Below are 57,671 nucleotides of genomic sequence, written 5' to 3'. Positions count from 1 at the left end.
GGATGGTGACGGTATTCTGGAATTTGGTAATTTGGAGAAGCCTAAAGGTTGGAGTAACAAGCCGCTGGATGAGGTTCCATATTTTGTGTCGTTCTATCAGTGGGACGGGGCGAAAGGAACGATTTTTAAGCAGCAGCAGTATCGTGATTCTAATGAACAGGTCTACTTCAGATTACCGAAAGAGCTGCATGGCAAGGTGACGATTGATCCGAAAGTTTCGAAGAAGGACAGCTATTTGCGCTTTATTTTGGATGATACAGACAAAACGATAGCGGAAATTAAATTTTTCTCGTTGTCACAATGGGAGCGAAACAACGAAGGGTATAGCCAACTGTGGCGAACGAATGCGCAGGTCATTGGCATTAAGCGATCCAGTGAGCTGGAACCGCGTAAAACCATTAAAAACAAGCTGGGGGAAAGGCAGGTAGAGTAGAGTGAGTAAAGTTTTAATCATGGAAGACGAGGAATCCATTCGCAGCTTTATCGTCATTAATTTGAAACGTAACGGTTTTGAGGTGCTGGAGGCGTCGGAAGGGCATGAGGCTCTGAATATTTTGAACACGGTGCGGGATATTGATATTGCACTGCTTGACGTAATGGTACCCGGTATGGATGGTTTTGAAGTCTGTCGGAGAATCCGGGAGACGAATGAGCGCATCGGCATTATCTTTCTCACAGCGAAGGTACAGGAGCAGGATAAGGTATATGCCTTGTCTGTAGGGGCCGATGATCATGTGAGCAAGCCTTTTAGCCCGACGGAGCTGATTGCACGTATTCAATCGTTATTGCGTCGGGTGAATGTTCATCGTGAAACAGCAGCCAAAGTGTCCTTCCAGTCTGGACCGTTCACCCTGGATTTGATTGCTAAGCAATTTAAGAAGAACGGGCAGCTGATTGAGCTGACACCGACTGAGTTTTCTCTGATTCAATTTTTTCTGGAAAAAGAGAACACGCCGCTCAGCCGAGATGTTCTACTTGATCACGTATGGGGCAAAGAGTATATGGGCGATCCGAAAATTGTAGATGTGAATATCCGACGTCTTCGGCAGAAAATTGAAAACAATCCATCCGAGCCGGCTTTTTTACAAACAGTTTGGGGACATGGATATAAATGGAAAGGTCAGTCTCAATGATCAAAAAGGGAATTCGCCGACAGATTGTGCTTCACTATTTTTTCGTAGTGTTCTTAGCGCTTCTGTTAGTAGAAGTCATTTTTATGTTTGCACTCCGGTCGTACTATTACGATTCCATTTACAAACATATCGAAAGCCGTATCGAATCGGTAAGTGAATTTGCACCCAAATTTAAAGAGCCGGAACAGTCTTTGCAATCGTATTTGTTAAATACATTTTCTCTGCCCTTTACTGAACTGCAGTTGCTCGATGAACAGGGAAATGTAATTGATAACTCAACGAATTTTGCAGCAGATCTAAGTGTGCAAACAAGTGATGTGACACAAGCATTAGCTGGGGATACGGGCAAATGGATCGGAAAGCAACCGAGCACGGGGCAGCAGGTGATGGCGGTATCTCAAAAACTGGACAATATCGTCGGAGACCAGGTGTACGTTATTCGGTATACAACCTCGCTGGAATTGGTAAATGATAAGCTGTTTACGATTACGCTGTTTTCTCTTGGCATCATGGCAGCTGTACTGGTTATTGTATTTGTGGTCAGTACAGGGCTCGCGAATTCCATTGTTAGACCGATTAATAATATCCGCGATGTATCTGCTCAGATGGCTCAGGGGAGGTTTGATACACGCATTGAAGGCGATTATCGGTATGAGTTGGGTGAACTGGCTTCGACTCTGAACTATATGGCACAGGAAATTGTCAGAACAAATCAAATCAAGGATGATTTTATTTCATCTATATCTCATGAATTGCGTACTCCGCTTACATCTATTAAGGGTTGGAGTGAAACGTTAAATTCTGGCGGCTATGACCCCGAAGAGACGAAAATCGGGATGAAGATTATCTCTAAAGAGACGGATCGGCTGATTGGCTTGGTGGAGGAAATTCTCGATTTTTCCAAGCTGGAGCAAAATGCCATGAAGCTTGTAATGGGAACGGTAGATCTTCGGGAGCTTTTGCAGGAAATTATGCTGAACGTATGGGCCAAAGCAGAAATGAAGCAAATAAAACTTCAGCTTGATTCGGAAGAAGCGGCATATTTCGTCCATGGAGACGGTAACCGTCTAAAACAGGTATTTTTGAACATTGTGGATAATGCTATCAAGTTTTCGCATGAAAGCTCAATTATTTTTCTGTCGCTTCAACGGGTTGATGGCAATATCGAGATATCCGTACAAGATACAGGAATTGGAATTAGTGCTGAAAATCTTGCCAGAGTAAGAGACCGCTTTTTCCAGGTAGACCACCAAAACGGTGGTACTGGACTGGGATTGGCAATCTCACAACAGTTTGTCGAGCGCCATCATGGTCAGATGCTCATCAGAAGTGAACTGGGGGCTGGCACCACTATTACGGTTTCATTACCTGCTCTGCAAGCAGAGCAATCCGTGGAACCACCACAACTCACTGAAGAATAGATTTAAAGCCTACTTATAGGTGCAATTAGAAAAACAGCCAGTCCTCTTAAATCGGGAGGGCTGGCTGTTTTTGATTTGGGGTAACGTTATGAAGTAAAACCTTCGGCACGCAAGCGTGTATTGCGCTCGTAAGCTTCTTTCAGCATACGTGTAGTTTGCGGCCGTACCGCCATTTTACCAAATACCACTTCATTGGGTCCGATGACCATAATTTCGCCCGGACTGCCTTTAATGACAGCACCATCGCGAATCACAGCACCTTCACCGATAATCGCATGTTCAATATGGACGTTACGTCCAATGCGTGTGTCCGGCATAACGATACTTTCTTTGATGGCTGATCCTTTACCTACCTCGACACCACTAAATACAACGGAGCGTTCAATTCGGCCCTCTACTTGACAGGAATCATGCAACAAGCTGCCCAATGGCTGCGTTTGACGGTTAGGTACCTTTTGTGCGCTCAACCTTGTGCGGCGTTCACGTGTATACATCGGCCAATCCTTACGTTGAAGGTCGATCGCACAATTCTCGTGTAACAAATCCATGTGTGAATCCCACAGGCTTTTAACGGTACCTACGTCCTTCCAATAGCCCTGGAATTCATAAACGTACAAGGATTCTTGATCCGCTAACATTTTAGGTATGATATCTTTACCAAAATCATGACTGGATTGAGCATCCTGTGCGTCTTCTAACAGGTAGTTTCTCAAGTAATCCCATTTGAAAAGATAAATACCCATAGAGGCCAAATTACTTTCCGGTTTCTCAGGTTTCTCTGCAAATTCTGTGACACGTAGATCTTCATCCGCACTCATAACACCAAAACGGTGTGCTTCATCCCAAGGTACCTCCATGACAGAAATGGTAGCCGCAGCTCCTTTTTCCTTATGGTGGTTCAGCATTTCGCGATAATTCATATAGTAGATATGATCACCGGATAAAATAAGCACATGCTCCGGATTTTGGCTGTCAATATATTCAATATTCTTATGAATAGCATCTGCCGTTCCTAAGTATTCAGCGTTACCTGTGTTGTAAGATGGAAGCAGGGTAATTCCTTTGTCATCTGTTTTTGTAAGACCCCATGGTGTTCCATCCCCGATATGTTCGTGCAAGGATTCTGCCTCATATTGCGTCAGTACACCTACAGTATCAATGTCTGAATTTACGCAGTTACTGAGAGGAAAATCGATGATTCGGTAATGACCGCCAAAAGGTACGGCGGGTTTTGCAATCGTTGAAGTAAGGGGAGCAAGACGGCGTCCCTCTCCGCCTGCCAGCAGCATGGCAATGCATTCTTTATTAAACATTTCGTTTCCCTCCCGGTTTAGTTGTCAGTGTAGTACATACATAAACGGTATGGGGTACTCTTGAAACCATTAGGTATATAAGATTCCCCAAAAACTAAGGTTTATTTTTTTCCTAGTCATTTTTCTGTTCATTGTGGCTAGAATGGGGTAATAACTCAAGTCAGCTTTGAGCCAAAAGCGAATGCATTACCGATTCATACATTTTTACTTACAAACATATAAGGGTGGTGACGTGATGACAGACCAAACTCTTCCGCAACAGGCTATTTCATCGGAAGATATTTATTTGTTTCATGAAGGAACGCTTTATCACAGCTACCGATCTTTGGGTTCCCACCTTACTGTGGAGAACGGAGAACAGGGCGTCCGTTTTACGGTCTGGGCTCCTCATGCTCTCCATGTCGGGCTTGCTACAGATCGCAACAACTGGAATGGGGAACAGGATTCCTTATATAGGGTTCCCAAATCCGGTTTTTGGAGTCGTTTTTTTCCGGGGATATCCCAAGGAACTTTTTACAAATACGACATTACGGGTGCAAACGGTGAACGATTTCTGAAAGCAGACCCTTACGCGGTACGTGCTGAAGTGAGACCGGCAACGGCTTCTGTGGTAGCTTCTATAGATGGTTATACTTGGAACGATGCGATTTGGCGCCGAAAACGTAGAGCACCGTATGGAAAGCCTCTACACATATATGAGCTTCATCTGGGCACTTGGAAGCAAAAAGAAGATGGTACGTTTTATACATACAGGGAAATAGCTGAGCTTCTTGTGCCTTATGTGACTGATATGGGGTATACACATATTGAACTGATGCCGCTGAGTGAACATCCGTATGATCTTTCCTGGGGCTACCAACTTACTGGATATTTTGCACTCACAAGCCGTTATGGAGAACCGCATGATTTTATGTATTTGGTGGATCGTTGCCATCAGGCGGGAATTGGAGTGCTGATGGATTGGGTCCCAGCCCATTTTGCAAAAGATGCTCATGGATTAAGGCTGTTTGACGGATCGCCCCTGTTCGAATATGCGGATCCGCTGATTGCGGAAAAGCCCGGCTGGGGAACGCTGACGTTTGATTACAGCAAACCGGAGGTGCGTTCTTTCCTGATATCTAATGCGTTATTTTGGATGGATATGTACCATATTGACGGCCTGCGCGTAGATGCTGTGACGAGTATGCTACGGCTGGATTTTGAAAAGCAGGACGGTCAATATCGTTTTAACTCTAAGGGAGGTATTGAAAATGAGGAGGCTATTGCCTTCCTTCAACAACTGAATGAAACAGTATTCCGCTATTATCCGTATGCTCTGATGATGGCAGAGGAGTCCAGTGCCTGGCCTATGGTAACTTCCCCGGTAAGCGATGGAGGACTCGGTTTTAATTACAAATGGAATATGGGCTGGATGAACGATACGCTTGATTATATCGAAACGAATTTCGATCAGAGACCGGAGCGCCATAATTTGCTGACATTCCCCATAGCTTATGCGTACAGCGAAAATTTTACACTGCCATTGTCGCACGATGAGGTTGTTCATGGTAAGAAGTCGCTGCTTGATAAAATGCCAGGTAACTATGAGCAAAAATTTGCCGGGCTTCGAGCGCTTCTCGGTTACCAACTCACCTCGCCGGGCAAAAAGCTATTATTTATGGGAGGGGAATTCGGCCAATTCATCGAATGGAAGGATGAGGAGCAGCTTGACTGGTTTCTGCTGGATTATGACAGTCACCGTTCGCTGCACGCTTTTACGAAAGCGCTGAATCATTTGTATATTCAGGAAAAGGCACTATGGGAACTGGATCATTCGTGGGATGGATATCAGTGGATTGAGGCGGAGGACCGTGGGCAGAGCGTAATTACGTATTTACGTAAAAGTAAAAAGCCAGGAGATACATTGGTCGTGCTTATTAACTTTCAGCCCGTACCGAGAGAGAACTACCGAATTGGGCTGGAAAAGGCCGGGAGTTATATCGAACTGCTGAACAGTGATCATAAGGACTTTGGGGGAAGTGGCCAGCTAAATACCGGAATGATACGGACCGCCCGTATTCCTTGCCACGGTCAGCTTCACAGCTTGGAGGTGACTATACCACCCCTGAGCATCGTTATACTCAAGAAAGCGCCTCGGAGGCCTAAAAAAGCAGATTAACCACATAAGGAGGAAGCATATATGAACATTTTGTTTGCGGCAGCAGAAGCACATCCATTTATTAAAACAGGCGGGTTGGCTGATGTCATTGGCGCACTGCCGAAGGCACTTCGTCAGGCGGGGTGCGACGTCCGAATCATTTTGCCTAAATATGCGGGGATTCCCGATACTTATAAAAAGTCTCTACGTCCGGTAGCGGTAAAGCAAGTAGCCGTAGGCTGGCGTAATCAATATTGTGGAATAGAGGAACTGACATTAGACGGAATCAAAGTTTATTTTATAGACAATGAGTATTACTTCGGTCGTGACGGTATTTACGGTTATATGGATGATGGCGAACGCTTTTCCTTTTTTAACCGAGCGATTTTAGAAATGCTGCCTGAACTGAACTTTCGGCCGGATATTTTGCATTGTCATGATTGGCATACAGCAATGGTTCCGCTGCTTCTGAATGCCGATTATCGACATTTGCCCTTCTACAGCGATATTCGCACGGTGTTTACCATACATAATCTGCTGTATCAGGGGGATTTTCCGTATGAGGTCTTAACTGAGCTGCTCAACCTGGATGGGAGCTATTTCACCTCCGAGGGTGTGGAGTATCATGGCAGACTGAATTTTATGAAAGGTGGGCTTACGTACTCGGATCATGTCACGACCGTGAGTCCGACCTATGCAGAGGAGATTCAAACGGAATTTTACGGATATGGGCTTGAGGGTCTGCTTCGTAAATTGGGAGATCAGGGTCGCTTAACAGGGATTGTGAACGGAATTGACACCAAAAGCTACAATCCTGCTACGGACAATCGTATTTATACGAAGTATCGAACGAGCCTGGCAAAGAAAAAGGAAAACAAAATTGGTCTGCAAAAGGAGCTGGGTCTGCCGGTACGGCCGGACGTACCTATGATTGCCATGGTAACCCGACTTGTAGATATGAAGGGGCTAGATCTGGTAACGAGAGTGCTTGATGAAATCTTGTATTATGATGATATCCAGTTTGTCGTTTTGGGAACAGGGGATCCGGCTTTTGAGCATTGGTTCCGTGAGGCAGCGGGACGCTATCCACTGAAAATGTCGGCGCAGCTTGCTTTTAGCGAACCTCTGTCACGAAAAATATATGCGGCAAGCGATATGTATCTTATGCCATCAAGGTTTGAGCCTTGCGGGATCAGCCAACTGCTAGCGCTTCGTTATGGAAGTATCCCTATTGTGCGAGAAACTGGGGGCCTTAACGATACCGTGCAGGCTTACAATGAGTCTACAGGGGAAGGAAATGGATTTAGCTTCACGAACTACAATGCACATGATATGCTGAACACCATTCGTCGTGCTGTTCATTTTTATCGCCAATCTGAGCATTGGTCGAAGCTTACACAGACGGCTTTCGCAGGAGAATATAGTTGGGATGTTTCAGCCGAAGCGTATATGGATATTTACCATTTGCTCACAAAGACGGACTGAACGGAGTAGGAACACCATATTCATATTAATGAAAAAGGGAATCCCTTTAGCCAGTGTTTGGCTGAGGAATTCCCTTTTTTGCTATGATCAGTCGCCCCCGCCACCACAGCTGCTTCCACATGAAGAGCCGCTGCTACACGAAGAATGGCTACCAGAATCGCCTGAATCATGGTGAGAAGAGCCTCCATGATGAGAACTGTCATGGGAGGAATGATGATGCGAGTGATGCGTATCCCAGTTCGAGCAGCCGCTTGCCGAGCTACAACCAGATGAGCTAGCTAACCCGGCATTGCCTGTAGCATCCGGGTGCATGTGTATGGCAAATTGTTCAGGTTGATACCATGAATACCATACAACAGCTAATAACAGATAGTCGACCTGTAAATAGTTGACCTTAGGCAATTGCTTACCCTCAGGATCATCCACCGCTTTATTCACCCGCTCGCGCAGATGTTGTACAATCTTATGAACCGTTTGTTGGGCTTGCTGTGAAATGGCTATATTCTCCTGAGTATTCCAACGGTTACCTGCTGGCTGCGCCGAAGTTGTGAGTTTGTAATAGTGTGAAAGCTCGTCGTTCGGTAATGGATGATTAAAAAAAGTCCCCCACAAACTGGCGCTATAGCGGTTCCAGCCAAAGCATTCCACATACAACCAATCAAACCACGCACGCTCCTCCGGCATCGGCTGAGAGCCGCCAGAATGGGGCGCATGGTGAAGCATACGACCAAAAAAAGCTTCCGAGAATTGCTGATATTCGCGGGTAAACATCAACATTTCGTGCCATAATTCATCCACATCACTACTGAACATAGGCACACGATTCATAATCGCGCATAGCATAAAATATCGTTTTAGCTCATGCCAACGCCAATCATATTCTTGCTCCGTAATCTCTGGGTGGGCTTCCATTACACGATTCCTTACGCTATGAGCATAGGAGACGGGAATGGATTGCTCCAATAGCTGCATCAGCTCCGTAATCTCTGGATGACGCTCCTGCGAAAGGGAAGAAGGAGAAGGGGAGCTGAGGAAAAAAGCATTCCGGCGCCGTGTTTTTCTGTTTCCCCGGTTCCTGCGTATTGCACGGAATATAAACCAAAAAATGATGAGGTCTATCACAATAAACAACGTCCAAAAGCTACTCATACTATCCATGATGGCTGGCTACTCCTTTCTGAAATAACACGGAATTAAGATTTAGCGTTCGTTATTCAGCAGAGCGAATTCTTTTTTTATCTGGGCTAGCAGTTCAGGATTCGTGATTACATCGCAAGCAGTCCATGCCAAAGTTCTCGCAGCCAGCAGCATTCCTTCCATGGCTCGGTCCTGCATCGCCAAATCGCGGAATTCTGGTGTATGCAAGGCATGCTTCTCGTCAATAACTTGAATGTAAGGATGGATAGCAGGGCAATGAAGCGATACATTTCCGATATCCATAGAGCCATGATCTTCGCCTTCCGTTATATCTTCTTGCGAAATGCCAGCCTGTACCAAATTTGCGGTAAACGCATCGGAAAGTACACGGTTCGTGACCATTTCATCATAAGAAGTCTCATAATTGGAGGTCTCCAAACGACACCCGGCCTGTAAAGCAGCTCCTTCAGCAATTTGAATAACACGGCGAGTCAGCGGGTTCAGTTCTTGACGTGTAGCGGCCCTTACATAAAATTGCGCTGAGGCGTAATCAGGAATAATATTGGCTGCTTGGCCACCCTGATTAATGATCCCATGGATACGCACTGTGCTTTTTACTTGTTGACGGAACGCATTGATGCCATTGAACGTTTGAATCACAGCGTCCAGCGCGTTAATGCCTTCGTGCGGGCTGGCAGCCGCGTGAGCGGATTGACCAAAAAATTCGAATTGTACAGCATCAATCGCCAGCGATTTGCCTGATTTTTCGTAACGATCATAAGGATGCGTCATAAGTGCTATGTCGCAATCATCAAACAAACCGGCAGCGGCCATAGGGACCTTAGCACCACGAGTTTCTTCGGCAGGTGTGCCGTATACCCGTACTTCTCCACCAGTTTCGTTGATGATCGACTTGAGGCCAACGGCAGCACCGGTACTCATCATGCATATCAGATGGTGCCCACAGGCGTGTCCTAAACCTTTCAGAGCGTCATATTCTGCCAGAAAAGCGACAACCGGCCCGGATTTTTCAGCTTTGTAAGTTGCAATAAAGGCTGTTTCTATGCCCAATACGGGTGCCTGGACCTCAAAACCGTGAAAAATGAGTTCTTCTTTTAAACGGGCAGCGGCCAGAAATTCCTCGTTTCCAAGTTCAGGATTTGCCCCAATATATAACGAAATGTCCTTAAAGCGTGGGGCATGCTGCTCAATTGTCTTTTGAATGGTCTGTTTAAAATTCATGCTGAAAACTCCTTTATATAAGCTGTAATGTAGGTACTGCGCTAGGTATGCTGAAATTGTACTATAACATTCATTGCATAATCATGCATATTCATTTATAATGACACAATCTTATTTATTATAAAGAATTTAAGGAGAGAAAAAAAGATTGAAAAAGGCATATCGTTTTACCGCCCTGGTTTTGACGGCGGTTATCTTGCTGTTGACGGGTCTTCCCATGCTCAATGCATACGGAACGGAAGCAAAGCCACAGAAAAAACTTGTAGTGGGCATGAGTGCCGACTTTCCGCCGTATGAGTTTCATAAAGTTATTAACGGTAAGGATACTATTGTTGGCTTCGATGTGGAAATCGCGAAGGAAATCGCCAAAGATTTGGGTGCGGAGATGGTCCCTGAGGACATGAGTTTTGACTCTTTGCTACCTGCTCTGCAAAGTGGTCGCGTAGACTTGGTACTGTCCGGTATGACACCGACGGATGAGCGTAGAAAAAGCATTGATTTTTCAGATGTATATTATCGCTCCAAGCAAGTCATTATGGTACGCCCAGAGGATAAAGACAAATATCCTACGATGGCTGCTTTGAAAGGCGAGAAGATTGGCGCGCAAAAGGGGAGTATTCAGGAAGAAATTGCTCAAAAAGTACCCAATGCCTCTGTAACCTCACTGGACAAAATATCCGATCTGGTACTCCAGCTGCGGACCCAGCGTATCAACGCTGTTGTGATCGAAGATACGGTTGCTAAAGGGTACACGTTAGATGGGACCGTAACACTTGCCAAAGCGATACCTGAGGATGCCGGAGCAGAAACTGCTGTAGGTATACGCAAGGGGAACGCAGAATTGCTTGCCTCTGTAAATAAAACGTTGGCTCGCCTGAAAGCGGACGGGTCGATTGAAAAGTTTTCTACAGAAGCGAGTGCACTCTCGGCAGATCGACAGGTTTCTTCTAATAACATCGTAGATATTTTTTGGAAATACCGCAGTCTTTACGCTACGGGTATTGGTTACACTCTGTTGCTGTCTGCACTCGGAGTACTGTTTGGATTTATCATTGGTCTGATCGTATCCTTGTTGCGGATGAGTGGTATACGCATCATTGAGTGGTTAGGTACCACATATGTGGAGATCCTGCGTGGCACACCTATGCTGGTGCAGCTCATGATCATTCACTACGGGATTGCTTTGACGCTGGGTGTCAATTTTACTCCACTCCAGTCCGGTATAATCACATTGTCTCTGAATAGCTCGGCATATCTGGCTGAAATTTTCCGTGCAGGTATCCAGGCAGTAGACCGTGGACAGATGGAGGCCGCACGCTCATTGGGTATGGGACGAGGCAAAGCTATGCGTCACGTCATTTTGCCACAAGCGTTTAAATCTATTTTGCCTGCTATAGGTAATGAGTTTATTACAATTATTAAAGAATCCTCCATTATTTCGACTATTGGTATGGTGGATATTATGTATCAAGCCCAGGTCATTAAGAATATTACCTACGAAGGATTAAGTCCGTTCATAATCACAGCCGCTATTTATTTTGTAATGACATTCAGCTTGTCTAAGCTGCTTGGTTTATGGGAAAGGAAGTTGAGAGCCAGTGATCACCGTTAAACAATTGCGTAAATCGTTCGGCAAGAATGAGATTTTAAAAGGCATTGATATAGATATCGCCAAAGGAGAAGTTGTCGTTATCATCGGTCCCAGCGGTTCGGGGAAGAGTACGTTTTTGCGTTGTATGAATCTGTTAGAACAGCCGACGGATGGGGAGATTTTATTTGAGGGCGAGCCGATTACAGCTCGTGGTCATAATATTAATGTAACCCGGGAAAAAATGGGGATGGTGTTCCAGCATTTTAATCTGTTCCCACACAAAACAGTGTTGCAGAACCTGACGCTTGCACCGACGCAGGTTAGAAAACAGTCAGGTAAGGAAGCGGAAAAAATTGCATTAGAACTCCTGCGTACCGTGGGGCTCGAGGATAAGAAGAATACCTATCCGAACCAGCTATCCGGTGGTCAGAAGCAACGTATTGCGATTGCGCGTGCTTTGGCCATGCAGCCGCACGTAATGCTGTTCGATGAGCCGACTTCTGCATTGGACCCTGAAATGGTTGGAGAGGTTCTGGATGTAATGAAGAAGCTCGCCGAAGGCGGTATGACAATGGTAATTGTAACGCATGAAATGGGCTTTGCCCGCGAGGTAGGCGATCGAATTATCTTTATGGATAACGGTCAAATTGTGGAGCAGGGTGCACCAGACCAGGTATTTGGCACTCCAAGCCATGATCGCACTCGTGATTTTCTTGCCAAAGTATTGTAAGAAAGTGCTGGTCTAATCATAAAAAAGCTCTCCGTTGACGGAGGGCTTTTCTTATTTTGTCACCATTTCCCCATACTTTCGTAACAAATATCGATTTCTTAATGACAAAATTGTAACGAGTGTAGTATGATGTTCAGGGTTCCCAACATTTTCATGCGGATAAGGTTACAAAATTGTGATATTATGCAGTAAGCCAAAACTTACCGGGACAGCATGCGGTTAGACAAGCGCTGAAATGCTGGCCCAAACTATGGGAAGTGCGGGGGACGTAACAACGGCAGCCATTCCGATACGTCATAAGACGATGAGGAATATGCCTAGGGGTGAATTGCACAAGCATAGGGCTTCTCCTGAGTCCGAATCCGACAGCTAACTTCGCAGGCATAAAAGAGGAGGTACATATCTTTGAAACATTTAAAACATATTGGTAAAACGATGAAAATTGCGGTGCTTGCCGCAGCTATTGCAGGGTTGGCACAGACAGCTGGAATAGCGGATGCTGCCTCGCTTCACACTGCCAAAGAGGGCGATACCTTCTTTTTGCTTGCTCAACGTTATGGAGTATCGGTAGACGAGCTAACAAAGGCTAACCCAAACATTGCCTCCAGCAATATATATGCAGGTCTGCAAATTAAGGTGCCTGGCGAAAAAAGTGTAAAGGCAGCTTCGGAATCGAAGCCGCAGCTTCTTACGGAGAAAGCAGCAGCGAATGAGGCGCCAACGATTGAAGCTTGGGGTAAAACATTCAACTATAGCAAAATAGTTGACGTTAAGGCTTCAGCGTATTCTGCCGCAGCCGATGAGAATGGTAAATGGGGCGCAGTGGACTACTACGGCAATCCGCTTAAACTAGGTACAATTGCGGTAGATCCTAACGTCATTCCGATGGGCACGAAAGTACTGGTTACAGGCTACTCCCATCCAGGTTTGCCGGATCATTCTTTTGTAGCTGTCGCTCGCGATCAGGGCAGCGCCATTACAGGAAAGCGGATTGATATCTTTATTCCAGGCAACAAATCATTTGTGAACGACTTTGGATTTCAAAATGTGAAGCTGTACGTTATTGATAAATAGCATTGTACGTATATACAGTTTAATTAAACATAATATATATTATGTAAACATAACGCCTATATCCGTATATATCTAGGTCGGACTCTTATCAGGTCCTATCCGTAAAAAGGCTGTCTTGACGAGCAGAATACTTCTGCTGGTAAGACAGCCTTTTTACGTTGCTTTAGCTTGGACCTCAATTATAAACATACTGTTATTTTCGTTCCGATGTGTGGAGTAGCCGGGGGACTGTCACAAATTTGTAGCCCTTAGCTTTTAGAGAGTGAATTAGACCCGGCAAAGCTTGGACAGTGCCTTGCAAGTTGGAACTTTGACCTCCACCAGCGTGCATTAAAATAATAGAGCCAGGCCCTGTAGCTGGAATCACATTTCGCTGAATTTGTGTTTTACTTAGTCCCTTCCAGTCGAGAGAGTCTACATTCCAGTTGACAATCATGTAGCCATGACGACGTGCCCACTTTATTTGAGGCTCTGTAATTTCACCGTAGGGTGGACGAATCAACTTGGGGCGAAAACCTGCGCTGGCTTGTAAAATACGTTCTGTTTTTGTAATCTGGTTGCGAAAGCGTTCTGGTGTAGCCTTCCTAAAATCCGGATGAGTATAGGAATGATTTCCTATAGCATGGCCTTCACGGATAATACGACGTATAATCCCCGGATGCTTTTCCGCACGGTGACCGACGATGAAAAAGGTGGCTTTGATGCCGTTGGCGTGTAATACGTCCAAAACCTGCGGCGTATACCTAGAATCGGGCACATCATCAAAGGTTAAGGCAATTTGGCGGGTGTGTGGGCCGCACATTTTAAAAATGTCCGCATGTTTTTTACGCAACATTGCTAATGTAGGAGTAGCTCGATCTGTACTCAGATGTACAGAAGAAGCAACAGCTGCTTCCTTGGGATGGGGCGTTCCGATCTTGGGAGGCGCATCCGCGTGAACGGGTAAACTTGAAAATGCTAGTAACAGTGCCAAGCATGGCAACACTCCCCTGTACGGCATATGTATCCCCCCTTTTCGTGCAGTGGTACCTAGTGGTGCTCTCGACTATTATGTACCTGTCCTATTAAAAATATGCTGGTTACCAAGTTAGGCTCATAAACGTCTGGAAAGAAGTTCGCGATGAAATGATTATCAATGAAGATGATGGAGCTAAACGTACATATTCTCTTAAACATGACCGAAAACAAGAGCATTTTCGCAAGTTTTAGCCTTACAACGGATTCGGTATCCCGTGACAGCTGGTGTATAATGGGGTTGCAATTCATAATTATACAGACATGGAATTGAAGGAAGGAAGGATAAAAGTGACCGACTTGTTTACTCCTTATCAATTAAAGGGGCTTTCTTTAAAAAATCGGATTGTTATGCCCCCGATGTGCCAATTCAGTGTGGAGGCCGAGGATGGAAATCCGACGGATTGGCATCATGTCCATTATGTGAGCCGAGCAGTAGGAGGTGCTGGTCTTATTATTGTGGAAATGACAGCGGTTCATCCTGATGGACGTATTACGGATCGTGATTTAGGTATTTGGAGTGACGAACATATTCCTGCATATCGTAAGATTGTAGAGGAAGTTCACAAGTATGGTGCCAAAATTGGCATTCAACTAGGCCACGCTGGACGCAAGGCCGAAGATGCTGAGCAACCTGTGGGTCCTTCTTCGATTCCTTTTAGCGAACGCCTTAAAAAGCCGCACGCCTTAAAGACAGCAGAAGTCAGGGAACTGGTTCAGGCATACAAAGAAGGCGCGCGCCGCGCGGTGGAAGCCGGTTTTGATACGGTTGAGATACATGGCGCTCACGGCTATCTGATCCATCAATTTCATTCGCCTTTAACAAATACGAGAGAAGATGAATATGGCCAGGATCTGTCACTGTTCGGTGTTGAGGTCATACATGCTGTTAAAGAGGTTCTTCCTGCTGATATGCCTGTGCTTATGCGGATATCTGCCAAAGAATACGTCGAGGATGGATATAATGTGGAATACATAACAGGTGTAGGGGAACGATATCGTGATGCAGGTGTGGACATTTTCCATATCTCTTCTGGTGGCGAGGGTCCAATTGGTTCTGGCGGAGGGCCGTCTGCGCGTGCTGGCTATCAGGTGGATTTAGCTCATACCGTCCGTGAAAAGCTGAATGTACCTGTAATTGCTGTTGGATTACTGGATGATTATGAGGACGCCCGTCGGGTTGTTCAGCAAAAAGAAGCTGATCTGGTAGCAATAGGCCGCGCCATGCTGCGTGATCCCTATTGGGCGTTGCATGCATCGCGGGAGCTAAAAGTACAGGCCGACATCCCAGAGCCTTACTTGCGCGGCTTTTAGATAATTTTTGAAACCCTCTTTGCAAAGCTTGCGTAAACATGTGTACAGAGCTTAAAATTTAAGCATTCAACTCTAGGAGGAACTTCACATGTCTATTTTCAAACGATTAAGAGATCTTACGATGTCCAACATTAACGCCATTATTGACAAGGCAGAAGATCCAGTTAAAATGACGGACCAATACATTCGTGATATGCAAGAGGACCTGGAAGATGCAGAGAAAGCGGTAGCCGCTCAAATTGCTATTGAAAAGAGATTCAAACAGCAATACGAAGAACAGGCTGCTTTGGTAAAGAAACGCGAAGAACAGGCACATACCGCTGCAAAAGCACAAAATGTAGATCTGGCCCGTCGCGCGCTGGAAGAAAAGAAATCTGCTGAACAAAAAATGAACGAGTTCAAAGCTGGTTACGAACAGAACAAAGCTGCGGCCGATAACCTGCGTGGCAAGCTGGATGAAATGCGCAGACAGCTGACAGAAATGAAAAACAAGCGCGAGACACTGGTTGCCCGTTATAACGCAGCTAAAGCGCAAACTGAAATTAACAAAGCTATGAACGGTTTTAGCTCTGATACGGCAACTGCCGGATTGAAGCGTATGGAGGAAAAAATGCTGCAAGCAGAAGCACGTGCCGAAGCGAGCAACGAAATGTCTTCTAAGGAAAAATCGTTGGATGAGGAGTTCAAAGAGCTGGATAAGAAAAGCGCCGTGGACGATGAGCTTGCCGCTTTGTTGAAGCAATACGAAAATAAATAAGAACATTTAAGCAGTGCCGCCAAGTTTGATTGCTCAGGAAGCGAAGGAGAAACGTTTTCTCCTTCGCTTTTCCCTGCCCGCAGGCGTAAAACATTATATGAAGGTCAAGAAGATGTGGAGGATGGTATGAAATGCATTTTTTAGAAACGATGAAAGCAATGCTTGTATGGACTGGTGCGGGAGCTATTTTGATCTTCGCATTAATGTATGTCGACTCTTTATTCACGAAGTATAAGGATTTTGCCGAAGTGAAAGCTGGAAATATGGCCGTAACGGTACGAATGATTATGAAGCTGGTTGCACAAGGCTATATTTTGTCAGGCTCTATCGCTACAGCTAATAATTTGCTCGAAGCGCTTGTGTATTCTGTGATCGCTTTTGTCATCCTGCTTGTTTTGGAAGTTATTGTACGTCTGCTGCTGCGGTACTGGGCCCAGTTTGATCTGGATAAAGGTACACAGGAAGGTAAAATTGGTTTCGGCCTGTTTTCAGGAGCGCTGCATCTGGTTGGCGCCTTGATCATTACAGCATGCTTCTAGGCTAAGAAAGGCAGGAATATAACCATGGGTGTTTGGAAACGAATTTCAAATCTATTTGCTAAGCCGGAGCCGCCAAAAGCAGAGAAAAGCATGCTTCACTTAAATCCAGGTGATATCTGTGAAGTTTCGCTTGTCACCTATGAAGTGGTAGGTCGTGTACATAATCGTGCCCGGAATGCCGTTGTTTTGACACTTCAGGATGGTAATCAAATCAGTTATCTTCATATAGAGGAACGGGAAACACTGCAATTCGGACTATATCAGGCCATCGACGGTAGACTTGACAACCCTGAGGAAGTGCCAACCATTTTAGAGCTGGATGATACAACGTATCATTTGGAGGAGCAATATTCTGGGCAAGTTACCCTCATGGGCCGTGCTCCTTTCCGACAGGGTGGAGAACAGCATGTTTGGCAGTACCAGTCTGATAATTACCATTTGTTGCGGGTAGAGTGGCAGGACGGTCGCTTTATGCTTTATGAAGGAGAAGAAGTGATTACCGGAGATGTCAAGGTTATTCGGGCAAGCTAGGAGAGGGTTACACATGAGCAAACGCACCTGGCAGTATGCATTAAAGGTCTTTGTGGCGCTGAGCTTGTTCGTATCCGTGTTAAGCGGCTGCGGCGCGCCAAGTGTAAAGGATACGTATCCGCTGGAATCGGTTAGTGGCAGCGGAAATTCAACCTCGTATGTATACCGGGCAGCTGGCAAGACAGTCCCGGAAGTAGCGGAGGAATTGAAAGAACAGCGTACACCGGAACAAATGTCACCGCAGAGCAATGAGCGGATGTTTCTGGTATATAGCGATGAGTGGTACCATTTGCAGCAAGATCCAGCTAAGAAGGAAGATACACTCATTGAAATTGACAGTAAAAAGTATGTAGAACAAAATTACAGTTCAAGCTTTCTAAAAGGATACTTAACCGCAACTGTGCTGGATGCTCTGTTTGATTCCTTTCGTGGTTCAGGCTCCTATCGGGGCTACTCCAGCAGAGATGTATACCGACCTTCTCAGGGCCAATATCGTGCTCCTACAGTGCAGGAGAAAAAGGCGATTCCGCCGATTACGGTGGAGCGGAAAGGTTCGGTTACCCGTAGAGGGAAGAACTCGGATTCTAGCGTTGGATCAAGCGGAAGTTTGTTCGACAGAGGGTCCAGCAGTTCACCGAGCAGAGGCTCGATTTCACGTGACCGGAGCGACAGCGGCGGTTCCAGCATATTTGATTCGCCGCGTAAATCTTATAGTAAGCCCAAAACACGTAGCGGTTCAGGTAAAATAAGTCGACGAAGTCGACGATAGTGGGTAAAATTTTATTTTCTTCTAAAGTTGTTTGCGGAACTGTGGAGCTGTTGCACAGTTCCTTTTTTGTAGTTTGATATAACCTAAAGTGAATTGAACAGTGCTCCTTTGCTTCGATTTTATTGCCGTCTACTTTGACCTACACTTGATCAGAGCTTATGTGTTCAATACCATCGTCTTCAATAATGTTGCTTTTTTTGATATGGAAATGACGAGCTATCTTTTCTATAGCACCCATCCGTGGTTCAGAAAGTCCGCTCTCCCAAGCTGAAATTGCTTTATTGGTAACCCCAGCGATCTCAGCAAGTTCTTGTTGAGTCAAATGATATTTTATACGTAATTTTTTAAAATTGTCACTTAAAGCCACTATAATCCCTCCACCCCAAATTAAGTAGATTATAACCTTGATATCGAAAAAAAACCAACATAATACATTAGCAAAAGCAACGTCGCTCACTTGGGGTGACTTTTTTTGTTAGTATAAATGGGTGTCGAGTTTGAAGAAGAAAGCCAGGGGAAGAAAATTCCACCTCATATTTATACAAAAAAATCCAATTTACTAGATTATTTCATTGCCACATCTATTAGTAAAATATACAATTACATCAGGCGAAATAGGAGGATGGTGTAACTGTGTTATCTGCTTTTTTATATATTTTACTTGGTTTTTTCGATGCTTTAGCGGCAGTTACTTTGGTCTTGAAGATTTATATGCTCCCCGTGTGGGAAAATCGAAGAAAAATACTTCTCTATGCAATTGGCATAACTTTGTTTTCCTTTCTCATGAGAGAAGTAATAGGCATGCCTAAATTAGATTTTCCGCTTCAGTATTTGTTAATGGTTCTCTTTTTAAGATTTGGTTTAGGGATCAAAACATATCTTGCGGCTTTTTCTGCTGGTTCCGGTCTTACAGCTTACATTAACCTACAGCTATTTGTATATATATTTGCAAACTTTTTCGGAGTAGCACAGCCAGGTGTTATAAGTGATACAGCTGGCTCTTCTATATACGTTATACAGTTGTCTTCCATCCTTACTGCGTACTTTATTTCTTTTGTGATGGGTAAATATAACTTTGGATTCTCATTTATCATTCAACCCCCACATGATTTTTTGAAAGGTGAAAATTACCTAGCATCTCTAAATAAAATGTTCATTATAGGGTCCCTAATATCATTTGTCACTATTTTTGTTACTTTGTATATGCTCTATAACTCCAATACGATAGGATTACTTTCCATCTCATTACTAACTTTTGGAATATCGTACTTCTTATCAGAGAAAGGAGATTACGAGGATGCTAGAAACGCTATCGAGGCACATCGCATCAGAAATAAAGAAAGCTGATCCTGATGGACCCACAAGTGTTGAAGTGATGGAGTATGCGATTGGTATAAAAATTACCGAAATTTCAGCAGTGCTCATGGTCGCAGTTATAGGATGGATAACAGGACATTTTTGGGGGGCATTACTAGCTCTGGCTACGATCATGTTTGTAAGGAGATTTTCAGGAGGGGTACACTTCAGCAACCTTACACTTTGTGTCTTCTTTACAACGGCCATATGTGTAACTATACCTTTTGTCTCTTTAAGTTTAGCAACGATTTTGATAATTAACGCTTGTTCATTATTAGTGTTTGTACTATATGCTCCCAATCATTTTATCTATATTAATAAGACCAAACATCACAAATATTATAAAACGATATGTATTTTAGTTTGCATATTAAATTTTTTTATACAATCTCACATAATATGTTTAGCTTTAATTATACAAGCATTCAGTATTCTTCCTTTATGGAAAGGAGGTGAGCGAAAATGGATAAGAAATTGGCGAGAGCTTTAAGTATAAGCCTTGGTAAATACGCTAACGAGTCTACGAAAAAAGAAAAAACAATTTTTGGCGCTAAACCTGTACCAGCTGAGCTGAAGAAAACAGAAAAGAACTGAATTTAATGGAAGAGGGAAAGCGAATCCTAGCCACTCCATTGCTTGATGACAATTCACTTGGAGATTGCTCTTTTTTTTGTGAGAATCACCTAGTTGCGATTGAATTGTGGAAGCCTAAAAGCAATTATCACATTCCGCTTTTTCATACTTCTCATGGAAGATTTACAGTTCCCACCACCCTCCATGAATGTTCCGTAGGCTTACCCACTTTTTGCAATTTGGACGGATCTAATTTGGTTAACATCACACAAGTGGACAAGATCATTACGGGAGATTATGGAGGGGGGCAGGTTGTTTTTAAAAATCATGATATTAAGGAAAGTATAAATTCAGCAAATTTATCTCGGTGGAAACAAATATATGCAGATGCAATGAATGCCGATAGAGAATTTCGTTATATTTTCGGATCGGAAATTAAGGTAGTGGGTAAGGCAGCAGTGAGCGGTTTTTTTAAGGTAATGAATATGCATAGTGTGGATATGTGGGAACCTAAAAAAAATTATTATGTCCCGCGTTTCAACTCTGGAGATCGTTCTTATACAATCGGGCTAACCGCACAGGCTTGCAGGGAAGCTTTTCCGTATCTATATCCAGCTTATAAAGATACCCTGATAAATCTTGACTTGGTTTGTGAAATTGAGTCTAACGCATTTGGAGGGCTGGTACGATTCGAAGGATCTGACTTCACTTGCTCGATGTCTCATAATAAACTTAAAGCGCTTAAAAAACTGTGGAAATGACCCATGAAAATTCAGGGGTCATTTTTGTTACCAGATTTAAATGAATAAGTCAATAATCAGTTAGACTAGGATAAGCCGGACGGGTTCGATTTAATTCGACATATTTCCCGTTTTTAATCATTTTCCATGTGATAAAATTGATTATGAAAAAAATAACAATCTTTTAAATAAAGGTGAAAACAATCTACATATAAGAAAAGGAGGGTGAAAGCGGGATATATATTGTAAATGCCGGCATGTACAAATGCCCCGAAGGAAATGCCTGTTTGTCAGGCAAGTTCCCACTCATATAAGTCCTCAGCTTTACACTCCAATATCCTAGAAATGAGGACTGCCGCCTCGAATGACATTTTGTCACGTCCCGCGATCCAGTTGGATATTTGTTGCCGCGAATATCCAGTTCGTCGGGCGAGCCATGATTGAGTGCGTCCATGAGATTTGAGTTCCTCTTTCAAAAGGCATTTCCCCCGAGTAAGTTTTTGCACCTTACTTGCTCCTAACAGGGGAAAAGTGTTTCGTTCAGAGTATACAGGTAAATTACTTTTTTATCAATTATATTGTGGAGTTGATTGGATGGTTGCAGATAAAAATGAAAATGTAACTTGCACTAGCTTTTATACAATAAAGATGGCACGACTCGCTTCAGGATATAGTGAGTTAATAGCTTGCAATATACTTGGTATGTCAATGAATGAATTAAAACATATAGAGGAAGATTCATCCGATTTAACAATAGCTCGAGCACAGCAAATGTCCTCGTTATATGAGGTTTCAATAGATTCAATCTATTTCGGAAAAATTAATATAAACTAATAAAATAGAGAAATGACCGGATGATACGCAAAATTAAAAACTGAAATCTACCAAAAACAGCCGCGATATGATATCCAGGCTGTTTTTTGGCGGATAAAGACTTGGAGCAATTCAATAAATACCGTTTGGATTTGCCAGATAACGGTTTTAGCGTTATAACAGAAAGAGGACATTTAAGAAGAACGGAGTGAGAATATGAATCATACATCATTAAACGCAGAAAAATTCCAGCGTAAAGCAGTTCAGGTGGAAGAGGCACAAAGCAGGATAGCTAGTCATGTTAAACAGGGTGAAAGGGAGGACGTAGGGCTTGAGCAAGCACATGGTCGCTATCTGGCGATGGATTTGACTGCGCCACATCCGTATCCCCGCTTTCGTCGTTCTGGTATGGACGGCTATGCGATCCTTGCCTCGGACACTGAAGTCTGTTCGACCGGTCAGGAAATCTGGCTACACGTGATTGATGAAATTCCTTGTGGCACTGTATCGGACAAGCGGGTGGAGACGGGAATGGCAGCCCGCATCATGACAGGAGCACAACTACCTGAAGGAGCGGACACGGTGGTTATGCTGGAGGCGACACAGCTGCGTGAGGAAAATGGACAGACATATGTTGGCTTAAAGAAGCGTATGGAAGTTGGCAAAAATGTGACACAAATTGGTCATGAGATTAAGGAAGGTCAGCTTTTGCTCAGTAAGGGAACTTGCGTGGGAGCGGGGCATGTCTCAGTACTGGCTACTTTTGGTGTACATCGGGTGCCTGTTTACAGGAAGCCAAGGGTGGCTGTCTTTTCCACAGGGTCAGAATTGCTCGCAGTGGATGAGCCGTTACAACCGGGAAAAATTCGAAACAGTAATACATATATGCTGGCTTCTCAAATCAGAGAGGCAGGAGGAGAGCCGTTCATTTTACAAGCCATTCATGATGATTTGAGTCTTGCCCGTACCTCTGTACGTGAAGCCATAGCTGCCTATGATATCGTGGTCACGAGTGGAGGAGTATCGGTGGGGGATTTTGATATTATGGGTGACCTGGTACGACAGGAAGATGTGAATATGCTGTTCAACAAAGTTACGATGCGTCCAGGAAGTGTGACCACAGCCGCAGTGATTGACGGCAAGCTGTTATTTGCGCTTTCAGGCAACCCCGGTGCGTGCTTTGTAGGCTGTGAGCTGTTTGTACGGCCGACGATCCAAATGATGTTATCTTCGGCACATCCATATTTACAAACCTGGACGGCGAAGTTAGGCGCAGATTATACGAAGGTAAACAACTATACACGCTTTGTACGCAGCTCTTTGGAGATACGTGGTGGACAAGTATACGCGATTCCTGCGCGAGCAGATGAATCTAGTGTCATGGTGACCATTAAGGACAGCGACTGTCTGATCGTGATTCCTCCTACAACAGAAGGATTACGCAAAGGTGAAGAGGTGCGAGTACTGGTATTACAAGGTGGACAGGTAACGTGAATACGAAACATCCATTTGTATGTCAAATCGTCGGATTCAAAAATACGGGGAAAACGACCTTTCTCGGAGGGTTAATTCGTTATGTGCAGAAGTCAGGTCTACGCGTAGCAGTGATCAAGCATGATGGACATGAATTTGAAATGGATCATGAGGGTACTGATACGTATAAGCACCGACAGGCGGGTGCTGAAGGCGTAGCTATTGTTTCGGCTGGAAGAACAGCTATTTTAGAGGAGAATAGTCAGCCTGTCACCAGTCTGATACGGCATTTTCAGGCCTATGATTGTGTGTTGCTGGAAGGCTTCAAGCAGGAGGATTATCCGAAGCTGGTCATGGTTAAGGAACAATCGGATGCTCAGCTTACCGATAAGCTGACAAATGTACAGGGGGTAGCGGTTTGGGAGCATCAAATGGATTGGGCTCAACATCACTACTCAGATGAAATGATACAAATATTTCCTGCTGAGGCCAACGGACCCGCAGGCCGCTGGCTACTCGAACAGATTCAAAAGCAGATAGAAGGAATGAGGAATAAGCAGGGGTGAGACATCAATCGGCTGAGTCGCTTAGAGTCTCTACCCGCCGTTCGATCGCCTGGGACATGGTTTTGTCAGTCAGGTGGGCATACACTTCTGTTGTTTCTGTCGAAGCGTGCCCCAGTTGTTCCTTTGTTTTGTAAATATCATTTTGTAAATAATAATCAGTAGCAAAGGAATGACGAAGCTTATGCACGGTAAGGTAAGGCTTACCGAAACGCTTGGCGTACTTTATGATCATTGCCTGAATCGCTCTTTTGGTCATCCGTTTGCCTTCTGTACTCCCGTTAGGACGTGTGACAAAGAGAGCCTTTTCTTTTTTTGGAGCGCGGTAACGGGTATGTCTCAGGGACAAATAAAGTACGAGATCATCTTTGGATTGCTCGCGGAAATACACCGGCGTTTTAAAGGTTTCGTCGTTATTGCCTTTGCGATACACATATAATAATTTATTGTTTATGTCTAAATCATCCAGATTCAGATTGACGATTTCAGATACGCGCAGGCCTGAGTTCAAAATGAGGCTGGCGATGCAGGCATCCCGTTCCTTATTTAGTTCATAGGAGTATAGCGCCTGCTTATTATCGGCCAAATCCTGACCATAGCCTTCATAAATATAACCGATGAATTCAAGCAATTCTTCCTCTTCCAGTATTTTACCTTTAAGCTTGGCCGCCGTATCCTTGGGTTTATGTATACGCTTGATTTCGACCTTGGCCATAATGTTGCGTTTGAGCAATGGATAAAAATTTTCATCCTCAGCGATCTGACTTAAATAATGAAAAAGCGAACGCAGAGACGACAGCTTACGTGAAATGGTTATACGGGAGTTGGAGCCTTCGAGCTTAGTAGACAGAAATAATCGAAAGCCTGTAATACTGTCCATGTGAAGTGTCTCCAACTCTTCAAGTGTAACTTGGGCATTCGTTTCTCCGGCAGACAAGCCTTCCGAGCGAAGCCATGAAAAGAAAGCTTCGTAATCCCGCACATATTCTAGTAGTGTGGAAGGGGACAGGTCGGGCAGCTTATAATCCATAAATTGCTGCACGTACCATGGTAATCCCGGCATTTTTTCATCTAGTTTGCGCCGGTCGATGATCTTTTGTATATTCATTGGGTTCCACCTCGTCCGGTCATAATATATATGTATTTTAGCATATTTTGAACAGCACTGGATGGGATGTAATTCGAAGTTAAAGAACGGATTGAACCGCCAAGAGAGGTGAAAGTATGGGGTATAATATCAAATCGGAACTGAAGCTGTCTATTAAGAGTGTACCGGAGTCGCAAAAGGACATTATTGTACAGCTCATGCAATTTTATTTATACGATTTTACAGCCTATCTGCGAATTGATGTCACTGAGAAGGGGACATTCCCGGCTTATCCAGACTTGTATCAATATTGGACGAGCGGCGAACAGAAGTTGCCTTTTCTGATTTGGAGACAGGATGTTCCTGTGGGCTTTGCACTCGTTGACCGAATGTCCAGCAATCGAGAAGCTGACTACTACATGGCTGAGTTCTTTGTACTTCGTCCTTATCGGCATAATGGGGTTGGGACTTGGGCGGCTCATGAGCTGTTTGGACGTTTTAACGGACGCTGGAAGGTGACCCAGATGAGTACGAATAGGCCGGCACAATCCTTTTGGCGTAAGGTGATTGGAAGCTATACGAAAGGTGAGTACAGGGAACAGACACATCCCGTAAGAGGAAACATTAGTCAGTTTTTCAATACCTGAAAAATTCTAAATAGATAAGTTAGTAATGAAAAAGAGTTGGGGAGAGTATCCTATCGGCTCTTTTTTGTTGTAAATTCAAGTCTTCTATGATAAGAGAGCTACATTCTACAGGCTGTTCATGGTAAGATAAGGATAGAAGCATATAAATTCAATAGGAAAAGAGGGTATTATGCTAGAAAAATGGGTTCAGGAATTAAAAGATGGTGAACAAGAGCTGATTGCGTGGAGAAGACATCTACATCAGCATCCCGAGCTTTCTTTTGAAGAAACGAATACATCTGCTTTTATCGCCGATCAATTGCGCTCTTTTGGTATTGAGGTAAGAACGAATGTGGGTGGAAACGGTGTGCTCGGGTTTTTAGAAGGCGGTCAGCCAGGTAGAACGATTGCATTTCGTGCTGATTTTGATGCACTTCCTATTCAGGATGAAAAGGAAGTGCCTTATAAATCGACCGTTCCGGGTGTTATGCATGCCTGCGGGCATGATGGTCACACGGCTGCATTACTTGGAGTGGCACGCGTGTTGAGCCATAACCGTGAGGCGCTGAAGGGAAAGATTGTGTTTATTTTTCAACATGCAGAAGAAAAACCGCCTGGCGGAGCCAAGTTTATGATTGAGGATGGCTGTCTGGAAGGGGTAGAGGCGGTATACGGTATTCACCTCGCGTCTGAAATTCCTTTTGGTAAAATTGGATTAAAGAGTGGGCCTGCGATGGCGGCTGTCGACGCGTTTACGATCCAGATCAACGGTAAAGGCGGGCATGGCGCACGACCGCACCAGACGGTAGACTCTATTGTTATCGGCAGTCAAATTGTGAACGGGTTGCAGCAGGTGGTTAGTCGCAGGGTGGACCCTATTGAATCAGCAGTGTTAACGATTGGGGTATTTCAAGCTGGAACTGCCTTTAATGTGATTGCAGATAAGGCCAAAATTGAAGGGACTGTACGTACGTTTAATAAGGAAGTGCGTAAGGAAGTCGAGAATGAAATTCGCAGTATCGTCAAGGGGTTGACTGAGGCTTATCATGCCGGATACGAAATGGACTATTTGAATGGCTATCCTTCTTTGGTGAATGCCGAAGTCGAAACGGAACGTGTACGCGAGCTCATCGGCAGACTGTATGGAGCAGACGCTTTTTTGGATTTGAAGCCGGTCATGGGAGCAGAGGATTTTGCCTATTATTTGGAGCAACGACCGGGAGCCTTCATTCATGTAGGTGCCCGTAATGAGGATGAACGAACGCATTTTGCTCATCACCATCCTCACTTTGATTTTGATGAGCGGGCATTGCTCGTCTCAGGGCATATTTTTTTAGCTCTGGCGCTTGAATACTTGCAATAATATGCATTTGTTTATGACTAAAGCCAGTATTAACGGAAGTAACGGAAGCTGGAACCGCGCATAGCGCGGTTTTTTTGTTGTAAATCCAAGTATTTTGACACCCATAAAGAATGAAAATAAAGTAATTAATTCACTATGTGAAAAATTCATAATAGAAATAAATAAAAGGTGTTAACTCTGAAGGAAGTCTAAACCTCATACTATAAGCTGCGGAGCAGGAGATAATATCGCATGATCTTGATTTTTCGTACAAGGAAATGAAAAAAAGATGACGAATCTATTGAGCATGACAACAGTGTAAGCGCTAACAAATTGGGTGTTGCACTATATTTATTGGGATGAATGGGGGTGAGTCTAAGAGAACATTTGTCAGAATTGTGAGAAGCAACGATAACGATAGGAACGAATTCGTATATTCAAATGATTATGAAGAAGGAGGTTGAATTCATTGACTAAGGCAAAAAACAGGTTGAAGATTGCTTGTTTGGCGCTTGTGGTAGCGGGTGCTTCCTGGACAGGAATGATAGCGCCGACTCATGCTGCTTCAAGTGACGATTACAGTTGGAAAAGTGTCGTTACGGGTGGAGGTGGTGGTTTTGTACCTGGCATTATTTTTAATGAAACGGAAAAAGACCTGATCTATGCACGTACAGATATTGGAGGGGCTTACCGGTGGAATGCTGCCAATGAGAGCTGGATTCCGCTGACGGATTCTGTGGGCTGGGAGGATTGGAACAAAAATGGTGTCGATGCACTAGCAACTGATCCTGTTGATCCAAACCGTGTATATATAGCTACAGGTACGTATACTAATTCATGGGATAAACAAAACGGGCAAATTATGCGTTCCACCGACAGGGGCAATACGTGGCAGACGACCAAGCTTCCTTTTAAGGTGGGGGGCAATATGCCGGGGCGCTCGATGGGGGAACGTCTGACGATTGATCCAAATAGGAATAATATTTTGTTCTTTGGAGCTCGAAGTGGTAATGGACTATGGAAAAGCTCTGATTTTGGAGCAACTTGGAGCAAGGTGAGCAGTTTCCCAAATCCAGGGACGTATGTACAGGACCCTTCCAATGAATATACCAGCGACATTGTCGGTTTAGCCTGGATCACCTTTGACAAAAAAACAGGCTCTTCGAGTAAAGCAACGCAGACGATCTATGTAGGTGTAGCAGATAAAAAGCAAAGTGTCTATCGCAGTACAGATGGCGGGACAACCTGGTCTGCTATAGCGGGACAGCCTACGGGCTATTTGCCACATCACGGTGTGTTATCAACGGACGGCAATCTATATATTTCTTATAGCGATGGAGCCGGTCCATATGACGGAACAAAGGGTGAACTGTGGAAATTGAATACAGCCAGCGGGCAGTGGACTAACATTAGCCCCATAGGTAGCAGTAGCGCGGACAATCATTTTGGATATGGTGGACTGACGGTGGATGCCCAGAAGCCAGGTACACTTATGGTTGCTACGTTGAATGCCTGGTGGCCGGATGAAACGATTTACCGCAGCACGGACAGTGGGGCAACCTGGAGTCCTATTTGGGAATTTGATGGTTATCCGTCTCGCAAGCTGAAATATAATCTGGATATAAGCGGTGCACCTTGGCTGACTTTCAATGCCAACCCGGCTCCACCGGAAGTATCGCCCAAGCTGGGGTGGATGATCGGTGATCTGGAGATAGATCCATTTAATTCAGACCATATGTTGTACGGCACCGGAGCTACGATTTATGGCTCTAAAAATCTAACCAATTGGGATAAAGGCGGAAAGCTGGATATTTCAGTAGCCGCTAAAGGGGTAGAGGAAACGGCGATTTTGGACCTGGTGAGCCCTCCAACCGGTGCGCCTTTGGTGAGCGCAGTAGGTGATGTCTCTGGATTCAGACATGACGATTTATTTAAGGCTCCAGCTAAAATGCTGGATAATCCGACCTTTACAAGCAGCGAAAGCATTGATTATGCCGAACTGAACCCTTCCTTTATGGCCCGGGTAGGTAAAGCAGATTACAAAAAAGATCCAAATGCCAAATCCATCGGTTTTTCCAATGATGGCGGAGCCAACTGGTATAAAGCAAATAGCGAGCCTTCAGGTACAGCAGGAGGAGGCAGTATCGCCGTAGCGGCTGATGGTAATGGCTTGCTGTGGAGTACATCAGACAAAGGTGTGTTTCACTCCAAAACTGGTGGCAACTCATGGACAGCAAGCACAGGGATTCCAGCGAATGCAAAGATCGTCTCTGACCGAGTGAACCCTAATAAATATTACGCATTTGCCTCCGGGAAAATATATGTGAGCACCAATGGTGGCGTATCCTTTACGCCTTCAGCGGTAACTGGCTTACCGACAGCAGGCAATGCTGATATTGATGCTGTACGAGGAGCAGAAGGAGATGTGTGGTTCGCCGGAGGCTCCGAGGATGGAGGTCCATATGGCTTATGGCATTCCAACGATTCCGCCGCTACGTTCACCAAGCTCTCTAATGTGCAGGAAGCGGATTTTGTAGGCTTTGGTAAGGCAGCGCCGAACCGCACGAATGCAGCGGTATTTATCGTTGGTAAAATGGATGGTACACGTGGATTTTACCGATCGGACGATGCTGGTGCAAACTGGGCGCGCATTAATGATGACAAACATCAATATGCTCGAGTGACCAAAATTATTGGGGACCCACGGGTTTATGGACGTGCTTATCTGGGAACGAATGGGCGCGGCATTCTGGTGGCAGATCGTGTGGGTGGTGATCAGCCATCTACCGGGCAAGCAAGTATTACACCAACGACTGCAACCTATGGAGTGAATAACAACAATACAGATATTACTGTCAAGCTAACACTTAACGGCAATACGCTAGAAGCGATCAAGCAGGGGAGTGTGGTGTTGAACAAAGGTGAAGATTATACGCTTAGTGAGGAAACAGTCGTTCTTACCAACAAGTATTTATCTAAACTTCCTAAAGGAGAGACAGCACTAAACTTCCATTTTAGTACAGGCAATGATGTGTTGTTTACGATTACGGTGAAAGGGGATACGCCAAGTGAGCCGGGAACAGGCGAGGGCGTTCTGAAGGTGCAAACCTTCAATGGGAATGTATCCACCACAAGTAATACAATCAGTTCCAAATTTAAAATAACCAATACGGGAACCTCATCCATTTCCCTAGCAGATGTGACATTGCGTTATTATTACACCATTAACGGGGAGAAAACACAAAATTTCTTCACGGATTGGTCGAGCGTCGGTACAGGGAATGTGATTGCTAGCTTCAAAACATTATCCAATGCGAAGCCAGGGGCAGACTCTTATGCAGAAATTGGGTTTAAATCGGCTGCGGGTTCTTTAGAGCCTGGTCAAAGTGTGGATTTGCAAACCCGGATATCCAAAGAGGACTGGAGCAGTTACACACAGACCGATGATTATTCATTTAATCCTACAGCAAACAGTTTACAAGATTCTGCTAAAATAACCGCTTATCTGTCTGGAAGCAAGCAATGGGGAATTGAGCCCTAAACCTTAATAAGGATAATCCTAAGTCAGCCACTCTAATGAGTGAGCTGGCTTTATTTTGATGACCTTGTTGTCCCGCATTCTTTTTTTAGGAAAAAGCAACGACAAGTTGAAAACAGCAACTAATAGAGATTCAAATTAGATAATATAATTATTTCATTATATGAAAAATTAACAATAGAAAAAAATCTTTCTCGCATACGATCTCAATAAAACAAACACACCACCTTAAGTAGAAAAAAGAAGCACCGACAGGAACGTATGTTCTTTTATCTCGAAAAAGAAACGCTCCTGTCCTTAGACAAAAAGCGTCTCTAATCCATTTTTTATATTATCATACACCTCAAACAAGATGCCGGGATACTGAAATTAACAGTGTCATCGTAATGACATTCATAATCGTTGAAAGTAATACTGTTTGTGCGGCAAAATCGGGTTCATTTTTATATTCTTCCGCCAAAATACTTGTATTAACTCCGGTAGGCATACCCGATGCAATGAGCAAGGCTTGAGCGGGAATCCCCTTAAGACCCAGCAGCAAGACAAGCAGAAAACCGACTATTGGACCAGCAATCAGGCGTAGTACCATACTGATGTACACGGCTGTACGGCGCAAGCGAAAGGGATATTGCACAATTTGTGCTCCCAAAGTAAGCAGAGCCACGGCAACCATCGACTGACTAATATAATTCAAAGGTTCAGCCAGTAAATTAGGCAACGGACTATGCAACAGATTTAGGAGCAAACCTAGTGCAAGTGCATAAGGTACAGGCATTTTCAAAAAATTAATTAAAATTTTTCGAGTGTTAGCCTTACCGTTCTGTACAACAAAAGTACCGTATGTAAATGTAACAAAGCTTTGAAAGGTCATAATCAGAGCCTGAACGGAAATGGCTAGCGGATCACCTTTGAACACCAACTGATTGATTGGTAGACCATAATTTCCTGAATTATCTAGCATTACACTGTTTGTAAAAGCTCCACGCATTCCAGGGCTGTATTTCAGCGATCTGGCGACGGTAGTACTGATTACGTACAGAATAGCTATGTACAAGGCATAAAAAAGTGAAACCTCACCCATGAGCATTAAAGAAATTTCCGAGTGATATAGACCCGTAAACACAACTGCGGGGGTGATATAATAAAAATTGATTTTAGCTAAGGTATACAAATCCAGTCGAAAATAATATTGCATGATACAACCAAAACCGATAAGTACAAAAATAGGTAAAACAACGTCCAAAAGAATGGTGCCGAACATGTCTGTTTCATCTTCTTTCTATTATGCGAATGTAAAGGCTGTTTCTTATAAATGCATGGGCATTTTCTCATTATACTGTGTAAATAGGTTAGGCGTATAATAAAATTTTATAGTGGTTTTGGTAATCTGGACTGCAGCTATAGTGGTGTCTCACACATTAAATAAAAAAAGATAAAAAATCAGCTTAGAGAAACCGTTAATACATCTAGGGACGATTGAGCCCGGTGTTTACTATAAGGAGGAATCGCATCATGAAAAACACTTGGACAGCTTTACTAGCGTGTATACTGGTCTTGGGATTGGCAGCGGGAACCGCTGAAGCCAAGCAGGGACGCGGAAATGATCAGGGGAACAAACAGGAAGCAAAGACGTCTGTTAAAGACGGGAATGAAAAGAGCGGGGAAGAGCTAATCAATCCCCATGACTCAGACAATGATCAGTCCAAAAAACAAAAGGACAAAGCATCCGGTAAAAAGGATGAAAACAGTAAAAAAGACAAACACGCAGAAATCAGAAAAACTGAACCTGTTGCAGTAACGGATGATACATACGGGGGGTCCAAAGACCATAATGGTCACAAGGGACGCAACGGTTACAAGGGTCTGCTTCACGCGGTAGAAAATACGAAGGATAAGCCGGCAGGAGCGGTTATTGCGAATCTGCTGCTTACGAAATACCCGGACCGTTTGACTTCGGAGCAGGTTGCTGAACTTGAATTGATCCGGAATTCTGGTAAAGCACTGACTGAGGCAGCTGAGCTACTGGCTGAAAACGGAAATGTGACAGATGCCGTTTACATGCAGGAGGAGGCGGTACTGGCTAATGTGTCCGATCTGGACAGCTACAAAAAGCTGGGTGAATTCTCGAAGAAGGCCGGACGGCCGTCGGGTATGAAGCTGTTCGTGAATGGTGAAGAATACGACGCCAAACCGATTAACCGCAATGGGACCACACTTGTTCCGTTTAGAACAGCTTCCGAAGCTTTGGATGCAAAGGTTTCCTGGGATCCGAAAGAAAAGGCTGTTACTGTCACCCGTAACGGCGTGTCCGTCAAATTATTTGTTAACAGTCCGAAAGCATATATTAACGGTCAGCCGTATTCTATCGAGCAGCCAGCATCCATAGTGGATGGGACGACAATGGTACCTGTAAGGGTAATCGGAGAGGCCTTGGGGACAAATGTTAAATGGGAGCCTGAGAGCCAGTCCGTTGTTGTATACGAGCAGCCAACAACACCTGCATCAACATCATAACGTGCTGTAACAAATATTTTGTAAACAAAAAGGGCCCCTGACTAAATGTCAGGCCTTTTTGTTTTACCTTGCAATGAATGATTCCGTATTCTTTTTAATGGTGAGAGGATAGATAGCCTTCATGATACTACCAAGCTATTCGCATTATGTGCTGGTCATGTGTACAATTAAATAGAGAACACTGACAAAAGGGAGTGTTATAGATGGATTTAGGATTAACGGGAAAAGCAGCCTTTGTTGCAGGTTCCAGTAAAGGACTCGGCAAGGCAAGCGCACGGGAGCTGGCACGCGAGGGTGCGAATGTCATCATTTCAGGACGGAACGAAGCAGAGCTTCAGCGGACGCAGGCGGAATTACTGGAAACAGCGAGTGGCCGCGTTGAATATGTAGTTTGCGATGTAACAAAACCAGAAGATATCTCCCAGGCCATCCGCCGTACAGCTGATTTGTTTGGCACCGTTGATATTTTGGTTAACAATGCGGGTGGGCCTCCTGCAGGTACCTTTGATGATTTTACTGATGAAGTGTGGATGCAGGCCTTTGAACAAAATTTACTTAGTCATATCCGGTTGATCCGTGAGGTGTTACCCTATATGAAAAAACAACAAAGCGGTAGGATATTAAATATTGCTTCTTCCTCAGTTAAGCAGCCAATTCCGGGACTAATCATTTCAAATACGCTACGTACTGGAGTCGCTGGATTGGCGAAAACATTGTCTCTGGAATTGGCTCCTCATAATATTCTGGTACATACTGTAGCACCGGGGAGAATTGCAACCGATCGCGTGCGTAGCTTGGACGAGCATCGAGCTGAGAAAACCCAGCAAACGACGGATCAGGTTCGAAAACAAGCAGAAGAGGGCATTCCATTGGGGCGGTATGGAGAGCCTGAAGAGTTCGGTAAAGTTGTTGCTTTTCTGGCGTCTTCAGCTTCATCCTATTTGACAGGGAGCACCATCCTTGTGGATGGCGGAATGATTAAATCGTTATAAAATAAAGAAGCGTGCCAGCCTCAGGTTTAATAGGGGGCTGGCACGCTTTTTTAAAATTTATTTAGGGAGTTGGAAATGTTCATTCAAGGACTGTTCAGCTCTCGCGGCCTGGAAGTTCACAACCCTCATCCGTACATACACCACCTGCATCCTGTTTGGACGAGCTGCCACTTATCATAGTGAAAGGTGAGCGTTCATCCCATGCTTTTTGAAGTGCGTCATGAAATACTTCCTCCGGCTGGGCACCAGAAACGGCAAATTTTCGATCAAATACAAAGAATGGTACACCCTGAACACCCAACTCAGCGCCTTCGGCTTCATCAGCTCTAACTTCGTCGGTAAAACGGTCACTGGCTAATATAGCAGCCGCTTCCTTTTGATCTAGACCAACTTCAGTAGCCAGCGCTGCCAGCACTTCATGATCCCCTGTATGCTTGCCTTCGATGAAAACAGCATGGAATAAGCGCTCGCTCAGCTCCAGCATTTTGCCTTGTGTTTGAGCCCAAAGTGTTAAGCGGTGAGCATCAAGAGAGTTTGTCGGCACCATGGCATGAATATTATACTCAAGACCCGCAGAGCGTGCATTTTCGTTCATTCGATCATTCATAGCCTGAGCCTCTTGCAGACTGACCCCATATTTAGCGGCTAGTTCTTCATTGATCGTTTTACCACTATCTCTCACAGCACCCGGGTTCAATTCGAAACTCTTAAATGTCAATTGCACCTCATCGTGATGTGGAAATTTCTGTAACACTTGCTCCAAACGGCGTTTACCAATATAACAGAACGGACACATATAATCAGACCAAACTTCAATATTCATCAGGGATAAGCCTCCATGTATACGTATTTTATTGTGTAACCGGGAGCATTGCTCCTCACTTTAGAATGTGTATAAAGGTGGAACTTCACTAGTTACAATAAGAATTATAAAGCTAAAGGATTTAACGTGCAAATAATTAATGCTTGTCAAAAAATTAATGCTGTGATATTTTATATGTGTAACCGGTTACACATTGGAGTTGAACCTACACTATGACAACAATTAAAGAAGTCGCCAGCTTTGCAGGGGTTTCCGTAGCAACCGTTTCCAGAGTTATCAATGAAACTGGATATGTGCATGAGGATACACGGCGAAAGGTTGAGGCTGCTGTGAAGCAGTTAAATTACAAGCCTAATGAAGTTGCACGTTCTTTGTATAAAAAGAAATCTAGATTAATCGGTCTTTTGCTGCCGGATATTACGAACCCTTACTTTCCCTTGTTAGCTCGTGGGGTGGAGGATCGAATGCAGGAAAATGACTTTCGGATTATTTTCGGTAATAGTGATGAAGATCGCCAAAAAGAATTGGATTACATGGATACTTTTGTTCAAAATAATGTCGTTGGTGTTATTTCTTCTACCAATGATCCCGATGCCGATTGTTACGCCAAACTGAAGATCCCGGTCGTTTTTCTCGATCGAACTTCCAGTGACAGCCTCTCCGTATATGCAGATGGAGCCCATGGCGGTTGCTTGGCTGCTCAAGAAATGGTTGCACGCGGCAGCAAGCAAATTACAGTCATGCAGGGCCCTGCACATATTCGTCCAGCACAAGATCGTTTTCGCGGGGCGGTTGAAGAGCTTCAGCAATCCGGAATTGCTTACCATGTGGTCGAGACAACGTCCTTTTCGTTCAAGGAGGCCGAGTCGTGGGCCAAAGAGCTGTTTAGCAAGTATCCCGATACGGACGGAGTTATCGCAAGTAATGATATCGTGGCTACAGCGGTGATGCATGAGGCACATAGATTAGGAAAGAAAATCCCGGATGATGTTCAAATTATCGGGTTTGATGATATACCATTAAGTAGTTTGTTATTCCCGCCTTTGTCAACGATCCGACAGCCTGCTTATGAAATGGGCTGGGAAGCAGCAGGACTACTCATTCAGTTGATTGAGCAGTCGCAAGTAACGAAGTCAAGTGTACCTAATCTTCATTCGAAAGTACTTACCTATTCAAGCATACAATTGCCCGTCAAATTTATAGAACGGGATACAACGAGAAGGGTGGATAATGATGGCTAAAATTTCGATTATCGGAAGCAGTTCTATGGATCTCGTAGTTACTTCGTCCAAACGTCCCGGTGCTGGTGAAACGGTATTGGGTGAAAGCTTCACAACCGTACCTGGAGGTAAAGGAGCCAATCAGGCAGTAGCCGCAGCACGACTCGGAGCCGACGTTACGATGATTGGACGAGTAGGGGATGATCATTTTGGGAAGCAGATTTTACGTAATTTTGAAGAAAATCATGTTCATACCGATTATGTGAAACCGGTTACACATATGGAAAGCGGTACAGCGCATATTATACTAGCTGAAGGCGATAACAGTATTGTCGTGGTAAAAGCAGCGAATAATGAAGTGACACCCGCCTATGTGGAAGAAGCGCTTGACGTCATCCGAAGTTCGGATATTGTGCTAATTCAACAGGAAATACCAACAGAAACGGTTGTTTACGTAAGCGAGATTTGTGCGAAATACCAGATACCCTTGTTGCTGAATCCAGCCCCGGCTCGTGAAGTGGAGGAAAGCGTAATTGCGAATGCGACCTACATTACGCCTAATGAGCATGAAGCTGCCATTATGTTTAAGGATTTAAGTCTTCAAGAAGCGCTGCGCAAATATCCCAACAAGCTGTTTGTGACTGAGGGCAGCAACGGTGTACGGTTCTTCGACGGAGAACAGGAAGTCGTGGTTCCTACTTATAAAGTAGAAGCTATTGATACGACAGGTGCAGGAGATACGTTTAACGCTGCTTTTGCAGTGGCTTTAGCTGAAGGAAATTCGCTGGCAGACAGTGTGAAATTTGCTAATCGTGCTGCGTCATTATCCGTTACCAAATTTGGAGCCCAAGGTGGAATGCCAACCCGTCGTGAAGTGGAGGAGCAAATATAATATGAAGAAACATGGAATCCTAAACAGTCATATATCCAAAATACTGTCGGATCTCGGCCACACTGACTATATTGTCGTGGCTGATGCTGGCTTACCTGTTCCTGAAGGCGTTACCAAAATTGATTTGGCCCTTAAACTGGGTGTTCCATCCTTTCAGGACGTCGTTGATGTCATTGCAGCAGATATGGTGATCGAAAAAGTAACGCTGGCCGAAGAAATCAAACAAGAAAATGAACAAGCATTACAGTATATTATGCACAACTTTGCAGGGGAGCAATTAGAACAGCCACAGATTAGTAAGCAAGTTGCCGTCATTGAGTTTTGCTCTCATGAACAATTCAAAGAGTTGACCCGTTATGCAAAGGCGATCATTCGTACAGGAGAGGCTAAACCGTATGCCAATTGTATTTTGCAGGCAGGAGTTCATTTTGGATAAATCAATGTTGAATAAAAAGGAGGGTACAGCATGCAGATTCAAATGAAAGGAATTCACAAAGCCTTTGGAACCAATCAGGTACTGAGTGGTGTTCACTTTGATCTTCGTGAAGGAGAAGTACATGCCCTCATGGGTGAAAATGGTGCAGGCAAATCAACGCTGATGAATATTCTAATCGGACTGCATCGGCGAGATGAGGGAACGATCATCATTGACGGCCAGGAAACCTATTTTGCTGACCCCAAAGAAGCGGAGCAAAAAGGAATTGCTTTTATTCATCAGGAACTGAATGTGTGGCCGGAGATGACTGTGCTGGAAAATCTGTTTATCGGCAAGGAAATGACATCCAAGTGGGGCTTACTAGATAGCTCCAAAATGAAAGCGCTAGCAAATGAACAATTCAGCAAGCTTTCGGTAAACCTTCCATTGAACGGTGAAGCAGGCGAGTGTTCAGTGGGTCAACAGCAGATGATTGAAATTGCCAAAGCACTCATGACAGATGCTAAAGTTATCGTGATGGATGAGCCGACAGCCGCCTTAACCGAACGGGAAATTCAGAAGCTATTCGAGGTTATTACTTCCTTGAAAAAAGTTGGTGTTTCGATTGTGTATATTTCACATCGGATGGAGGAAATATTCGCGATCTGTGATCGGATTACCATCATGCGTGATGGGAAAACGGTGGATACTCAGGCGATTCCCGATACGAATTTTGATGAAGTTGTACGGAAAATGGTAGGTAGAGAGCTGACTGAACGCTATCCGGTAAGAACGCCCGCTTTGGGAGAAGTGGTGCTGGAGGTCAAAAATGCCACGCATAAAGGCTTGTTTGAAAATGTGAATTTTACTGTGCGGTCTGGTGAAATTGTAGGTTTTTCAGGCTTGATGGGCTCGGGACGAACCGAGATCATGAGGGCGTTATTTGGACTGGATGCTTTGGATCGTGGTGAGATCCATGTACGTGGAAAAAAGGTGACTATTCGCAAGCCGGATGACGCGGTGAAACTAGGGATTGGCTTCATTACAGAAGACCGAAAAGATGAGGGCTTGGTTCTGGATTTTTCCATTCGGGAAAATATGGTGCTGCCAAATCTCTTCAGCTTTACCTCAAAAGGATTTATTTCAGGTAAAAAAGAGTTGGATTTTGTTAACACTTTAATTAAGCGCTTACAAATTAAAACCCAATCGGGTGAAACAACGGTTCGCAGTTTGTCAGGTGGTAATCAGCAAAAGGTGGTTATTGCCAAATGGGTAGGTATTGGTCCAAATGTACTCATTCTTGACGAACCGACGAGAGGTGTGGATGTGGGAGCCAAGCGGGAAATCTACCAGTTGATGAACGAGCTGACCGAACGTGGAGTCGCGATTATCATGGTATCCTCGGAACTCCCTGAGGTACTCGGCATGAGCGATCGTATTGTCGTGGTGCACGAGGGAAAGATCAGCGGAGAGCTGAGCAGGGAAGAAGCCACACAAGAAAATATTATGACGCTAGCTACAGGAGGACAGTGATATGACAACTATGAATGAATCAAAAAGCAGCAAAGGCTTTCAAATGTCACAAATCACACAGAAGCTTGGCCCGTTGTTGGGACTCATTATTTTGGTGATTATCGTATCGGTCTTAAATCCCAGCTTTTTGGAACCGCTTAATATTTTGAATTTATTGCGCCAGGTATCCATTAATGCGTTGATTGCGTTCGGTATGACCTTCGTTATTCTCACAGGCGGAATTGATTTGTCAGTCGGCTCCATATTAGCACTATCCAGTGCGTTTGTCGCAAATATGATGCTGGCCGGGTTCGATCCTATTTTGGCGATTATCATCGGTTGTGCATTGGGTGGCGTGATGGGGATGGTCAACGGCTTGATGATTACAAAAGGTAAAATGGCTCCGTTTATCGCTACACTAGCAACCATGACTATTTTCAGAGGATTGACACTCGTTTATACCAACGGTAACCCTATTACAGGACTCGGAGACAGTCTGGTATTTCAATTGTTCGGACGTGGCTATCAGTTCGGTATTCCGGTTCCAGCGATTACGATGCTCATTACCTTTGCTGTCCTGTGGATCATTTTGCATAAAACACCCTTCGGACGTAAAACGTATGCCATTGGTGGTAATGAGAAGGCTTCGATTGTATCTGGTATTAAAGTACCGCGTGTAAAAATTTGGATTTACTCTCTGGCTGGAATGCTCTCTGCATTGGCGGGAGCTATCTTGACTTCGCGTTTGAACTCGGCGCAACCGACAGCAGGTACTTCTTATGAATTGGACGCCATTGCGGCTGTCGTATTAGGTGGAACAAGTCTCTCAGGAGGACGCGGACGAATCGTAGGTACATTAATTGGTGTGCTTATCATCGGTACGCTAAACAATGGCTTGAACTTGTTGGGGGTTAACTCTTTTTATCAAATGGTGGTAAAAGGGATCGTCATCGCTATTGCTGTATTGATTGACCGTAAAAAATCCGCATAATACACCTAATTTGCGTAGAAGGAGACACATAAATATGAAAAAGCTTACATTAATCATGACTGCCTTGCTGCTCCTGCTCATGACAGGGTGTTCCTTGGAACCGCCCGAATGGGCGAAACCTAAAGCGGCCGCGAACCTGAAGGACATCAAAATCGGCTTATCGATCTCAACGCTGAATAATCCATTCTTCGTCTCTCTCAAAGACGGAGTTGTGGCAGAGGCCAAAAAACAAGGAATGCAGGTTATTGTTGTGGATGCACAAAATGATTCGGCGAAGCAAAGTAATGACGTGGATGATCTGATTCAACAGGGAGTAAACGCGTTACTTATAAATCCGACAGATTCGTCGGCCATCTCCACAGTGGTACAATCAGCGAATGCATTGAACATCCCGGTTATTACACTGGACCGTTCTGCTGACAAAGGAGACGTAAAAGCACTTGTTGCTTCAGACAACGTAGAGGGAGGACGAATGGCTGCCAGATATGTGATTGATCAAGTTGGAAAAGGTGCCAAAGTGATCGAGCTGGAAGGTGTTCCAGGAGCATCCGCTACCCGTGAACGTGGGAAAGGCTTCCATGAAGTAGCAGATAAGGATCTGAAAGTCATAGCTAAACAATCGGCCGATTTTGATCGGACGAAAGGTTTGAACGTGATGGAAAATCTGCTGCAAGGCAACCCGGACGTTCAGGCAGTATTTGCCCACAATGATGAAATGGCGTTGGGTGCGATCGAAGCAATCCAAAGCTCAGGTAAAAACATTCCAGTCATCGGTTTTGACGGTAACGAGGATGCGCTTAAATCAATTAAGGAAGGAAAACTGACAGCGACTGTAGCTCAGCAACCCGAGCTTATTGGTCAATTGGCGGTGCAGGCAGCTAAGGATGTACTTCAAGGTAAAACCGTGAAAACATCCATTCCCGCTAAGCTGGAGTTAGTGGATCAATCGAAATAAAAAGGGCGCTTGACCCACATATTAAGCTATTCGGACTGATGCTGTAATGCGCATCAGTTCTTTTTTTTGGCTATTCTACGATGACGATACATACACATAAATGGAAGTTTTTTATTTTTGTATTGTAAGAAGAGACGGTAATAGATAGAATAACAATTGTATGATAATGAGAATCACTATCATATTATGATTGTTTATATCTAAGGAGGACGTATATTGTGCAACAAAGGTACAGATTAAAATGGGAATCCATGCTTTGTCTTGTGGTTCTTTTGATGGTTGTATTGAGTGCATGTGGAAACGCAGTTAGCAACAACCGGGCAAACGACAAGACCAGCACTAATGATCCTTCCGGGCAATCCAAAACGGTTGTCATGCGCGAATATACTGATGCTACCGGCAATAAGATCAGTATCCCTTCAAGTCCGCAGCGAGTCGTCACGACTCAATATTTGGATGCGATGCTAACTTTAGGTGTTAAGCCTGTAGGGGCTGCTTCTCATGTGTTAGAAGACGACTATTTAAAAGGAAAAATTGACGGGATTGCTGATATTGGGAACCCGACGAATGTTGAAAAGGTACTGGAGCTACAACCTGACCTGATCATAGCAACAGAAGATACCCCTCCAGAAGTGAAAGAGCAGCTGAAGAAAATTGCTCCTACGGTAGCCGTATCGTTTGGAGATGGGGATGTATTTAAGCAACTGCGGGATGTCGCAGCTGTGCTGGGTAAGGAGAAGGAAGCCGAGCAGTGGATCGCTAGTTTCAACAAAAAGGCTGAAGAAGGTCGAAAGAAGCTGGCTGGAAAATTCAAAAATGATGAAACGGTCACCATTTATATGACCTACGGTAAGGATGTGCTCAGAGTATATGGGGCGCGAAATGTAGGACATGTCATTTACCGTTCACTGGAATTGAATCCTCCTGAGTACATACGCCAGAAGCTGGCGAAGGACCCGAGATTTAATTATGTTTATGATGTTATTTCAATGGAAAAGCTGCCTGAATTGTCAGGAGACCGAATTATTATGCTGGTTTATGATGAAGCGAGCAAGGACGGAATGCTTAAGCAAATTGAGCAAAGTGCACTGTGGAGAAATCTCCCGGCTGTCAAGAACCACAAAGTGTATTTCATCAAAGCCGATCCGTGGTTTACGTACTCACCGCTAGCCGTTGACCAATCGCTGGATGAGGCCGTTAAAATGTTTTCCGTTGATCCGAAGTGATCAGTTTAATTGAAATTAGAAAGGAGAAGTCATGACTATGCTTAGACGATTTTTTGAATACTACCGTCCTTACCGGACTTTGTTCATCATTGATTTCTCTTGTGCCTTGCTGGCAGCACTGCTGGAGTTAGCTTTTCCACTTGCAGTCAACCGGGTGGTCGATGATTTGCTACCCAGTGGGAACTGGAAATGGATTTTATATGCCTGTCTAGCTCTACTCGGTATTTATGTCATAAGTGCTGCGCTGAATTACGTAGTTACCTATTGGGGGCACAAGCTGGGTATTAACATCGAATCGGACATGCGTAAAAAGCTGTTTGATCGGGTACAAAAGCAATCTTTTCGCTTTTTTGACAATAACAAAACAGGGCATCTCGTGTCACGTATGACCAACGACCTGATGGATATTGGGGAAATTGCCCACCACGGACCCGAAGATTTGTTCATCGCGTTGATGACACTGGGGGGAGCCTTTGGAATCATGCTCGGCATTAACTGGAAGCTGGCTGTACTGACTTTCATCATTGTACCCCTCATGATTTACTTGTCTCTTTATTTCAGCCGTAAAATGTCTGCTGCATTCCATCGTATGTTTTCTGATATTGCGGATTATAACGCTCGTATTGAAAATAATGTCAGCGGGATTCGCGTTGTTCAAGCGTTCTCCAACGAAGCACATGAAATGGAACGTTTTGCTGAGAATAATGGACGTTTTCGTAAAACGAAGCTGATCGCGTACCGGATTATGGCCTGGAATTCCTCGATTAGTTTTATACTAATGAAGCTGGTTTCATTGTTTGTTCTTGTGTGTGGAACATGGTTTGTTATCGAAGGGCAGATGACCTACGGGGAATTTATCGCATTTGTGATGCTGTCTAATGTATTCCTGGGGCCAATTAAACAAATTAATTCTGTCATCGAAACGTATCCGAAAGGGATTGCCGGCTTCCGACGGTACCTGGATTTGCTGGAAAGTGAATCGGATGTAGAAGATCTGCCTGGGGCCAAGGCGGTTAGCCATCTTAATGGAGATATTCAATTTGCAGGTGTAACGTTTGGTTACGAAAACAAAGATAAGGTATTACGCAAAGTAGACCTATCTATCCATGCAGGTGAAACCGTAGCACTTGTAGGTCCTTCAGGAGCAGGTAAAACGACACTTTGCAGTTTGTTGCCTCGCTTCTATGATGTCGAGGAAGGTAGCATTACCATTGATGGGATGGGTATCCGTGAAATGAAGCTGGATTCGCTGCGATCCATGATTGGTATCGTACAGCAGGATGTATTCCTCTTTGATGGAACGATTCGTGAAAATATTGCTTACGGTAAGCTTGACGCTTCGGAAGAAGAAATCTGGGATGCTGCTCGTCGAGCTCAGATTGAAGACCTTGTTCGCTCATATCCGGATGGTCTGGATACAATGATCGGTGAGCGAGGTGTGAAGCTCTCCGGTGGTCAAAAGCAACGTTTGTCTATTGCCCGGATGTTCCTTAAAAATCCGCCTATTCTCATTTTAGATGAAGCGACATCAGCATTGGATACAGAGACAGAAGCCGCGATTCAGCAGGCGCTGACAGAGCTTTCCCAAGGTCGCACGACACTCGTTATCGCACATCGTCTGGCAACAATCAAAAATGCTGACCGCATTATCGTAGTTGCAGATCAAGGGATTGCCGAGCAAGGCAGACATGAAGAGTTATTGGCAGTAAAAGGAGCATATAGTCGCCTGCACCAAGCTCAATATGGAACGTAAATAGGCCGATATGACACCGTAAATAGAGAGAGGAAGATTGGGCTTGACAAAGAAAATGTGGATTGTGATGATGCTTCTGTCAGTCATTTTAGTTCTTACCGCCTGTAGTGGAAACGTGAAGCAGCCGGATGAAAAGCAGAATCAAACTTCTAGTGAACAAAAGTCAGAGGAAATGAAAACAGTCAAAACGATTCATGGAGATATTAAGATTCCGGTTCACCCTCAGCGGATTGTAGTAGATATGTACCAGAATGATTTACTAGCACTAGGGATTAAACCTGTGGGAAGTGTTAAATATTATCTGGATAATCCGTTTTCGAAGGATCTTGTACAAGGCATTGCAAGCATTGGAGACCGCGGTAGTGTATCCATTGAAAAAGTATTGGCTCTACAGCCGGATATGATTCTGATTGGTTCCAAAGATGCTTCTGAATATGAAAAATATAGTAAAATTGCTCCGACCATCGTCATTCCTTATGGAACGTACAAGAATGTGCATGAGGAACTGACAGCTTTTGGTGAGCTGCTTGGAAAAGAACAGGAAGCCCAAACATGGCTTGCCCAATACGATCAGCGGATGCAGGCCGCACGTGACAAGCTAAAGGGAATTATTCAGCCTGAGGATACGTTCACCGTAATGGAAGCTTCGGAAAAAGAATACTATGTATATGGTGATAATTTTGGCAGAGGAGGACAGGCCGTATACAGAGGACTCAATTTGACACCTCCGCCGCTTGTCCAAAAAGAATTATTAGGTGAGACTCAATGGAAGTCGGTGTCAAAAGAAGTCATTAATCAATATGCAGGCTCTTATATCTTTCTGACGGTTAACAAGGATTTGAGAGGTTACAAAGGAGACAGCATATGGAAATCACTGAATGCGGTCCGGCAAGGTAAGGTTTTTGAGCTTCAGGAGGATCGATATTGGTACTTCGACCCGATTGCCATTGTAGGACAAGCTGAGGAAATCGCAGATATGATCGTCCAGCGGAATAAAGAGAACGCCGCACAGAAGTAGTCGTTTCGGTGTTGTTCGCAGCCCTTTGGTATTTATGCCGAAGGGCTTTATTTTTTCACAATAGGGTAGAGCATTAGGCACTCCTCGAAATTTGCTATTGAAGCTATTGCCACATTAATTTACAATAGTAAAGATTGCGTGATAATAATTCTCATTATCAACATCATCTTCAACACAGTTCGTGATAGCTACATACTATTCAACAGTAAGGGTGAACAATAGTTATGAAATTATCAGAATCATCAGATGGCCCCGCTCAAAGTAAACATAACCAGTCGCCGACTCAATTCCACTCGCGACCTTGGGCGGCTACGCTTATCCTGACAGTTGGGCTTGGAATTTTAGCGTTCGGTATCGCGCTATCCCTATCTTTTGGTGCAGCCTCTATTAGGCTAGAAGAGGTATGGAACGCTGTTTTTCATTTTAAACCCGAGTTGCAAAACCATCAAATTATTTGGGAAATCCGTCTACCTCGAATTCTGGGTGGGGTTTTAATCGGTGTTTGCTTTGCCGTTGCAGGTGCAATTATGCAAGGAATGACTCGAAATCCACTTGCTGACTCGGGCTTGCTTGGACTGAACTCGGGAGCCAGCTTGGCGATGGCGATTTGCTTTGCACTTTTTCCGGGTTCTTCTTTTTTACAATTAATGTTGTATTCCTTCGTTGGTGCAGCTCTGGCTGTTGTGATGGTATATGGTACAAGTTCTATATCCAAATCAGGTCTCACGCCAGTTCGTCTTGTATTGGCGGGTGCAGCTGTCACGGCATTGCTGTCTGCCTTAGGAGATGCGATCAGTTTGTACTTTAATGTTGGACAGGATTTGGCTTTTTGGTATGCCGGAGGGCTTAGTGGAACCAAGTGGGTTCAGCTCGGTATAGTTTTGCCTTGGGTTGTGGCAGCTTTTATCGGCGCTCTCATGTTGTCGCGCTCCATTACGCTGCTTAGTCTGGGAGACGAAATTGCATTGAGTCTTGGTCAGCGAACTGGGGTGGTAAAGGTAGTCGGGATGATTCTTGTTCTGATTCTGGCGGGTGCAGCGGTGTCATTGGTTGGCTCTATAGGTTTTGTGGGATTGATTATTCCCCATATAACCCGCAAGCTGGTTGGCGTCGATTATCGCTGGATTATTCCGTGCTCGGCCATTATGGGAGCTTTACTCATTGTGTTTGCCGACCTGGCAGCCCGTATGATTAATGCGCCTGAGGAGACACCAGTGGGTGTACTTATTGCCTTAATTGGGGTTCCGTTCTTCCTTTATCTGGCACGTATGGAAAGGAGGGCACTGTAAAATGAATAACGTTACGAATGGGGCTATTGCCAAAGCTAGTCATCGTAAAAAAATCCATGATTGGATGGTTGTTGTCATTCTGCTTATATTGCTCATTGCTGCGTTCACCATAAGTGCAAATACGGGAACCATCCGACTTTCGCCAATGGAGCTATTTAGAACCTTGTTTGGGCAAGGGACTCTACAGCAGGAATTAATCCTATTTGAATTCCGATTGCCACGAATGGTTATTTCCCTTCTAATCGGTGCAGGCCTCGCTGTTTCTGGCTGCATTATGCAGGGAGTTTCGCGTAACGGTCTAGCGGACCCTGGTATTCTGGGGATTAATGCGGGCGCCGGGCTGATGGTCATGCTGTTTGTATTGCTTTTTCCATCTATGCAAACTACGAATTCATTGTTTTTACTTCCCGCTCTTGCGCTGATTGGATCAGGAGCAGCTGCTATTCTGATCTACGCGCTTTCTTACAAGAAAGGCGAAGGAATTTCCCCAACAAGGCTACTGCTGAGCGGGATTGGTGTAGCGGCGGGTATCAGTGCTGCGATGATCATTATGACTCTTAAGCTGACACCTGAAAGCTACACGTTTGTAGCTAATTGGTTAGCAGGAAGCATCTGGGGCTCAAACTGGAAATTCGTAATGGCTCTGTTGCCTTGGCTGATTGTATTACTTCCTTTTGTATACTACAAAGCAAATGTGATGAATGTGCTTAATCTGGGGGATCAGACCGCATCGGGGTTGGGTACACCTATCGAAAAGGAACGTATTCTCCTTCTGGCTGCTGCGGTTGGATTGGCCAGTTCTAGTGTTTCGGTTAGTGGCGGTATCGGCTTTGTCGGTTTGGTGGCTCCACATTTGGCGAGAAAGCTGGTGGGCCCGAAGCATAAAATGTTGCTGGTAACCTGTGCTTTAGTCGGAGCACTCCTGGTACTTGTAGCGGATACGATCACACGATCTTTACCTTTACAGAAAGAAATTCCGACAGGTTTGATTGTAGCCATTCTTGGTGCGCCATACTTCTTATATCTGCTGAGTCGCTCCAAAGGGTAACATCCGAAAGAGTACTACCTGTCAATTAAAGGCTACACACAACAAATAACCTTCAACACCACTAAGGAGAAGTGGGGCTGAAGGTTATTTTTTCATTTGATTAGCAGCCTTTCATCTCAACGGGAAGTATTCAAGGCATGAGAGGTTTGATGCAGCTCTCTGATCATTTTATGCAACGTGTAATTTTCCTGACGTGTCACGCCGTGTTGATTTTCCTGAACCAGCAATTGATGGATGTTTCGTTTTAGAATTTCACTTCGACGTTCCAGCATTTCGGTACTCATAAATAAATGAACACTCCCTTTGTCATGAATAAACCTACATTTTTGAAATGAGCATAGGTCGAATATAAGGTTGCCTTTCGACTTCTTTAAGTATATCGTGCTGAATGATCAAGGGAAAACGGAGCTAGACTGCAAATTACTTTTTCTCATCATCCATGCCGTGTCGACAGCGACTCACCCCATGAGTTCTTAGATATACTTCCTGATGCTGGCGATAACAAGGGATTAGGGGCAATTAACTTAATGTATATAATTTGACTGTCTCATGTTTTCTGATTTAAAGGCTATCATGGGGAGTTGGGGTTCTTGTGTGGAACATGACGGTTGGACAGCTCGAATAATAGATCATTCGATTTGTGTTCAATATGAACATACAGTTGCGATAACAGAGGATGGTCCTCAAATTCTGACACTGCTATAAAGTAGTAGTGCCTTTCTGGTTACTGGCGAACAAAATTATAACGAATATGAACCGCATTTATGCGTTTTTTTAATGCTAAATGCTTTCGCTCGGCTGCTAAATAAGGGGGAAAACGCTCTATTTACCCTTGAAAAGCGTTTAAAAAACAGCGTATAATATAAATTATACGCTGTTTAGGTTTAAAACGACTTTTGGAATCTCTTCTGCGTAAGATGTCGATTGAATTGTCGATAAAAATAAGACGAAAATGATCGTTTTACAGTATATTTCGGAATATGAACTGAATTGGAGGCGAGCGGGATGAAAAAAGAGTTGCGACATGTGGAGCTCGATACAACAGAAGAAATTGATGAAATATATACTGAGGAGCTGGAAGCTTTTTTGATTTGGATGAAGGATGCTGGATATACGATACATACGCAAAAAAATTATATAGGGGATGTGAAGCAGTTTTTACGCACGTTGCGTGATAAACCACTCGATCAGGTGAAGAAGATTCATGTTATGTCGTATTTGTCTAAAGCGCGGGAGGGAGGAGCCGGAGATAGTACGCGGAACCGGAAGCATGCAGCGGTGAACAGTTTTTTTAAAGCGCTACAGGAATTTGAGTTATGCAGCACAAATCCGGCAGCGGGAATTAAAAAAGCAAAGACTGAAAAGAATCGTATGCCCGTCTATCTGGATGAAAAGGATATTCATCCGTTTTTGCTCGCGGTGGAGGGGAAATATGCAAATCGTAATATGGCAATTTTTCTGCTGATGGTCTACATGGGATTGCGGGTGGGGGAGGTTCACTCATTGAATGTCTCGGATTACAGTCGAGAAAGACGTACCTTAGATGTGTTCGGTAAAGGACGTAAGTGGCGTACTCTCCCGGTACCGGAAGCCGTGTGTGATTTTGTGGAGCATGCGTTGGAGGAAAGATTGACGCCGTGGAGAGGTAAAGAGGATGCGATGTTTGTATCCCAAAAAGGTCGCCGTCTGGCAGTGCGCACCATTCAACAGATCGCTACAGAAACGTTCGAAAGATTCCAGCAAGATAAGAGTATAGAACGCCGGGAGGCTTATTCCAGCCATAAGCTGAGACATACATTTGCGACAATGCTATTGCGTAAGGGAGCAGATCTGCGTACCGTACAGGAGCTGCTAGGGCATTCATCCATTCAGACAACCACAGTATACACACATGTCACTGATCGGGAAAAAGAAAAAGCAATGGATAAGCTGGATATTCAGATACCAATATCAGGATTATAAGTACAGCGTGAAAGTTGAGATTAAATGAAAATGAGTTTACATAATAATAATTATGTAAACTCATTGGGCAGAATTACATCCTGACTTGAAAATCACATCAACGGCATTAGGTCATTACAATCATGAACGTAGTATTCTTTTTCATAGCGTTAGTCTTGTTTTTGATTGATTTGTTCCAAATGATGCCGCAAATGCTGAATATAATCGTCAACTAGCCACTGTAATGTTTCGGTGGAGTGGTCATCTTTTTGAAATCTTTTCTTAGAATCGAATGATGTACATGAGTTTAAAACATTTATGATTTGCTTATTCAATAGTTTCCATAGATGTATGACATCCACGTAAGAGAACACTTCCTGATACTGATTAGCTGCCACCCATTCATTTTGCGCATACGATTCAATTTTGATAGGGGATGTTGAATGCTTAATCATGATAAATCTTCGATGATTCTCGCCAGTTCTTCAACAGCATTCTTCAATAGACTAGCCTCCTTATTTTAATGATCGTCTTATGATTAGCATTAGAATAATTCAAAATAAGCTGGAAAGCAATGGTGAATTAAAGGTTAGTATGATATTGCCTTGACGAAAGCTAACACAAATTTATTTAAAGAAATAAATTTGAACCTGGTACTATGGTAGTTAATTTAAATGAGGGCGTTCTCATGAAAGAAGAACATCCCTATCAATTTTTTGAATCCTACAAATCTAAGCATAAGATGCCTTTGTATCCTAACGTTAGAATGATAACAAAAGTGATTATTCGATGAGTGCCGGATTGAGTAATACAAATAAGAGGGAAACCGTTTAGTTTACATAATATATATTATGTTTTTCGTTGTGGTAGAATCTGCAAGTGGATCGCTCTTGTTAAGTGTCCGCTTGCAGATTCAAGTTTCACTGACAATATAAAAATAGCTTATTTTTCAGTTGAGAATATACCGGTGCGTCTATATTTCATTTTCTGGGGGAGATTCGATCATCACTCCTTCGACATGCTTGCGTCTCAGCAGTTTCCGTTTTTTGCGGTTTTCCTTGGTTTCTAAAACAATATCCAGATCATAGTCGTCAGGATACAGTTCAGTAGCAGCGATGTGAAGGACGAGCCTCTTTTTGTTAATGCTCAGTTTTTGTCCTTGGATCAAAATTCCGACATTCCCCCGTTCATCCTCGGTTTTGTATACAATTCCAGTTCGATCCAGGTAGCCTACATAAACACTATCACCAAGGGCAAATGGCTTGGTTTTGAGAGGAAGTTCTTGTTTCCTCCGTTTTGTGGCTGTATCGTCAAAAGCCGCTTTTTTAGGAAGAGACTTATTTGCATCATCAGACATTTCATCATCAACACAAGGGGGAATAACAAACGATTCCTGTGTATTTTGAGATGCTCTGCCCGCAGAAATGGCCTCGGAACGCTCGATAATACGTGTCCACATGCCCAGCTTCAGGGCAATTGCATATGCGTAGCTTTCTCCGGCCTCTCCAATGCGAAGTCGGTACAAAGGCTGTAGCGTTTCGGTATCAAACTCCATACGAGCATTCTGAAATCCCGGTGTATTTTCAGCAAAATGCTTAATTTCGCTAAAGTGCGTTGTAGCCACTACTGTCGCCCGGCGACGATGGAATTCTTCTAGCAACGCGATAGAGAGACCTACTCCTTCTCCCGGATCGGTGCCGGATGCCATTTCATCAATCAGGATCAGAGTAGAGTTGCCTGTTGTCTCTAATATGCTAATCATGTTGCGGATGTGTGCAGAAAAGGTGCTCAAAGCATGTTCAATGCTTTGTCCATCCCCGATGTCTACCACAATTTCCTCGAATACAGCCATTCGGCTGCCATGCAAAACAGGTACCAGTAGCCCAGATTGCACCATTAGTGTTAAAAGACCGACGCTTTTGAGGGCCATCGTTTTTCCGCCTGTGTTCGGTCCGGTGATGATGAGTGAGGAATATCCTTCGCCAATTGAGAAATCAAGCGGCACCATGGTATTGGACATCAACGGGTGACGTGCACCTTGGATGTCTATAATCCCGTTAAGGTTAAGTTCGACAGGGATAGCATCCAGAGTCATGGCGTATTTGGCTTTTGCCAATAAAAAATCCAATACACCTACTGTCTCTGTATTGATGCTTAGTTCCCGGTTGTATGACTCAGCCATTGCCGTCAGGTCTCCCAGCACTTTCATTTCTTCTTTTGATTCTTCTGCCATGTTCGCGCTCTGATCGAATTGCAGATTCGTAATCTCGGCAGGTTCAACGTAAACCGTTTGACCACTTCCTGATTCATCCAGTACATTACCTTTCACTTGTTTACGGAATTCTTTTTTGATTGGAAGCACGTAACGGCCATTGCGCTGACTAATCATATTTTCTTGCATAATGGATCGGTGACGGCTGGTGAGAGAGTCAAGTTTTCTCTTGATACGTTCTTCAGTAACCGCAATTTTTTTGCGAATTTTAGCTAGTTCTTTACTGGCCATATCCGTCACACGTCCCGAATGAATACATCTTTCGATTTCGGATAAAAGTGGCTCCATGCTATACATGGAAGATGCATAAGCGCTGACGGTTGGAGCAGCGTCCGCCTTGGAATGCATATATTTTATCAGTTGAATACAGCTTCGAATGAATTGAGCCATATGAGAAAAATCACGCTCGCTGAACATATACCCGGTTCCGAGCAGTTGAAGAATGTGCTCCATACCTTCCAACGAAGGAACAGGAACGCTTGCTCCGTGGCGAATGATCTGTAACGCTTCGTTCGTTTCGTCAAGACGAATCTTAATGGTACGGATATCAGTAATTGGCCGCATAGTAGCAGCGTGACGCTTACCCAGGTAAGAAAAAGCACATTCAGAAACTCTTGTTTTAATTTGATCATATTCCAAACGCAGCATTGTAGTTTCGTTCATGAATAAATCTCTCCTTTGGTTGTGTGGTGTAAGGATTTAGAAAACCTTGCTGTTAAAATAAAAAAGGGCGGAGAATGAACAAAACGTTCATTCTCCGCCCTTAAGGAAAGAGGGAATTTATCTTCAAATAAGCCTGTTATTCAACTTTTGTAGTTCCGAGTTCCGTGTTTCCAATTCATTCACGCAATAGTTCTTTGCTAAGATATTGGGATCGTGAAAGGAAGACGTTTAAAGGGAAGTTACAAAATCTGAAAACAAAAAAACCGCGCTGAACACAGCACGGAATAGGGCCTAGATGAAGATAATCCCGAAGGCGATCTATGATATCCGCATGTTCTTAACTAATATCAGGGTAACAATACAGCAACAAACAAACCTGTCCCCGAAGGGTACAAGCGCCTGATGATACTCCCTGAATATGCAATTGCTTAGTTAAGAACGTTCACCGACATCAAAATCTCTCCCTTAATTGAAGATATAACCATACTATACGATTGGACAGGCGTTGAAGTCAAGTCCTACTTCTTTAATACGCTACAATGGTGATCATTATATTAACATAACATATATTATGTATACTCGATATCTAATAAAGTTTTGTTATCTATTAAATGATAATGAGAAGGATATTCAACAGGCTATTAACCGCCTTGTCCAAGGTAGAACGGTCATCGCTATTGCTCATTGCCTCAAAACGATACAAAACGTAGACCGTATTGTAGGATTGGACAAAGGAATGGTCGTGGAGCAGGGACAACATGATGAGCTGTTGGATGATAACGGCCTGGATGCACGATTGTGGAAAAGACAGCATGAAGGAAGAGAGTCATAATCCGTCTGAAATTATGATACAAACATTAAGAAACCGCCCCGGAGGATGGCATATCACCTCTCCAGGGGCGGCTTCTTGTGCTGCTATTCAGAATCATCGGCTATGACAGCTTGTACAGGCCGCCTGTCACGAAGCAATGCTAACAACAGCGTCGCTCCGACCAAAAACAAGCCGGCGCTCACGGTATATACGGTGTTCAGGGAGGATTCGTGTTTGAGTGTTCCGCCAATACTCATACCGACGACCATCATCCCGGAGAACAGGGGAGAGAGGGCACCACCGACGCGGCCGATAAAAGCAGCTTCGGCGTTTTTCATCATCATTGTGTTGATACCGATATGAATGCAAGGATAAAATAGGCCGCTAAAAACTTGTAGTGCCATGGTCAGCACAATATTGTGCGACCATCCGACTCCAAATGTTGTCAGTGTGCTGACCAAAAGTCCGACCACCAGCAGTAATTGCGGCTGTACTTTTTTGGCAACCCCCATAATCAGACCGCCTCCCACCAGCATAGCCGCTCCGTTCGCCATTAATGGCCATTGCAGGAATTCCTTGTTTTGTCCAAGGTTCTCGATGGCGATAAAAACCATTAATGGTTGAATAAGTCCGACTGCTAGCCCAATTACGGTGAATGTTCCCCCAAGCGTGCGAAGTGTGCGGTTATTCCATACATAACGTATTCCTTCTTTAAGCTCTTGAATGAAATGAGGGGGTTGATCATCTATCTCAAGTGCTTGTTCATCTTGTGGAATACGAGTCAGGACAAGCGCCGAGATGAGAAACAATATTCCGGTTATAGACATTGAAATGAAAATTCCAAAGTATTGATAAATAGATGTACCGATAACGGGGCCGATAACCATAAATAATGCCATGAGAGATTGAAAAAGGGCCATCACTCCCTGAAGCTGTTCTGGTGCTACATGCTGCTTAAATATCTTCATCGCAGACGGCTGAGAAAATTGAGATAGAATGGCCGAAAAGAAAGTGGACAGCAAAAGCACCTGCCATGACCCGTACCATAATGCCAACAAGACAATAAAAATAGAGGCAGCGGACAGCAAATCGCAACTAATCATGGTCCGTTTGGGCCGCCAACGGTCCGCGAATGTTCCTCCAATGATAGCGAACAGAAAAATAGGCATGAATTCAGCAACTGAAATGAGCGACACGTATACGGGATCATTATGAGTCAAATCTGTTACATACAACAGTATGGCAAAGTTGCGCACCCAAATGCCCAAATTTAGCAGCGCATTGGAGGCGATTATGGTCCTTATATATGGATTATTAAACAACTACAAACTCTCCTTTCCTTTTCCAGGGTACAAGATCCTTGAGATGTCATTTTAAATAAACAAAAAATATTTTTGTCTATGTAATAATAGATAATATAATAAATTAACTACTATTTAGTCAAATGTTTTTTGAATCATGAAGAAAGTAGAGCATAGAAAATAAAGAGGTCAATGATCGTTAAGAACGTGAAATAGAATAGTAGTAAAAGTACTCACTTTAAACTTGTGAATTAGGAATGATATCTAATCGAAAAATTAATTTACATAATAAATATTATGTTAACTAAAAATATTTATCTTAATAATAGGCGGCTGAATCCGATGTACCTTTTAAAATCATAGTGATATAATTACGCGTACATGCCTGAAAAGGAGCGAATGGAACGTAAATGAACTTTCAAGTGGATTTTTTATCTTTTTTTGTAATTCAGGTAGATGGAAAAGAAGGACAGGGTGGTAAGTCCTATAAGCATTACGCTACGATGGACGACTACGATTATGACGAAAGCGATGTTAAAAAATTTCTGGACGGGGAATTTACTCGTATTAGCAAGCGGAAGGTTGAAAAAAATCCCAGCACAGAGCAGGCACCGACCAAAATCGGCCGCTTTATCGTCGAACCCGAGCATGAATTGAGCAGTAATCCGAATTTTAATATGTTCGCCCGACTGCGGGCAGCAGAGGATAAGGAAGATTTTAAAAATGCTTGTGACGATCTGGTGCGGATGTATCTGGATACGAGCGCAGTACGCGGCGGAGCGCTGATCATTGTACAGGCAACCTTGAATACACACTCGGATGATCCGTTTATTTTTGTGCTTAAATGTGATTTCGAGCCTAAAATTGCCAGAATTACTGAAAGCAGTCTGGTGAGTGAGGTCGAAATGGCTATTTCTGCCCGTAATATGAAATCCATCATGTATCCTTACATGCTTGAGGAGGGGATGAACGATGAGTGGGAGCTTAAAATTCACCAGTCTTCGCATGCCCGGTATTTTGAAGATTTTTTGAAATTCGTGACCTATGAGCAATCCATGCCGGAAATCGTCAATGAGCATGTCATGGGCTTCGTTCAGAATTACGTAGAAACCAAATGGCCGGATGCATCTAATGAGGAAAGACAGCAGGAAGAGCGCGATCTGGAATTGTGGGCGGCGAGCGAAAAGCGGGATCTGCAAGGGAAATGGGAACCCCTTCAAGTCGTAGAGGCTGCACAGCATATTGTCGAGCTGAAACCAGAGATTGAAGTGCGTTTCAAACTAGATGATACGGCCGTGCGTGGGCTACTGTCCGACTTTGGCGCCAAGCTGCATATCACGAAACTTCATGATCGATATGCACTTATTATTGAAGGTGACGCATTTACGTTTGAAAAGGGATTTTCACCGATTGAGCTGCTTCAACCTGAATCGTTTGAAACGGTGGCTGAGCGGCTAAAAGAGAAACGCCAGCATGAAAATGAGTATGTGGATGGCGATACGCCACCTTGGTAATTCGAATGCATAGCAGGACGACAAACTGAACTTTTACATTTATAACGACTAAAAAACTGGCCTCTCAACGGATATTACCGCTGTGGAGGCCAGTTTTGTTTAGCTTTTATGTTCCCGATCTACACATGAACTTTGCTAATTTGATCTTTCAGCTTGTCCGCAGATTGAAGCAACTTTGCACGTTCCTCGTCATTGAGCGGAAGATCCAAAATTTCACGTACTCCATTGTGATCTACGATACTTGGAACGCCTAAATATACGTCAGATACTCCGTTATAATTTTCCAGCAAGGTGGACACATTAAGTACCGACCCCTCGTCTCCGAGAATGGCGGCTACAATTCGGTCGAGAGCCAGCCCGATAGCATAAGAAGTTGCGCCTTTAGCATCTATAATTTCATAGGCAGCATTCTTGGTATTTTCAAAAATTTCATTTTTCGTTTCTTCACCCAGTTCAAGCGGAGTTCCAGCAACGTTGGCTGTGCTCCATACAGGTAACTCGGAGTCACCGTGTTCTCCAATAATATGAGCGTGGATGCTTCGTGGATCGATGCCCTTTTGCTTCCCGATCAAATAGCGGAAGCGTGCGCTGTCCAGCAACGTTCCTGATCCAATGACTCTACTTGAAGGCCAACCACTGCGTTTCCAAGAGATGTAGGAGAGAATGTCCACTGGATTGGTTGCGATCAGCAAAATGCCGTGTGTATTGACCTTGACGATATTATCAATAATACTTTCAAAAATTTCGGCATTACGCTTGAGAAGATCAATACGTGTTTCTCCCGGCTTTTGTGAAGCTCCCGCTGCAACAATGATGATATCTGCATTACGGCAGTCTTCATAATCACCCGCCCATACTTTGACACCGCCGAGAAAAGGAAGCCCATGATTCATATCGAGCATTTCACCCTTCGCCTTTTTGACGTTGACATCAATAAAGACAAGTTCTTGCATGCGTTGGCGCAGCAGCAGGGTGTAGCCGGTTGTTGTGCCAACCGCTCCCATGCCGACAATAGCCACTCTACTTCGTTTGTAAGGTTTTAAGCTCATAAAATCCTCATCTCCTTCTCGGGTTGTATACCTTTTCATTTTGGGATATTACTTAAAAATTTATCTTTCCAACTCAGTGTACCCTATATACTAACCCATCGCAAAGAAATATGACATTTTTCCTTGACTTCAAAGGCGAGCTCGCTAATAATTAATCGAATGATAAGAACACGCACTAAAGCGTTGCAGCACCGATATTGACGCATGAAATTATGGAAAGAGGATTCGGCATATGGACTTATTTCGAAAAAAAACAGGACTGCTCCCGCATGAGGAAAGCGGATCTACAGGTCGCTTAAAGAGAACAATGGGTGCCTTTGATCTCACCATGCTAGGTGTAGGATGTATTATCGGTACCGGGATTTTTGTTATTACTGGCAAGGCAGCAGCAGAAAATGCAGGTCCTGGATTGATGCTCTCCTTTGTTATTGCAGGTATTGCCTGCGTACTAGCAGCCTTATGTTATGCGGAGCTATCATCTACAGTTCCCGCAGCTGGGAGCGCTTATGCGTATAGTTATATTGTATTTGGAGAAATTTTGGCCTGGGTACTGGGTTGGGACCTGATTCTGGAATATGGAGTGGCGGCCGCCTCTGTGAGTAGTGGATGGTCTGCATACTTTCAAGGCTTGCTGGCTGGATTTGATATACATTTACCGCTGGCTTTAACCGCAGCCTTCGATTCGACCAAGGGAACCATTATTGATCTACCAGCCGTGTGCATCATTATGCTCATCACACTGTTACTGAGTCTCGGAGCCAAGGAGACGGTTCGATTCAATTTAATAATGGTTTGTGTTAAAGTCGGAGTTGTATTGCTATTTATTGCAATCGGTATCTTTTATGTTAAGCCTGACAACTGGACACCATTTTTGCCTTATGGATTTTCTGGTGTTTTGAGTGCTGCGGCAATCGTATTTTTTGCTTATCTGGGTTTCGATGCCATCTCAACTGCAGCCGAAGAAGTTCGCAATCCGCAGCGGAATATGCCCATCGGCATTATTTCTTCTCTTGCGATCTGCACGGTATTGTACATTGCCGTTTCAGTTGTGCTAACGGGAATGGTACCTTATACGCAGTTGGGGGTAAGTGATCCTGTTGCGTTTGCCCTCCGTTTTATTCATCAGGATTTCGTAGCCGGATTGATTTCAGTCGGAGCGATTGCGGGGATGACC

Annotated in this window: 52 protein-coding genes, 2 pseudogenes and 1 riboswitch (2 of these 55 only partly in view); of the genes and pseudogenes, 41 read left to right on the top strand and 13 right to left on the bottom strand. The window is 44.1% G+C overall.

Going from position 1 to position 57,671, the window contains the following annotated elements:
- The 3 genes in view from MKX46_RS03320 to MKX46_RS03310 are tightly spaced (at most 1 nt apart) and all read left to right on the top strand, a layout consistent with a single transcriptional unit that may run on beyond the window.
- Positions 1 to 433: the 3' portion of a hypothetical protein gene (locus MKX46_RS03320; protein ID WP_322252736.1), read on the top strand. 902 nt of this gene lie to the left of the window's left edge; 433 of the gene's 1,335 nt are visible here — the last part of the coding sequence; the start codon falls outside the window, past its left edge; it ends in the stop codon at positions 431 to 433.
- A gap of 1 nt (position 434) precedes the next feature.
- Positions 435 to 1,133, top strand: coding sequence for a response regulator transcription factor (locus tag MKX46_RS03315; RefSeq protein ID WP_007432526.1), 699 nt, complete (start codon positions 435 to 437; stop codon positions 1,131 to 1,133).
- Positions 1,130 to 2,554: a sensor histidine kinase gene (locus tag MKX46_RS03310; RefSeq protein ID WP_029517454.1), complete on the top strand. Its 1,425-nt coding sequence runs from the start codon at positions 1,130 to 1,132 to the stop codon at positions 2,552 to 2,554. The genes MKX46_RS03315 and MKX46_RS03310 overlap by 4 nt, the downstream gene beginning before the upstream one ends.
- A gap of 86 nt (positions 2,555 to 2,640) precedes the next feature.
- Here the strand turns inward: MKX46_RS03310 and MKX46_RS03305 are convergent, their stop codons facing one another.
- Positions 2,641 to 3,867, bottom strand: coding sequence for a glucose-1-phosphate adenylyltransferase (locus MKX46_RS03305; RefSeq protein WP_029517455.1), 1,227 nt, complete (start codon positions 3,865 to 3,867; stop codon positions 2,641 to 2,643).
- A 235-nt stretch (positions 3,868 to 4,102) separates the two neighbouring features.
- On the opposite strand from MKX46_RS03305, the gene glgB reads away from it, so the two are divergent.
- Both glgB and glgA read left to right on the top strand, forming a co-directional pair.
- The gene (gene glgB / locus MKX46_RS03300; RefSeq protein WP_029517456.1) at positions 4,103 to 6,025 is read left to right on the top strand and encodes a 1,4-alpha-glucan branching protein GlgB; all 1,923 of its coding nucleotides are present in this window, start codon (positions 4,103 to 4,105) and stop codon (positions 6,023 to 6,025) included.
- 21 nt (positions 6,026 to 6,046) lie between these two features.
- Positions 6,047 to 7,489: a glycogen synthase GlgA gene (gene glgA / locus MKX46_RS03295; RefSeq protein ID WP_341070900.1), complete on the top strand. Its 1,443-nt coding sequence runs from the start codon at positions 6,047 to 6,049 to the stop codon at positions 7,487 to 7,489.
- 87 nt (positions 7,490 to 7,576) lie between these two features.
- Here the strand turns inward: glgA and MKX46_RS03290 are convergent, their stop codons facing one another.
- Positions 7,577 to 8,647, bottom strand: coding sequence for a hypothetical protein (locus MKX46_RS03290; RefSeq protein ID WP_165146599.1), 1,071 nt, complete (start codon positions 8,645 to 8,647; stop codon positions 7,577 to 7,579).
- A 42-nt stretch (positions 8,648 to 8,689) separates the two neighbouring features.
- Entirely contained in the window at positions 8,690 to 9,868 is a 1,179-nt protein-coding gene (locus tag MKX46_RS03285; RefSeq protein WP_165146596.1) for a M20 family metallopeptidase, read from the bottom strand.
- Between the two features lie 148 nt (positions 9,869 to 10,016).
- Here MKX46_RS03285 and MKX46_RS03280 point away from each other — a divergent pair, with 148 nt between their 5' ends.
- From MKX46_RS03280 to MKX46_RS03270, 3 genes are all read left to right on the top strand, one after another.
- Positions 10,017 to 11,480 carry an ABC transporter substrate-binding protein/permease gene (locus tag MKX46_RS03280; RefSeq protein ID WP_029517460.1) on the top strand — a complete coding sequence of 488 codons (1,464 nt, stop codon included), beginning with the start codon at positions 10,017 to 10,019 and terminating at the stop codon, positions 11,478 to 11,480.
- A complete protein-coding gene (locus MKX46_RS03275; protein WP_029517461.1) occupies positions 11,467 to 12,189 on the top strand; it encodes an amino acid ABC transporter ATP-binding protein in 723 nt (240 codons plus the stop codon). The genes MKX46_RS03280 and MKX46_RS03275 overlap by 14 nt, the downstream gene beginning before the upstream one ends.
- 230 nt (positions 12,190 to 12,419) lie before the next feature.
- A riboswitch (cyclic di-AMP (ydaO/yuaA leader) is annotated at positions 12,420 to 12,588 on the top strand.
- A 6-nt stretch (positions 12,589 to 12,594) separates the two neighbouring features.
- Positions 12,595 to 13,263 carry a 3D domain-containing protein gene (locus MKX46_RS03270; protein ID WP_029517462.1) on the top strand — a complete coding sequence of 223 codons (669 nt, stop codon included), beginning with the start codon at positions 12,595 to 12,597 and terminating at the stop codon, positions 13,261 to 13,263.
- A gap of 193 nt (positions 13,264 to 13,456) precedes the next feature.
- Here MKX46_RS03270 and MKX46_RS03265 read toward each other — a convergent pair whose 3' ends face one another.
- Positions 13,457 to 14,263 carry a polysaccharide deacetylase family protein gene (locus tag MKX46_RS03265; RefSeq protein WP_029517463.1) on the bottom strand — a complete coding sequence of 269 codons (807 nt, stop codon included), beginning with the start codon at positions 14,261 to 14,263 and terminating at the stop codon, positions 13,457 to 13,459.
- Positions 14,264 to 14,568: 305 nt separating this feature from the next.
- Between MKX46_RS03265 and MKX46_RS03260 the strand changes: the two genes are divergently transcribed.
- The 5 genes from MKX46_RS03260 to MKX46_RS03240 all read left to right on the top strand — a co-directional run bounded on the left by MKX46_RS03260 (position 14,569) and on the right by MKX46_RS03240 (position 18,187).
- Positions 14,569 to 15,591, top strand: coding sequence for an NADH:flavin oxidoreductase/NADH oxidase (locus tag MKX46_RS03260; RefSeq protein ID WP_029517464.1), 1,023 nt, complete (start codon positions 14,569 to 14,571; stop codon positions 15,589 to 15,591).
- An 88-nt stretch (positions 15,592 to 15,679) separates the two neighbouring features.
- Positions 15,680 to 16,348, top strand: coding sequence for a PspA/IM30 family protein (locus MKX46_RS03255; RefSeq protein WP_010348252.1), 669 nt, complete (start codon positions 15,680 to 15,682; stop codon positions 16,346 to 16,348).
- A 131-nt stretch (positions 16,349 to 16,479) separates the two neighbouring features.
- Positions 16,480 to 16,887, top strand: a complete 408-nt coding sequence (locus tag MKX46_RS03250) for a DUF350 domain-containing protein (protein WP_013310484.1) — start codon at positions 16,480 to 16,482, stop codon at positions 16,885 to 16,887.
- 24 nt (positions 16,888 to 16,911) lie between these two features.
- Positions 16,912 to 17,418 carry a DUF4178 domain-containing protein gene (locus tag MKX46_RS03245; protein WP_318627304.1) on the top strand — a complete coding sequence of 169 codons (507 nt, stop codon included), beginning with the start codon at positions 16,912 to 16,914 and terminating at the stop codon, positions 17,416 to 17,418.
- Between the two features lie 13 nt (positions 17,419 to 17,431).
- Positions 17,432 to 18,187: a DUF4247 domain-containing protein gene (locus MKX46_RS03240; protein WP_318627305.1), complete on the top strand. Its 756-nt coding sequence runs from the start codon at positions 17,432 to 17,434 to the stop codon at positions 18,185 to 18,187.
- 139 nt (positions 18,188 to 18,326) lie between these two features.
- Here MKX46_RS03240 and MKX46_RS03235 read toward each other — a convergent pair whose 3' ends face one another.
- Positions 18,327 to 18,554: a helix-turn-helix transcriptional regulator gene (locus tag MKX46_RS03235; protein ID WP_029517467.1), complete on the bottom strand. Its 228-nt coding sequence runs from the start codon at positions 18,552 to 18,554 to the stop codon at positions 18,327 to 18,329.
- A 266-nt stretch (positions 18,555 to 18,820) separates the two neighbouring features.
- On the opposite strand from MKX46_RS03235, the gene MKX46_RS03230 reads away from it, so the two are divergent.
- The 4 genes from MKX46_RS03230 to MKX46_RS03215 are packed head-to-tail and all read left to right on the top strand — an operon-like array spanning position 18,821 to position 20,877.
- Complete coding sequence (locus tag MKX46_RS03230; protein WP_029517468.1) at positions 18,821 to 19,534, top strand: hypothetical protein; 714 nt, start codon at positions 18,821 to 18,823, stop codon at positions 19,532 to 19,534.
- A complete protein-coding gene (locus MKX46_RS03225) occupies positions 19,485 to 20,033 on the top strand; it encodes an accessory gene regulator ArgB-like protein (protein ID WP_029517469.1) in 549 nt (182 codons plus the stop codon). Before MKX46_RS03230 ends, MKX46_RS03225 begins: the two co-directional genes overlap by 50 nt.
- On the top strand, positions 20,006 to 20,137 hold the full coding sequence (locus MKX46_RS03220; RefSeq protein ID WP_256026089.1) for a hypothetical protein: 132 nt from the start codon (positions 20,006 to 20,008) through the stop codon (positions 20,135 to 20,137). The genes MKX46_RS03225 and MKX46_RS03220 overlap by 28 nt, the downstream gene beginning before the upstream one ends.
- A gap of 5 nt (positions 20,138 to 20,142) precedes the next feature.
- Positions 20,143 to 20,877 (top strand): hypothetical protein, encoded by a 735-nt coding sequence (locus MKX46_RS03215; protein WP_165146590.1) that lies wholly within the window; start codon positions 20,143 to 20,145, stop codon positions 20,875 to 20,877.
- Between the two features lie 269 nt (positions 20,878 to 21,146).
- Here the strand turns inward: MKX46_RS03215 and MKX46_RS03210 are convergent, their stop codons facing one another.
- Entirely contained in the window at positions 21,147 to 21,362 is a 216-nt protein-coding gene (locus tag MKX46_RS03210; RefSeq protein WP_016820733.1) for a helix-turn-helix transcriptional regulator, read from the bottom strand.
- An 88-nt stretch (positions 21,363 to 21,450) separates the two neighbouring features.
- Between MKX46_RS03210 and MKX46_RS03205 the strand changes: the two genes are divergently transcribed.
- From MKX46_RS03205 to mobB, 3 genes are all read left to right on the top strand, one after another.
- A complete protein-coding gene (locus MKX46_RS03205) occupies positions 21,451 to 21,690 on the top strand; it encodes a helix-turn-helix domain-containing protein (RefSeq protein ID WP_029517471.1) in 240 nt (79 codons plus the stop codon).
- A 195-nt stretch (positions 21,691 to 21,885) separates the two neighbouring features.
- A complete protein-coding gene (locus tag MKX46_RS03200; protein ID WP_029517472.1) occupies positions 21,886 to 23,163 on the top strand; it encodes a molybdopterin molybdotransferase MoeA in 1,278 nt (425 codons plus the stop codon).
- Positions 23,160 to 23,708, top strand: a complete 549-nt coding sequence (mobB, locus tag MKX46_RS03195; RefSeq protein ID WP_029517473.1) for a molybdopterin-guanine dinucleotide biosynthesis protein B — start codon at positions 23,160 to 23,162, stop codon at positions 23,706 to 23,708. Before MKX46_RS03200 ends, mobB begins: the two co-directional genes overlap by 4 nt.
- A gap of 4 nt (positions 23,709 to 23,712) precedes the next feature.
- On the opposite strand, the gene xerS is transcribed toward mobB, so the two are convergent.
- Entirely contained in the window at positions 23,713 to 24,813 is a 1,101-nt protein-coding gene (xerS, locus tag MKX46_RS03190; RefSeq protein ID WP_029517474.1) for a tyrosine recombinase XerS, read from the bottom strand.
- 116 nt (positions 24,814 to 24,929) lie between these two features.
- Between xerS and MKX46_RS03185 the strand changes: the two genes are divergently transcribed.
- The 3 genes from MKX46_RS03185 (at position 24,930) to MKX46_RS03175 (ending at position 30,301) form a co-directional block, all read left to right on the top strand.
- A complete protein-coding gene (locus MKX46_RS03185; protein ID WP_029517475.1) occupies positions 24,930 to 25,439 on the top strand; it encodes a GNAT family N-acetyltransferase in 510 nt (169 codons plus the stop codon).
- Between the two features lie 169 nt (positions 25,440 to 25,608).
- On the top strand, positions 25,609 to 26,781 hold the full coding sequence (locus MKX46_RS03180) for a M20 metallopeptidase family protein (RefSeq protein ID WP_029517476.1): 1,173 nt from the start codon (positions 25,609 to 25,611) through the stop codon (positions 26,779 to 26,781).
- Positions 26,782 to 27,229: 448 nt separating this feature from the next.
- Positions 27,230 to 30,301 (top strand): X2-like carbohydrate binding domain-containing protein, encoded by a 3,072-nt coding sequence (locus tag MKX46_RS03175; RefSeq protein ID WP_029517477.1) that lies wholly within the window; start codon positions 27,230 to 27,232, stop codon positions 30,299 to 30,301.
- Between the two features lie 340 nt (positions 30,302 to 30,641).
- Here MKX46_RS03175 and MKX46_RS03170 read toward each other — a convergent pair whose 3' ends face one another.
- Positions 30,642 to 31,559 (bottom strand): AEC family transporter, encoded by a 918-nt coding sequence (locus MKX46_RS03170; protein WP_029517478.1) that lies wholly within the window; start codon positions 31,557 to 31,559, stop codon positions 30,642 to 30,644.
- Positions 31,560 to 31,810: 251 nt separating this feature from the next.
- Here MKX46_RS03170 and MKX46_RS03165 point away from each other — a divergent pair, with 251 nt between their 5' ends.
- The gene (locus MKX46_RS03165) at positions 31,811 to 32,812 is read left to right on the top strand and encodes a copper amine oxidase N-terminal domain-containing protein (RefSeq protein WP_029517479.1); all 1,002 of its coding nucleotides are present in this window, start codon (positions 31,811 to 31,813) and stop codon (positions 32,810 to 32,812) included.
- Between the two features lie 203 nt (positions 32,813 to 33,015).
- Entirely contained in the window at positions 33,016 to 33,804 is a 789-nt protein-coding gene (locus MKX46_RS03160; protein WP_029517480.1) for an SDR family oxidoreductase, read from the top strand.
- A 94-nt stretch (positions 33,805 to 33,898) separates the two neighbouring features.
- Here MKX46_RS03160 and MKX46_RS03155 read toward each other — a convergent pair whose 3' ends face one another.
- Positions 33,899 to 34,627, bottom strand: coding sequence for a DsbA family oxidoreductase (locus MKX46_RS03155; RefSeq protein WP_029517481.1), 729 nt, complete (start codon positions 34,625 to 34,627; stop codon positions 33,899 to 33,901).
- Positions 34,628 to 34,839: 212 nt separating this feature from the next.
- Between MKX46_RS03155 and MKX46_RS03150 the strand changes: the two genes are divergently transcribed.
- The 11 genes from MKX46_RS03150 to MKX46_RS03100 all read left to right on the top strand — a co-directional run bounded on the left by MKX46_RS03150 (position 34,840) and on the right by MKX46_RS03100 (position 46,946).
- Entirely contained in the window at positions 34,840 to 35,868 is a 1,029-nt protein-coding gene (locus tag MKX46_RS03150; RefSeq protein WP_029517482.1) for a LacI family DNA-binding transcriptional regulator, read from the top strand.
- Positions 35,861 to 36,739: a ribokinase gene (gene rbsK / locus MKX46_RS03145; protein ID WP_069011915.1), complete on the top strand. Its 879-nt coding sequence runs from the start codon at positions 35,861 to 35,863 to the stop codon at positions 36,737 to 36,739. The genes MKX46_RS03150 and rbsK overlap by 8 nt, the downstream gene beginning before the upstream one ends.
- 1 nt (position 36,740) lies before the next feature.
- On the top strand, positions 36,741 to 37,175 hold the full coding sequence (gene rbsD / locus MKX46_RS03140) for a D-ribose pyranase (protein WP_340955546.1): 435 nt from the start codon (positions 36,741 to 36,743) through the stop codon (positions 37,173 to 37,175).
- Between the two features lie 30 nt (positions 37,176 to 37,205).
- Entirely contained in the window at positions 37,206 to 38,687 is a 1,482-nt protein-coding gene (locus MKX46_RS03135) for a sugar ABC transporter ATP-binding protein (RefSeq protein ID WP_341070899.1), read from the top strand.
- Position 38,688: 1 nt separating this feature from the next.
- Positions 38,689 to 39,657, top strand: a complete 969-nt coding sequence (locus tag MKX46_RS03130; RefSeq protein WP_013310465.1) for an ABC transporter permease subunit — start codon at positions 38,689 to 38,691, stop codon at positions 39,655 to 39,657.
- Positions 39,658 to 39,691: 34 nt separating this feature from the next.
- Positions 39,692 to 40,612, top strand: a complete 921-nt coding sequence (rbsB, locus tag MKX46_RS03125) for a ribose ABC transporter substrate-binding protein RbsB (protein WP_025720638.1) — start codon at positions 39,692 to 39,694, stop codon at positions 40,610 to 40,612.
- Positions 40,613 to 40,830: 218 nt separating this feature from the next.
- Complete coding sequence (locus MKX46_RS03120) at positions 40,831 to 41,838, top strand: ABC transporter substrate-binding protein (RefSeq protein WP_029517486.1); 1,008 nt, start codon at positions 40,831 to 40,833, stop codon at positions 41,836 to 41,838.
- Positions 41,839 to 41,875: 37 nt separating this feature from the next.
- Positions 41,876 to 43,591, top strand: coding sequence for an ABC transporter ATP-binding protein (locus MKX46_RS03115; protein WP_029517487.1), 1,716 nt, complete (start codon positions 41,876 to 41,878; stop codon positions 43,589 to 43,591).
- Between the two features lie 37 nt (positions 43,592 to 43,628).
- Entirely contained in the window at positions 43,629 to 44,609 is a 981-nt protein-coding gene (locus MKX46_RS03110) for an ABC transporter substrate-binding protein (RefSeq protein WP_341070898.1), read from the top strand.
- A 224-nt stretch (positions 44,610 to 44,833) separates the two neighbouring features.
- Positions 44,834 to 45,898: a FecCD family ABC transporter permease gene (locus MKX46_RS03105; RefSeq protein WP_069011772.1), complete on the top strand. Its 1,065-nt coding sequence runs from the start codon at positions 44,834 to 44,836 to the stop codon at positions 45,896 to 45,898.
- 1 nt (position 45,899) lies between these two features.
- Complete coding sequence (locus MKX46_RS03100) at positions 45,900 to 46,946, top strand: FecCD family ABC transporter permease (RefSeq protein ID WP_341070897.1); 1,047 nt, start codon at positions 45,900 to 45,902, stop codon at positions 46,944 to 46,946.
- Positions 46,947 to 47,062: 116 nt separating this feature from the next.
- Here MKX46_RS03100 and MKX46_RS03095 read toward each other — a convergent pair whose 3' ends face one another.
- Positions 47,063 to 47,230 carry a hypothetical protein gene (locus MKX46_RS03095; RefSeq protein ID WP_007432475.1) on the bottom strand — a complete coding sequence of 56 codons (168 nt, stop codon included), beginning with the start codon at positions 47,228 to 47,230 and terminating at the stop codon, positions 47,063 to 47,065.
- A 298-nt stretch (positions 47,231 to 47,528) separates the two neighbouring features.
- Here MKX46_RS03095 and MKX46_RS03090 point away from each other — a divergent pair.
- A pseudogene (locus MKX46_RS03090) lies at positions 47,529 to 47,651 on the top strand (type I methionyl aminopeptidase); the annotation flags it as partial.
- A gap of 300 nt (positions 47,652 to 47,951) precedes the next feature.
- The gene (locus MKX46_RS03085) at positions 47,952 to 48,908 is read left to right on the top strand and encodes a tyrosine-type recombinase/integrase (protein ID WP_029517491.1); all 957 of its coding nucleotides are present in this window, start codon (positions 47,952 to 47,954) and stop codon (positions 48,906 to 48,908) included.
- Positions 48,909 to 49,860: 952 nt separating this feature from the next.
- Here MKX46_RS03085 and MKX46_RS03080 read toward each other — a convergent pair.
- Positions 49,861 to 51,822, bottom strand: coding sequence for an endonuclease MutS2 (locus MKX46_RS03080; RefSeq protein WP_341070896.1), 1,962 nt, complete (start codon positions 51,820 to 51,822; stop codon positions 49,861 to 49,863).
- A gap of 613 nt (positions 51,823 to 52,435) precedes the next feature.
- Here MKX46_RS03080 and MKX46_RS03075 point away from each other — a divergent pair.
- Positions 52,436 to 52,654, top strand: a pseudogene (locus MKX46_RS03075) (ABC transporter ATP-binding protein); the annotation flags it as partial.
- A gap of 83 nt (positions 52,655 to 52,737) precedes the next feature.
- Here the strand turns inward: MKX46_RS03075 and MKX46_RS03070 are convergent.
- Positions 52,738 to 53,955, bottom strand: coding sequence for an MFS transporter (locus MKX46_RS03070; RefSeq protein ID WP_341070895.1), 1,218 nt, complete (start codon positions 53,953 to 53,955; stop codon positions 52,738 to 52,740).
- Between the two features lie 389 nt (positions 53,956 to 54,344).
- Here MKX46_RS03070 and MKX46_RS03065 point away from each other — a divergent pair, with 389 nt between their 5' ends.
- Positions 54,345 to 55,448: a DUF3900 domain-containing protein gene (locus MKX46_RS03065; RefSeq protein ID WP_069011777.1), complete on the top strand. Its 1,104-nt coding sequence runs from the start codon at positions 54,345 to 54,347 to the stop codon at positions 55,446 to 55,448.
- A 119-nt stretch (positions 55,449 to 55,567) separates the two neighbouring features.
- Here the strand turns inward: MKX46_RS03065 and MKX46_RS03060 are convergent, their stop codons facing one another.
- Entirely contained in the window at positions 55,568 to 56,497 is a 930-nt protein-coding gene (locus tag MKX46_RS03060; RefSeq protein WP_341070894.1) for an L-lactate dehydrogenase, read from the bottom strand.
- Positions 56,498 to 56,729: 232 nt separating this feature from the next.
- Here MKX46_RS03060 and MKX46_RS03055 point away from each other — a divergent pair, with 232 nt between their 5' ends.
- Positions 56,730 to 57,671: the 5' portion of an amino acid permease gene (locus MKX46_RS03055; RefSeq protein ID WP_029517497.1), read on the top strand. 450 nt of this gene lie beyond the right edge of the window; only the first 942 of its 1,392 coding nucleotides appear in the window; its start codon is at positions 56,730 to 56,732; its stop codon lies beyond the right edge, outside the window.

This window comes from Paenibacillus sp. FSL P4-0113, assembly GCF_038009305.1.
GTDB classification, from domain to species: domain Bacteria; phylum Bacillota; class Bacilli; order Paenibacillales; family Paenibacillaceae; genus Paenibacillus; species Paenibacillus polymyxa_D.
The sequence above is the reverse complement of the archived record's forward strand: the minus strand, read 5'-3'. Positions and strand labels throughout refer to the sequence as shown.

Bases quoted from the DNA above. Each gene is read 5' to 3' on its own strand.
- MKX46_RS03310 (WP_029517454.1), top strand. From the start codon at position 1,130: ATGATCAAAAAGGGAATTCGCCGACAGATTGTGCTTCACTATTTTTTC.
- MKX46_RS03305 (WP_029517455.1), bottom strand. From the start codon at position 3,867: ATGTTTAATAAAGAATGCATTGCCATGCTGCTGGCAGGCGGAGAGGGA.
- glgB (WP_029517456.1), top strand. From the start codon at position 4,103: ATGACAGACCAAACTCTTCCGCAACAGGCTATTTCATCGGAAGATATT.
- glgA (WP_341070900.1), top strand. From the start codon at position 6,047: ATGAACATTTTGTTTGCGGCAGCAGAAGCACATCCATTTATTAAAACA.
- MKX46_RS03290 (WP_165146599.1), bottom strand. From the start codon at position 8,647: ATGGATAGTATGAGTAGCTTTTGGACGTTGTTTATTGTGATAGACCTC.
- MKX46_RS03285 (WP_165146596.1), bottom strand. From the start codon at position 9,868: ATGAATTTTAAACAGACCATTCAAAAGACAATTGAGCAGCATGCCCCA.
- MKX46_RS03265 (WP_029517463.1), bottom strand. From the start codon at position 14,263: ATGCCGTACAGGGGAGTGTTGCCATGCTTGGCACTGTTACTAGCATTT.
- MKX46_RS03255 (WP_010348252.1), top strand. From the start codon at position 15,680: ATGTCTATTTTCAAACGATTAAGAGATCTTACGATGTCCAACATTAAC.
- MKX46_RS03250 (WP_013310484.1), top strand. From the start codon at position 16,480: ATGCATTTTTTAGAAACGATGAAAGCAATGCTTGTATGGACTGGTGCG.
- MKX46_RS03245 (WP_318627304.1), top strand. From the start codon at position 16,912: ATGGGTGTTTGGAAACGAATTTCAAATCTATTTGCTAAGCCGGAGCCG.
- MKX46_RS03240 (WP_318627305.1), top strand. From the start codon at position 17,432: ATGAGCAAACGCACCTGGCAGTATGCATTAAAGGTCTTTGTGGCGCTG.
- MKX46_RS03225 (WP_029517469.1), top strand. From the start codon at position 19,485: ATGCTAGAAACGCTATCGAGGCACATCGCATCAGAAATAAAGAAAGCT.
- MKX46_RS03220 (WP_256026089.1), top strand. From the start codon at position 20,006: ATGGATAAGAAATTGGCGAGAGCTTTAAGTATAAGCCTTGGTAAATAC.
- MKX46_RS03215 (WP_165146590.1), top strand. From the start codon at position 20,143: ATGGAAGAGGGAAAGCGAATCCTAGCCACTCCATTGCTTGATGACAAT.
- MKX46_RS03205 (WP_029517471.1), top strand. From the start codon at position 21,451: ATGGTTGCAGATAAAAATGAAAATGTAACTTGCACTAGCTTTTATACA.
- MKX46_RS03200 (WP_029517472.1), top strand. From the start codon at position 21,886: ATGAATCATACATCATTAAACGCAGAAAAATTCCAGCGTAAAGCAGTT.
- xerS (WP_029517474.1), bottom strand. From the start codon at position 24,813: ATGAATATACAAAAGATCATCGACCGGCGCAAACTAGATGAAAAAATG.
- MKX46_RS03185 (WP_029517475.1), top strand. From the start codon at position 24,930: ATGGGGTATAATATCAAATCGGAACTGAAGCTGTCTATTAAGAGTGTA.
- MKX46_RS03180 (WP_029517476.1), top strand. From the start codon at position 25,609: ATGCTAGAAAAATGGGTTCAGGAATTAAAAGATGGTGAACAAGAGCTG.
- MKX46_RS03170 (WP_029517478.1), bottom strand. From the start codon at position 31,559: ATGTTCGGCACCATTCTTTTGGACGTTGTTTTACCTATTTTTGTACTT.
- MKX46_RS03165 (WP_029517479.1), top strand. From the start codon at position 31,811: ATGAAAAACACTTGGACAGCTTTACTAGCGTGTATACTGGTCTTGGGA.
- MKX46_RS03160 (WP_029517480.1), top strand. From the start codon at position 33,016: ATGGATTTAGGATTAACGGGAAAAGCAGCCTTTGTTGCAGGTTCCAGT.
- MKX46_RS03155 (WP_029517481.1), bottom strand. From the start codon at position 34,627: ATGAATATTGAAGTTTGGTCTGATTATATGTGTCCGTTCTGTTATATT.
- MKX46_RS03150 (WP_029517482.1), top strand. From the start codon at position 34,840: ATGACAACAATTAAAGAAGTCGCCAGCTTTGCAGGGGTTTCCGTAGCA.
- rbsK (WP_069011915.1), top strand. From the start codon at position 35,861: ATGGCTAAAATTTCGATTATCGGAAGCAGTTCTATGGATCTCGTAGTT.
- rbsD (WP_340955546.1), top strand. From the start codon at position 36,741: ATGAAGAAACATGGAATCCTAAACAGTCATATATCCAAAATACTGTCG.
- MKX46_RS03135 (WP_341070899.1), top strand. From the start codon at position 37,206: ATGCAGATTCAAATGAAAGGAATTCACAAAGCCTTTGGAACCAATCAG.
- MKX46_RS03130 (WP_013310465.1), top strand. From the start codon at position 38,689: ATGACAACTATGAATGAATCAAAAAGCAGCAAAGGCTTTCAAATGTCA.
- rbsB (WP_025720638.1), top strand. From the start codon at position 39,692: ATGAAAAAGCTTACATTAATCATGACTGCCTTGCTGCTCCTGCTCATG.
- MKX46_RS03115 (WP_029517487.1), top strand. From the start codon at position 41,876: ATGCTTAGACGATTTTTTGAATACTACCGTCCTTACCGGACTTTGTTC.
- MKX46_RS03105 (WP_069011772.1), top strand. From the start codon at position 44,834: ATGAAATTATCAGAATCATCAGATGGCCCCGCTCAAAGTAAACATAAC.
- MKX46_RS03100 (WP_341070897.1), top strand. From the start codon at position 45,900: ATGAATAACGTTACGAATGGGGCTATTGCCAAAGCTAGTCATCGTAAA.
- MKX46_RS03095 (WP_007432475.1), bottom strand. From the start codon at position 47,230: ATGAGTACCGAAATGCTGGAACGTCGAAGTGAAATTCTAAAACGAAAC.
- MKX46_RS03085 (WP_029517491.1), top strand. From the start codon at position 47,952: ATGAAAAAAGAGTTGCGACATGTGGAGCTCGATACAACAGAAGAAATT.
- MKX46_RS03080 (WP_341070896.1), bottom strand. From the start codon at position 51,822: ATGAACGAAACTACAATGCTGCGTTTGGAATATGATCAAATTAAAACA.
- MKX46_RS03065 (WP_069011777.1), top strand. From the start codon at position 54,345: ATGAACTTTCAAGTGGATTTTTTATCTTTTTTTGTAATTCAGGTAGAT.
- MKX46_RS03060 (WP_341070894.1), bottom strand. From the start codon at position 56,497: ATGAGCTTAAAACCTTACAAACGAAGTAGAGTGGCTATTGTCGGCATG.